The sequence below is a fragment of the Cupriavidus sp. genome, from assembly GCF_057315035.1.
Genome location: NZ_DBHKYV010000041.1, coordinates 1 through 57671 on the forward strand (window position 1 = coordinate 1; position 57671 = coordinate 57671).

51 protein-coding genes (1 of these 51 running past the window's edge) are annotated in these 57671 nt (G+C 62.9%); 14 read left to right on the forward strand and 37 right to left on the reverse strand.

Annotated elements, in window-relative coordinates:
- Positions 1 to 2402, reverse strand: a 2402-nt coding sequence (locus ACO550_RS32360) for an ATP-dependent DNA helicase (protein ID WP_315595145.1), incomplete at its 3' end; no start/stop codon positions are given.
- Between the two features lie 116 nt (positions 2403 to 2518).
- Between ACO550_RS32360 and xth the strand changes: the two genes are divergently transcribed.
- Complete coding sequence (gene xth / locus ACO550_RS32365; protein ID WP_315595144.1) at positions 2519 to 3421, forward strand: exodeoxyribonuclease III; 903 nt, start codon at positions 2519 to 2521, stop codon at positions 3419 to 3421.
- 17 nt (positions 3422 to 3438) lie between these two features.
- Here the strand turns inward: xth and ACO550_RS32370 are convergent, their stop codons facing one another.
- The 4 genes from ACO550_RS32370 to ACO550_RS32385 form a co-directional block, all read right to left on the reverse strand.
- Positions 3439 to 4044 (reverse strand): TetR family transcriptional regulator, encoded by a 606-nt coding sequence (locus ACO550_RS32370; protein ID WP_315595143.1) that lies wholly within the window; start codon positions 4042 to 4044, stop codon positions 3439 to 3441.
- Between the two features lie 225 nt (positions 4045 to 4269).
- On the reverse strand, positions 4270 to 4767 hold the full coding sequence (locus ACO550_RS32375) for a copper resistance protein CopQ (protein WP_315595142.1): 498 nt from the start codon (positions 4765 to 4767) through the stop codon (positions 4270 to 4272).
- Between the two features lie 394 nt (positions 4768 to 5161).
- Positions 5162 to 5857, reverse strand: coding sequence for a fumarylacetoacetate hydrolase family protein (locus tag ACO550_RS32380; protein WP_315595141.1), 696 nt, complete (start codon positions 5855 to 5857; stop codon positions 5162 to 5164).
- A 42-nt stretch (positions 5858 to 5899) separates the two neighbouring features.
- Complete coding sequence (locus ACO550_RS32385; protein ID WP_315595140.1) at positions 5900 to 6322, reverse strand: VOC family protein; 423 nt, start codon at positions 6320 to 6322, stop codon at positions 5900 to 5902.
- Positions 6323 to 6486: 164 nt separating this feature from the next.
- Here ACO550_RS32385 and ACO550_RS32390 point away from each other — a divergent pair, with 164 nt between their 5' ends.
- The gene (locus ACO550_RS32390; RefSeq protein WP_315595139.1) at positions 6487 to 7353 is read left to right on the forward strand and encodes a LysR substrate-binding domain-containing protein; all 867 of its coding nucleotides are present in this window, start codon (positions 6487 to 6489) and stop codon (positions 7351 to 7353) included.
- Positions 7354 to 7360: 7 nt separating this feature from the next.
- On the opposite strand, the gene ACO550_RS32395 is transcribed toward ACO550_RS32390, so the two are convergent.
- Together ACO550_RS32395 and ACO550_RS32400 are read right to left on the reverse strand one after the other, a co-directional pair.
- Positions 7361 to 8668, reverse strand: a complete 1308-nt coding sequence (locus tag ACO550_RS32395; RefSeq protein WP_315595138.1) for an MFS transporter — start codon at positions 8666 to 8668, stop codon at positions 7361 to 7363.
- 74 nt (positions 8669 to 8742) lie between these two features.
- On the reverse strand, positions 8743 to 9348 hold the full coding sequence (locus tag ACO550_RS32400) for a TetR family transcriptional regulator (RefSeq protein ID WP_315595137.1): 606 nt from the start codon (positions 9346 to 9348) through the stop codon (positions 8743 to 8745).
- Between the two features lie 149 nt (positions 9349 to 9497).
- On the opposite strand from ACO550_RS32400, the gene ACO550_RS32405 reads away from it, so the two are divergent.
- Both ACO550_RS32405 and ACO550_RS32410 read left to right on the forward strand, forming a co-directional pair.
- On the forward strand, positions 9498 to 10262 hold the full coding sequence (locus ACO550_RS32405; protein ID WP_315595136.1) for an SDR family oxidoreductase: 765 nt from the start codon (positions 9498 to 9500) through the stop codon (positions 10260 to 10262).
- A gap of 250 nt (positions 10263 to 10512) precedes the next feature.
- Positions 10513 to 12423: a methyl-accepting chemotaxis protein gene (locus tag ACO550_RS32410; protein WP_315595135.1), complete on the forward strand. Its 1911-nt coding sequence runs from the start codon at positions 10513 to 10515 to the stop codon at positions 12421 to 12423.
- Positions 12424 to 12507: 84 nt separating this feature from the next.
- Here ACO550_RS32410 and ACO550_RS32415 read toward each other — a convergent pair whose 3' ends face one another.
- From ACO550_RS32415 to scpC, 23 genes are all read right to left on the reverse strand, one after another.
- Positions 12508 to 13623, reverse strand: coding sequence for a BON domain-containing protein (locus ACO550_RS32415; protein ID WP_315595134.1), 1116 nt, complete (start codon positions 13621 to 13623; stop codon positions 12508 to 12510).
- 213 nt (positions 13624 to 13836) lie between these two features.
- Positions 13837 to 14208, reverse strand: coding sequence for a hypothetical protein (locus ACO550_RS32420; protein WP_315595133.1), 372 nt, complete (start codon positions 14206 to 14208; stop codon positions 13837 to 13839).
- A 223-nt stretch (positions 14209 to 14431) separates the two neighbouring features.
- Entirely contained in the window at positions 14432 to 14824 is a 393-nt protein-coding gene (locus tag ACO550_RS32425) for a cupin domain-containing protein (RefSeq protein WP_315595132.1), read from the reverse strand.
- Between the two features lie 82 nt (positions 14825 to 14906).
- A complete protein-coding gene (locus ACO550_RS32430) occupies positions 14907 to 15746 on the reverse strand; it encodes an AraC family ligand binding domain-containing protein (protein ID WP_315595131.1) in 840 nt (279 codons plus the stop codon).
- On the reverse strand, positions 15730 to 16683 hold the full coding sequence (locus ACO550_RS32435; protein ID WP_315595130.1) for a patatin-like phospholipase family protein: 954 nt from the start codon (positions 16681 to 16683) through the stop codon (positions 15730 to 15732). The genes ACO550_RS32430 and ACO550_RS32435 overlap by 17 nt, the downstream gene beginning before the upstream one ends.
- Positions 16684 to 16792: 109 nt before the next feature.
- Positions 16793 to 17317, reverse strand: a complete 525-nt coding sequence (locus ACO550_RS32440; RefSeq protein ID WP_315595129.1) for a DNA-binding protein — start codon at positions 17315 to 17317, stop codon at positions 16793 to 16795.
- 9 nt (positions 17318 to 17326) lie between these two features.
- Positions 17327 to 17599 (reverse strand): hypothetical protein, encoded by a 273-nt coding sequence (locus ACO550_RS32445; protein ID WP_315595128.1) that lies wholly within the window; start codon positions 17597 to 17599, stop codon positions 17327 to 17329.
- A 212-nt stretch (positions 17600 to 17811) separates the two neighbouring features.
- Entirely contained in the window at positions 17812 to 20196 is a 2385-nt protein-coding gene (locus ACO550_RS32450) for a TonB-dependent siderophore receptor (protein WP_315595127.1), read from the reverse strand.
- 113 nt (positions 20197 to 20309) lie between these two features.
- Positions 20310 to 21167: a FecR family protein gene (locus tag ACO550_RS32455; protein WP_315595126.1), complete on the reverse strand. Its 858-nt coding sequence runs from the start codon at positions 21165 to 21167 to the stop codon at positions 20310 to 20312.
- Positions 21151 to 21741, reverse strand: coding sequence for a sigma-70 family RNA polymerase sigma factor (locus tag ACO550_RS32460; protein WP_315595125.1), 591 nt, complete (start codon positions 21739 to 21741; stop codon positions 21151 to 21153). Before ACO550_RS32460 ends, ACO550_RS32455 begins: the two co-directional genes overlap by 17 nt.
- Positions 21742 to 21952: 211 nt before the next feature.
- Positions 21953 to 24175, reverse strand: coding sequence for a TonB-dependent siderophore receptor (locus tag ACO550_RS32465; protein WP_315595124.1), 2223 nt, complete (start codon positions 24173 to 24175; stop codon positions 21953 to 21955).
- 165 nt (positions 24176 to 24340) lie between these two features.
- Positions 24341 to 25705 (reverse strand): ATP-binding protein, encoded by a 1365-nt coding sequence (locus ACO550_RS32470; RefSeq protein WP_315595123.1) that lies wholly within the window; start codon positions 25703 to 25705, stop codon positions 24341 to 24343.
- Positions 25681 to 26346 carry a response regulator gene (locus tag ACO550_RS32475; protein WP_315595122.1) on the reverse strand — a complete coding sequence of 222 codons (666 nt, stop codon included), beginning with the start codon at positions 26344 to 26346 and terminating at the stop codon, positions 25681 to 25683. The genes ACO550_RS32470 and ACO550_RS32475 overlap by 25 nt, the downstream gene beginning before the upstream one ends.
- Positions 26347 to 26419: 73 nt before the next feature.
- Positions 26420 to 27184, reverse strand: a complete 765-nt coding sequence (locus ACO550_RS32480; protein ID WP_315595121.1) for a hypothetical protein — start codon at positions 27182 to 27184, stop codon at positions 26420 to 26422.
- Positions 27185 to 27218: 34 nt separating this feature from the next.
- Positions 27219 to 27644 carry a hypothetical protein gene (locus tag ACO550_RS32485; protein ID WP_315595120.1) on the reverse strand — a complete coding sequence of 142 codons (426 nt, stop codon included), beginning with the start codon at positions 27642 to 27644 and terminating at the stop codon, positions 27219 to 27221.
- A gap of 29 nt (positions 27645 to 27673) precedes the next feature.
- Positions 27674 to 28459 (reverse strand): hypothetical protein, encoded by a 786-nt coding sequence (locus tag ACO550_RS32490; RefSeq protein WP_315595149.1) that lies wholly within the window; start codon positions 28457 to 28459, stop codon positions 27674 to 27676.
- 143 nt (positions 28460 to 28602) lie between these two features.
- Positions 28603 to 29388 (reverse strand): heme ABC transporter ATP-binding protein, encoded by a 786-nt coding sequence (locus ACO550_RS32495; RefSeq protein ID WP_315595119.1) that lies wholly within the window; start codon positions 29386 to 29388, stop codon positions 28603 to 28605.
- A 1-nt stretch (position 29389) separates the two neighbouring features.
- Positions 29390 to 30382: an iron chelate uptake ABC transporter family permease subunit gene (locus ACO550_RS32500; protein WP_315595118.1), complete on the reverse strand. Its 993-nt coding sequence runs from the start codon at positions 30380 to 30382 to the stop codon at positions 29390 to 29392.
- A complete protein-coding gene (locus tag ACO550_RS32505; protein ID WP_315595117.1) occupies positions 30379 to 31221 on the reverse strand; it encodes an ABC transporter substrate-binding protein in 843 nt (280 codons plus the stop codon). The genes ACO550_RS32500 and ACO550_RS32505 overlap by 4 nt, the downstream gene beginning before the upstream one ends.
- 14 nt (positions 31222 to 31235) lie before the next feature.
- Positions 31236 to 32276: a hemin-degrading factor gene (locus tag ACO550_RS32510; RefSeq protein ID WP_485995076.1), complete on the reverse strand. Its 1041-nt coding sequence runs from the start codon at positions 32274 to 32276 to the stop codon at positions 31236 to 31238.
- Positions 32277 to 32301: 25 nt separating this feature from the next.
- Complete coding sequence (locus tag ACO550_RS32515) at positions 32302 to 33636, reverse strand: HmuY family protein (RefSeq protein ID WP_315595115.1); 1335 nt, start codon at positions 33634 to 33636, stop codon at positions 32302 to 32304.
- A 34-nt stretch (positions 33637 to 33670) separates the two neighbouring features.
- Complete coding sequence (locus ACO550_RS32520; RefSeq protein WP_315595114.1) at positions 33671 to 35656, reverse strand: TonB-dependent receptor; 1986 nt, start codon at positions 35654 to 35656, stop codon at positions 33671 to 33673.
- 216 nt (positions 35657 to 35872) lie between these two features.
- Positions 35873 to 37393 carry a succinyl-CoA:acetate CoA-transferase ScpC gene (scpC, locus tag ACO550_RS32525; RefSeq protein WP_315595113.1) on the reverse strand — a complete coding sequence of 507 codons (1521 nt, stop codon included), beginning with the start codon at positions 37391 to 37393 and terminating at the stop codon, positions 35873 to 35875.
- A 342-nt stretch (positions 37394 to 37735) separates the two neighbouring features.
- Here scpC and ACO550_RS32530 point away from each other — a divergent pair, with 342 nt between their 5' ends.
- Positions 37736 to 39493: an FAD-dependent oxidoreductase gene (locus tag ACO550_RS32530; protein WP_315595112.1), complete on the forward strand. Its 1758-nt coding sequence runs from the start codon at positions 37736 to 37738 to the stop codon at positions 39491 to 39493.
- 129 nt (positions 39494 to 39622) lie between these two features.
- Here the strand turns inward: ACO550_RS32530 and ACO550_RS32535 are convergent, their stop codons facing one another.
- Positions 39623 to 40600, reverse strand: coding sequence for a hypothetical protein (locus tag ACO550_RS32535; RefSeq protein WP_315595111.1), 978 nt, complete (start codon positions 40598 to 40600; stop codon positions 39623 to 39625).
- 409 nt (positions 40601 to 41009) lie between these two features.
- Here ACO550_RS32535 and ACO550_RS32540 point away from each other — a divergent pair, with 409 nt between their 5' ends.
- The 3 genes from ACO550_RS32540 to ACO550_RS32550 all read left to right on the forward strand — a co-directional run bounded on the left by ACO550_RS32540 (position 41010) and on the right by ACO550_RS32550 (position 43265).
- Positions 41010 to 41306 carry a hypothetical protein gene (locus tag ACO550_RS32540; protein ID WP_315595110.1) on the forward strand — a complete coding sequence of 99 codons (297 nt, stop codon included), beginning with the start codon at positions 41010 to 41012 and terminating at the stop codon, positions 41304 to 41306.
- Between the two features lie 285 nt (positions 41307 to 41591).
- Positions 41592 to 42668, forward strand: coding sequence for an alpha/beta fold hydrolase (locus ACO550_RS32545; protein ID WP_315595109.1), 1077 nt, complete (start codon positions 41592 to 41594; stop codon positions 42666 to 42668).
- Positions 42669 to 42785: 117 nt separating this feature from the next.
- Positions 42786 to 43265: a DUF1348 family protein gene (locus ACO550_RS32550; RefSeq protein WP_315595108.1), complete on the forward strand. Its 480-nt coding sequence runs from the start codon at positions 42786 to 42788 to the stop codon at positions 43263 to 43265.
- 165 nt (positions 43266 to 43430) lie between these two features.
- On the opposite strand, the gene ACO550_RS32555 is transcribed toward ACO550_RS32550, so the two are convergent.
- On the reverse strand, positions 43431 to 45167 hold the full coding sequence (locus ACO550_RS32555; RefSeq protein ID WP_315595107.1) for a dipeptidase: 1737 nt from the start codon (positions 45165 to 45167) through the stop codon (positions 43431 to 43433).
- Between the two features lie 246 nt (positions 45168 to 45413).
- Between ACO550_RS32555 and ACO550_RS32560 the strand changes: the two genes are divergently transcribed.
- The 4 genes from ACO550_RS32560 to ACO550_RS32575 all read left to right on the forward strand — a co-directional run bounded on the left by ACO550_RS32560 (position 45414) and on the right by ACO550_RS32575 (position 49683).
- Positions 45414 to 46145 (forward strand): redoxin family protein, encoded by a 732-nt coding sequence (locus ACO550_RS32560; RefSeq protein ID WP_315595106.1) that lies wholly within the window; start codon positions 45414 to 45416, stop codon positions 46143 to 46145.
- A gap of 236 nt (positions 46146 to 46381) precedes the next feature.
- Positions 46382 to 47776: a dihydrolipoyl dehydrogenase gene (locus ACO550_RS32565; RefSeq protein ID WP_315595105.1), complete on the forward strand. Its 1395-nt coding sequence runs from the start codon at positions 46382 to 46384 to the stop codon at positions 47774 to 47776.
- A 58-nt stretch (positions 47777 to 47834) separates the two neighbouring features.
- Positions 47835 to 48407: a TetR family transcriptional regulator gene (locus tag ACO550_RS32570; protein ID WP_315595104.1), complete on the forward strand. Its 573-nt coding sequence runs from the start codon at positions 47835 to 47837 to the stop codon at positions 48405 to 48407.
- Between the two features lie 124 nt (positions 48408 to 48531).
- Positions 48532 to 49683 (forward strand): OpgC domain-containing protein, encoded by a 1152-nt coding sequence (locus tag ACO550_RS32575; protein ID WP_315595103.1) that lies wholly within the window; start codon positions 48532 to 48534, stop codon positions 49681 to 49683.
- A gap of 13 nt (positions 49684 to 49696) precedes the next feature.
- Here ACO550_RS32575 and ACO550_RS32580 read toward each other — a convergent pair whose 3' ends face one another.
- Entirely contained in the window at positions 49697 to 50578 is an 882-nt protein-coding gene (locus tag ACO550_RS32580) for a LysR substrate-binding domain-containing protein (RefSeq protein ID WP_315595148.1), read from the reverse strand.
- 134 nt (positions 50579 to 50712) lie between these two features.
- Here ACO550_RS32580 and ACO550_RS32585 point away from each other — a divergent pair, with 134 nt between their 5' ends.
- Complete coding sequence (locus ACO550_RS32585) at positions 50713 to 51837, forward strand: muconate/chloromuconate family cycloisomerase (RefSeq protein WP_315595102.1); 1125 nt, start codon at positions 50713 to 50715, stop codon at positions 51835 to 51837.
- 45 nt (positions 51838 to 51882) lie between these two features.
- Positions 51883 to 52872: a tripartite tricarboxylate transporter substrate-binding protein gene (locus tag ACO550_RS32590; RefSeq protein WP_315595101.1), complete on the forward strand. Its 990-nt coding sequence runs from the start codon at positions 51883 to 51885 to the stop codon at positions 52870 to 52872.
- Positions 52873 to 52969: 97 nt separating this feature from the next.
- Here ACO550_RS32590 and ACO550_RS32595 read toward each other — a convergent pair whose 3' ends face one another.
- From ACO550_RS32595 to ACO550_RS32610, 4 genes are all read right to left on the reverse strand, one after another.
- Complete coding sequence (locus tag ACO550_RS32595) at positions 52970 to 54052, reverse strand: ionic transporter y4hA (RefSeq protein ID WP_315595100.1); 1083 nt, start codon at positions 54050 to 54052, stop codon at positions 52970 to 52972.
- Between the two features lie 438 nt (positions 54053 to 54490).
- Complete coding sequence (locus tag ACO550_RS32600; protein ID WP_315595099.1) at positions 54491 to 55207, reverse strand: SOS response-associated peptidase; 717 nt, start codon at positions 55205 to 55207, stop codon at positions 54491 to 54493.
- A 62-nt stretch (positions 55208 to 55269) separates the two neighbouring features.
- A complete protein-coding gene (locus ACO550_RS32605; protein ID WP_315595098.1) occupies positions 55270 to 56256 on the reverse strand; it encodes a spore coat protein U domain-containing protein in 987 nt (328 codons plus the stop codon).
- A protein-coding gene (locus ACO550_RS32610; protein ID WP_315595097.1) for a fimbria/pilus outer membrane usher protein crosses the window boundary here: on the reverse strand, positions 56253 to 57671 show its 3' portion. Its footprint extends 918 nt past the window's final position; only the last 1419 of its 2337 coding nucleotides appear in the window; its start codon lies beyond the right edge, outside the window; its stop codon occupies positions 56253 to 56255. The genes ACO550_RS32605 and ACO550_RS32610 overlap by 4 nt, the downstream gene beginning before the upstream one ends.

Here is a 57671-nt window from a genome sequence, read left to right on the forward strand (position 1 = left end):
TCGTCGATCGTGATTTTCCACCTATCGACCTGTCTGAGGAAATTAGACCACCACACCCCTCTCCCGCCCGGCGGGAGAGGGGAACCGAATGAGCCGGGGGAGCTCGCTGAAATTTCCCACCATGCGGGCAAGAGCTCGCGTACTTCCGCACGCGCATAGCGGTCATCGATCAACCAGACCACGCCGCGGTCCTGCTGGGTGCGGATCACGCGGCCGGCTGCCTGCACCACCTTGCGCAAGCCCGGGTACAGGTACGCGTAGTCATAGCCCTGGCCGAACATCGCTTCCATGCGCTCGCGCAACTGCTCGTTGACCGGATTCACCTGCGGTAATCCAAGCGTTGCCACGAAGGCACCGATCAGGCGATCGCCGGGCAGATCCACTCCTTCCGAGAACACACCACCCAGGACCGCAAAGCCGATACCTTGCCCGCCGGGCGCGAACATGTCGAGAAACGCCGCTTGCCCGGCCTCGTTCATCCCGCGTGCCTGCGACCACGCCGGTATGTCGGGATGTCGTTCGGCCAGCAACGCGGCGGCCTGCTGCAGGTAGTCGTGGCTGCTGAAGAAGGCCAGGTAATTGCCGGGCCGACGCACGAACTGCTCGGCCATCAATTGCACGATCGCAGGCAGCGAGCGCTGTCGCTGCGCATAGCGCGTCGATATATGGCGCGCCACGTGTACATCGAGCTGTTCTGCCTGGAATGGCGATGGCACTTCGATACATACGGTGCTGGCCGGCAACCCGAGCAGGTTTTGATAGTAGTCGGCCGGCTGCAATGTCGCTGAAAACAGCGTGGTCGAATGCGCGCCCGCGAAGCGTGTTGCCAGATACGGTGCCGGCAGCAGGTTACGCACACAGAGTGCGGCATCCACTCCGGCCCGCGTGCGTGGTGTACGCGTGATATCGAACAGCGAATGCTTGCCACCATACTCTGTCATCTGCTCGGCCAGGCGCAGGAAATGCATGGCATCGAAATAGAAGCGTTCCAGCGTGGCGTCGTGCCGCTGCGGATGCTCGCTCATGTCGTCGATGATCGCGCTGCATAACTGCACCAGCGCTTCCACAAAGGCGGCCGGTTCCTGGTCTTGGATCTCGTACGGGGCATCGCTCGATTTGGCCAGTGCATTCCATTGGCGATAGACGCGGTCCATGGGCCGTTTCAGCACGCCGGGCGCTGACTGCCGCACGGCGCGGAACGCTGCGTGGTCAAGCGTGGCCGAGTACATCGCGCGGCCGCGCTCCACGAGGTTGTGGGCTTCGTCGACCAGTACGCTGACGCGCCATTCGTTCAGGCTGGTCAGCGCATGCAGCATCGCGCTGCGATCGAAATAGTAGTTGTAGTCGGCCACGACCATATCGCTCCAGCGGATCATTTCCTGCGCCAGGTAATAGGGGCAGATCCGGTGCGTGCGGGCGATATCGCGCGTGGTGTTGCGATCGAGTAGCGGCGCGCGGCTTGCAGCGTCGCGCGCGGCCGGCAGGCGATCGTAGAAGCCTTGCGCCAGCGGGCAGGATTCACCGTGGCAGGCTAGCTCGGGGTGTTCGCAGACTTTGTCGCGTGCCAGCAGTTCGAGCACGCGTAGCGGTGCACCGTCGGCATTGCCGCGTAGTTGCTCGGTCGCATGCAAAGCCACCGCGCGGCCCGTGGAACGCGCCGAGAGAAAGAACAGCTTTTCGATGCGCTGGGTCGGCATGGCCTTGAGCGTGGGGAATACCGTACCTACCGATTTGCCGATGCCGGTTGGCGCTTGCGCCAGCAGCGTGCGCGATGTGGCGTTGGCCTTGTAGACCGACTCCGCCAGCAGGCGCTGCCCTTCGCGGAACGTGCCATGCGGAAACTGCAGCGCCTGCAGGCCGGCGTCTCGGTGCGCGCGATGTGCGACTTCCTGTTCTGCCCATGCCTTGAAGCGGCGGCAACTGTCTTCGAAGAACGCGCGAAGCTCCGACGCGTCGAAGCGTTCTTTCAGCATGCGCTCGCGCTGGCTGACGATATCGAAGTAGACCAATGCGACATCGATCTTCGCCAGGTTGCGCGCTTGGCACAGCAACCAGCCATAGATCTTGGCCTGCGCCCAATGCAGGGCCTGGTGGTTCTGCGGAATCTCCACCTTCTCGCCGCGCACGGTCTTGATTTCCTCGACCCGGTTGGCCACCGGATCGTAGCCATCGGCCCGGCCACGCACGTGCAGACCTTCGAAATCGCCCGACACGGAGACTTCGGTTTCATAACCCGAGCCACGCCGGCTCGTTGCCAGGCTGTGGCCTGCCATTCCTTCCTGACCGGTGGGAGACGGCGTAAAGCGCAGGTCGAGGTCGCCCGCCTTGGCCGTGAACTCGCACAGCGTGCGAACGGCAACGGTATAACGAGGCGGATCAGAAGGGTTCGAGGTGACGGGCAAGACGCAAAGGGCTGGGAATTTCGCAGGACTGTATAAATATACAGTTATCCGGGCCTGGCAGGAAACCTGCGCGCCGCAATCTAAGATGAAGGGCATTCTTTGGAGGAGGACAGCAAATGGCTTCACTCAAGATCGCCACCTTCAATATCAACGGTGTCCGCACACGGCTGGCGGCATTGCTGGGTTGGCTGGAACGGGAAGCTCCAGACGTGGCCTGCCTGCAGGAGCTGAAGACGGTGGACGAGGGCTTTCCGATCGATGAGATCCGTGCGGCGGGTTATGGTGCGATCTGGCATGGCCAGAAGTCCTGGAACGGTGTGGCGATACTGGCCAGGGGCGCCGATCCGGTGGAAGTCCGGCGCGGCCTGCCGGGCGGCGAGGAAGACCTGCAGAGCCGCTATCTGGAAGCGGCGGTCGAGGGCGTGCTGATTGCCTGTCTGTACCTGCCCAATGGCAATCCGCAACCGGGTCCCAAGTTCGACTACAAGCTCGCATGGTTCGAGCGGCTGATTCAGCATGCGCAGGGGCTGCTCGACAGCGGTCATCCGGTGGTGATTGCCGGAGACTTCAATGTCGTGCCCACCGACGAGGACATCTACAACACGCGCTCATGGCTCAAGGATGCGCTGCTGCAACCGGAAAGCCGTGAATGCTATCGGCGTCTGCTGGAACAGGGATGGACCGACGCGCTACGCGCACGTTATCCCGACGAGCGGATCTACACGTTCTGGGACTATTTCCGACAGCACTGGCAGACCAATTCGGGCCTACGTATCGATCATCTGCTGCTGAGTCCCGATTTGCAGATGCACGACGCGGGTGTCGACAAGTGGGTGCGGGGAGAGGAACGGGCCAGCGATCATGCTCCGGCCTGGGTGGAAATTGGGAAGCCCGTGGCGACTGGGAAGCCCAGGGCCAGACAGACCGCGACACCAAAAAAAACCGCCGGGAAAATCCCGGCGTCGGAGAAAACAAGGACGTCCGTCGGGAGAGCAGGACGGCGGACGTCGGGCGCCTGAGCCAGGCGCCGCAAAAGCTAGGCCGCAACGGCCTCGGGTTCCGGGGTCACACATAGCGTGCCCCCCACGGCGCCGAGCAGCATGTCGGCCGCAGCATCGAGCCGATCGCTCGAACCCGACATGCGCGCCGTGATGATGCCGTTCTGGATCGCGCCATACAGCACCTTGGCCAGTGCCGGCGGCGGCACCGGATAAGGTTGGCCACGCTCGACCTCGGCACGGCGCAGCAGGTTGCCGATCCACGATTCGTGCATCTGGAAATGCGCCTGCAGCATGGTGCGGATCGCATCGGGCAGGGCCAGTACTTCGGCTGACAACATGCCGGCCAGACAGATCTGGTTCAGTTCGATGTCATTGCGCAACGGCCCAATGTATCGCTGCGCCTGTTCCGATAGCGGCGAGCTGCTATCGATGGCAGCGAGGCGTGCCTGCGAGCGTTCGCGGTACAACCTCACAACCTCCAGCACCAGATCGTCCTTGGCCGGGAAATAGTAGTGAATGCTTGAGGTCTTCACTCCCACCAGTTCGGCGAGGTCCCGGTAGCTGAAACCGTTGTAGCCCCGTTGCCGGATCAGCACGGAGGCGTGCTCAAGCAGTTGATCTCGTACGGTATGCGTTTTCATGGCAACTGTCCGCGGCGTCATGGCCGAGGACCCTCCGGGTTGGTCGCTGGTCCGCTTATACGGAGAGCGACTGCGCAACAAGCTGGAGGACTGCTCCGCTGGTTACGCAGAGCACCACCCAGCCGCCCAGGATCAGGGCTGTGTCACGCAAGGTCATGATGAAACTCCAGGTGTCTGTTCAGGTTGCAGTCCGCCACGGTGGCGGGCTGCAACCGTCTTGTGGCCTCAGGCGTTGGCGCCGTCGGTGTACACGTCAAAGCTGCGCGACGGTTCGGCGGACACGCCGGTGCGGTCAAGGCCGGCAACCGTGTGGGCGCCGCCGCTGTACGGGTCGAACGGAGCAGCCTTGGCGCCGTCGGTGTACGGGTCGAACTTGCCAACCTTGGCGCCATCGAGGTACGGATCGACCTTGCGGGCCGGGCTGGCCGACACACCGGTGCGGTCGAGGCCCGCAACGATACGTGCACCGTCGGTGTACGGATCAGCCTTGCCAAGCTTGGCACCGTCCGTGTACGGGTCGGCCTTGCCGACACGTGCACCTTCGCTGAAGGCGTCGAACTTGCCCTGGCGTGCACCGTCGGTAAAGGCGTTGCGCTGGTCGGTCACTCGGTAGCTGTAACCGTAGACTTCACCGGCCTTCTGGGCGGCAGGGGCTGCTTGTGCGGCGCCCGTGACAAAAGCGGCTGCGAGGGCTGCGGCGGTGAGGATGGTCTTGGCGTTCATGATGCTCTCCTTGCTCGAGGCCGGGCGATCTCTTTGATGTATCGCTGGGCCAATGTCTGTGCTGCGTTTCAGGGGTCTTTTTCCTGTTGCTATCTACTGGTAGGTAGATGATTGGTGCTAAAAAAAAGACCGCCTCCCGGTACTGACAAACAACCTTGTGATGCTTGGACTTGGCGCTGCTTCGTTTGCTTGCTGCTGCAGTGCGTCGTCCATGGCTCGAATATTATCTACTACTAGATAGATAGGCAAGGGGAATTTGGAGAAATTTCGATGTACATGGTGGAGGTTTTGATCTAAACGCCCGAGAGTCGATCCTAAATTATTGAATTAAAAAGAGAAACGGCATTGCGACCGCGTTGGCCGCAATGCCGCATTGCCATTCACATGTGACGATTTAGCGCTTGCCGATGGTAAAAGCGATCTCGCCGATACCGTCGACGCCGCCCGTCACCACGTCACCAGCGTTCAAAGCTCCCACGCCGGCTGGCGTGCCCGTGAAGATCAGGTCGCCCGGTTGCAGCGTTACGGCCTCGGAGATATACGCGATGACATCGGCCACCGGCCAGATCAGTTCGGTCAGGTCGCCTTGCTGGCGGGTTTCGCCGTTGACCTTGAGCCAGATCGAACCGGCGGACGGATGGCCGATTGCCGATACCGGTTGAAGCGGACCGCAAGGGCCCGAGGCATCGAACGATTTCGACCAGTCCCAGGGGCGGCTCATCTTCTTGGCCACGTCTTGCAGGTCGCGACGTGTCAGGTCGACGCCAACGCCATAGCCCCAGACCAGGTCCAGCGCCTTCTCCGGACTGACGTTCGTGCCGGGCTTGCCGATGGCCACCACGAGCTCGATTTCGTGGTGCAGGTTTTCGGTCAGGGGAGGATAGGGCACGGCGCCGTTTGCAGGTACTACCGCGTCAGCCGGCTTGGTGAAGAAAAACGGCGGCTCGCGGTCGGGGTCCTTGCCCATCTCGCGCGCATGTGCGGCGTAGTTGCGGCCCACGCAGAACACGCGGCGGATCGGAAAGCGGGCTTCGCTGCCGACAACTGCCACGCTGGCCTGCGGCGCGGGTTGGATCACGAAATCGGTCATGGTGTGCCTTGTTGTCCAGAAAGTGGGAATGACTTCGCCGATCTACTTCGCGAAAACCTGGCTCAGGTCGCCGAATGCCTTGAATTCAAGCGCATTGCCCGATGGGTCCAGGAAAAACATGGTGGCCTGTTCGCCGACCTGGCCCTTGAAACGCACGTGCGGTTCGATCACGAACTGCGTACCGGCGCCGCGCAGTTTGTCGGCCAGACGTTCCCATTCATCCATCGGCAGGATCGCGCCGAAATGCCTGACGGGCACATCGTCGCCATCGACGGCGCTGGTGGCACGGTGCCCGCATTCGTCCGGCGACAGGTGCGCCACCACTTGGTGACCATAGAAATTGAAGTCGATCCAGGCATCGGAACTGCGGCCCTCGGGGCAACCGAGCAATTCGCCGTAGAACTGGCGCGCGGTGGCAAGGTCGTGGACCGGGAAAGCAAGGTGAAACAAGGGAATGGCGCTCATGGCGTGGGGCTCTGTAAAGGTCTTTATGGAAGTGCGTGTTTGATTGTAATCAGCAAAACTCGTAATATGAAACGAATGATTTTTTGTCTGAGTATCGAAATTTTAGATGCTCGAATGGTTCGTTTTCTGACCTTGATTGACGTTGATTCGATCTTTATCCGACCTTGATCCGCTACTTCAAGACCTTCCTTACCGCCGCCGAGACCAGTTCGTTCTCGGCGGCCGGCGCACGGCTCGGCCTGACGCAATCGGCCGTCAGCACCCAGATCCGCAGGCTGGAAGAGGACCTCGGCTGCTCGTTGTTCGACCGTTCGGGGAAATCGGTGGCATTGAGCGAAGAGGGTCGGCAGATGCTGGTCGATGCCACGCGGATCGTTGCGCTCTATGACGCGATGAAGGGTGCGCGCTCGCAGCGCGACATGGCGCCGCTCGATCTTGGTGCCGTCTCCACCGTGCAGGCAAGCCTGCTACCGCGGGCAATGCAACGTTTTCGCGTGGCACACCCCGATACCCACGTGAACATCATCCCGGGCATGTCCACGCAATTGCTGACGCAGGTCGACGCGCGCGAACTCGACATTGCGGTGCTGGTCAAGCCGCGGCTGGGAATTCCTCCCGAACTCAAGTGGGTGCCGCTGATCAAGGAGCGCTTTGTCGCGGTGGCGCCCGTTGGGTCGCCAGGAGACTTGAAGACATTGCTGGAGACGGTGCCCTTCATTCGCTACAACCGTCATTCGACCGGTGGCCAGTTGCTGGACCGGTATCTGAAGCGTCACCGTCTGTGGGTGCGCGAGGGCATGGAACTCGACGAGCCTGCGGTGATCCTGCAGATGGTGAGCGAAGGGCTTGGCTGCGCCATCATCCCATCGGCACTGGTGCCATGGCGGCAGACCCCGAACATCACGGAGGTGCCGATGCCGGGCATGCCGTTATACCGCGAGATCGGGGTGCTGGTGCGGCAGTCGGCGCTCAAGCGCGCATCGGCTGCCGCACTGATCGACGCGTTCGTCGACGAGTGCCGCGAACGCTGAGCGTTGGTCAAGCCTGGGCTGGCTGCTGGGGGGACGGCGTGGCTTGAGGTGATTTCTGCCGGGCCATCAATGCCAGCAGCGCGGCCACGAGGCAAGCGCTGCCCGCGACATAGAGCGCAGGCGAATAAGTCAGCCAGAGCGTACGCGACAATCCCGCGCCAAAGGCAGCCGCGGCAGCGCCGATCTGGTGTGCGGCGAAGATCCAGCCGAATACCATTGGCGCGCGCTCGCGGCCGAACGTGCTGCCGGCAAGCTTGATGGTGGGCGGCACCGTTGCGATCCAGTCCAGGCCATAGAACATGGCAAATACCGACAGGCCGTAGAGCGTGAATTCCGAGTGCGGCAGCCAGAACAGCGAGAGCCCGCGCAGCGCGTAGTACCAGAACAGCAGTTTGCGGCTGTCATAGCGATCCGACAGCCAGCCGGACATGATGGTGCCGACAAAGTCGAACGCGCCCATCATCGCCAGCGCCGATGCGGCAGGCACGGCCGACATGCCGAAGTCCGCGCACAATGCAATGAAGTGGGTCTGGATCAGGCCATTGGTGGACAAGCCGCAGATAAAGAATGTACCGGCCAGGATCCAGAACGTCTGGGAACGCGCGGCGTCGCGCAGCACCACGAACGGTCCTCGCCACGATAGTGGCGCGGCGGGTGCGGGCGCGGCAGTCACGGCGCCCGGTACTTCACCGAACGCCGCCAGTCCCACATCGGCGGGCCGGTTGCGCATGAAGCCGAACACCACCATGGCCAGCACACCGCACGCGGCCAGCACCGGAAACACCGCCACGCGCCAGCCCATATGCTCGATCAGCCAGGCGGCCACCGGCAGGAACGCCAGTTGGCCGGTGGCGGAGCTGGCGGTCAGCACGCCGATGACCAGGCCGCGCCGTGCGGTGAACCAGCGGTTGGCCACCAGCGCGGCCAGCACCATGGCGGTCAGGCCCGAACCGACGCCGAGCATCAGGCCCCAGGCCAGGAACAACTGCCATAGTTGGGTCGAGACCGTCGCCAGCGCCATGCCTCCTGAGATCAGGGCCAGCGCCGCACATACCACGTTACGAACGCCGAACCGCTCCATCAGGATCGCCGAGAACGGCGCCATCAACCCGAACAGTGCAAAGCGAAAGGCCAGGATTGACGATACCTGGTCGGTGCTCCAGCCCATTTCGGCGGTCAGTGGCTTCAGGAATGCGCCGGGCAGGCCGAGCGCCGCGGAAGTGGTCAACATTACGCAGAACGTAATGGCTGCGACGATCCACGCGTAGTGGACGCCGCGCCGGTCCAGCCGGCTGGATAGGGCTTGCGCGAACATGGGTTTCCCTGGGGCTAGTTAGTGTCGTGTGTTGTGGGTGGTGCGGGTGGGGTTAAGCGTCCAATGCCGGCGCATCACATGGATGCCGGGGCAATATCGAGCAGGAGCGAGCGCGCCGCTTCGAGAATCTCGTCGGAGATGGGGTCGCCCGCCGTAGCGCGCGCCAGCGTGACGGCTCCGACCAGCGTGGCCAGTTCCAGCAGGGCGGAGCGGTCCACGTCCTGCGGGGCGGCGCTATCCGGCGCGGTGGTCTTCCAGGTCGCCAGCAATTGCTTGACGCCATCCAGATAGGCCTGGTGCACGGGTTTGTCGCTTGGCTCGCGCGCCACGTCAACGGCCAGTGCCGATGCAGGGCAGCCGTGTCCGGCCGCATCGCGATGTGCGGTACTGAGGTAGGGCTCCACGAGTCGACGGCGCGCAGTGGCGCGATCGCCACCCGCACTGGCCGCGATCTTTCTCCAGCGCGCGTTGGAATCGGCGAATGCCTTTGCACAGGCCACGGCAACCAGTTCGTCTTTCGATGCAAAGTGGCCATAGAAGCCACCGTGCGTGAGCCCGGCATCAGCCATGACCTGCGCCACGGAAACGCCGTGCAGCCCATGTTGGCGAAACAGCCGTGCCGACGCTTCCTCAATCGCTGTCCTATGCTGATCGGCGACTGCCCGTGATGCGCGTGCCATCTGGAACCTCCTGCTGCAATGTTTCGAAAATCCAGCTTGACCGGAGTTTAGATGACGACCATACTTTATTCAATAGATGTCGTTCGTCATCCAAATAAATCTGGCGAAGGCACCCGTTGAAATCCCTTCATCTCCAAGGAGAACCTGTCATGTTCAAACTGTTCGATCTGTCCGGCCGCGTCGCGGTGGTTACCGGTTCCACCAAAGGCATGGGCCTGGAAATGGCGCGCGCACTAGGGCAGTCCGGCGCCACGGTAGTGGTATCGGGCCGCGATGCGGCGGTATCGGAGAAGGTGGCTGCCGGCTTGCGCGAACAGGGCATCGATGCCGCGGGCATTGCCTGCGACATTGTCAGTATCGATAGCGTGCGGGCCTTTGCCGAACAGGTGCTGGCGAAGTACGGCCGCGTGGATGCACTGGTGCTGAACGCCGCAGGCAGTGGCGTGGCCGGATCGATGCTGGAACAGGGGCCCGAGGAGTTCGACGACGTAATGGCCGGCAATGTGCGCGGCAACCTCGTGCTCGTCAATGCGCTGGCGCCGCAGATGATCGCGCGGCAGGACGGTTCCATCATCTTCATGTCCAGCATTGCGGCCCGGCGCGGTTCTGCCAGGCTGGCGCTGTACAGCATCTCCAAGGGTGCCACCGACCTGGCCATGCGCAATCTTGCGCAAACGCTCGGACCGTACAACATCAATGTCAACAGCATCAATCCGGGCCCGGTGCGTACCGATTTCTCGCGCGATGCGCTGTGGGGCGATCCCGAACGCGAGAAGGCACTCTCCGCAGCCATCCCGATGCGACGCATTGCCGAAGCCGTCGATGTGGCCGGTGTTGCGGTGTTGCTGGCATCGCCGGCGGGACGCTATATCTCGGGGCAGACCATCGGCGTGGATGGTGGCGCCACCGCATAGTTGCACGCCTTCGGTGATCGGACAGGCGGCGCGCGCGGCTGCAAGAAAGTGCAGCTCGTACGCGCCGTTTTTGTGCGAATGGCACCTGCAGTGTGCGCGCGTCGCACTGCATTTGTGCCACATCAAAAATAGCGGGAAATAGCGGCAAGAATGGCTTTATTTCGTTGGATTGACGCCGTTACAGCGGGCAATGAGATCCATCGAAACAAGGAACATCGTGGCCGCTTTTTTGACTCCCGCAGTACGGTTGATGGCCCGTTTGACCATCACGCGCAAGCTGGTCCTGTTGTCCATGTTGTTCCTGATCCCGCTGTGCGGTGCGCTGTTCGCAGTGCTGAACCAGTCGGTGCAATCGATCCGCGACACGCAAGACGAAACGCGCGGACTCAGGCTGGTATCGCTGGCGCTGGACTTCATGCGCGAGACGCAGGTACGGCGCGGCGCGGCCAATGGACTGCTGCTTGGCAATGCCAGCTTCAAACCGACTTTCGAGAGCGCAGATGGCAAGGCGGCGCAGCATCTGTCGACGCTGCTGTCCGAGTCTGCCGCCGTGACATCGTTCGATGTGGTGCCAGACGCGAAGAAGCTCGACGAAGCGTGGCAGCAGATCCGCAAGCTTGGGCTTGATACACCCGCTGCGCCGCTGTTCGACCGGCACACGGCGCTGGTCAAGCAAACGCGGCTGTTTATTGGCGACGTGGCCGATCATTCGTCGCTGGCGCTCGACCCGGAAGCCGGCTCCTACTACCTGATCAACCTGATGGTGGGCCCGATGCCAAAGCTTGCCGAACTGGGCGCGCTGGCGCGTGGCCGCGGGGCTGGCATCATTGCGCAGGGCGGGTTCTCGGATGCCGCGCAGCAGGCCGACCTTGCCGCGCTGGCCGAGCAGATCCAGGACGGGCTGGAAGCCGTTCGCCGTGACATGGCGCGTGTCGTGCACGGTGCGCCGGCCTACAAGGACCGGGTAGACGCCGCCACAAAGCAACTTGGTGCGATGGACAATTTCTACCGCACGCTCAAGGTCAGCATGCTCGGATCGAGCGGCATTATCATCGATGCCAAGGCATATTTTGCGGACGGTACCGCGGCGATCGAAGCGGTATCGTCGGTCAACCGCGAGTTCACAGCCATGGCCGCGGCCATGCTCGACCAACGCGTTGCCAATGCCGAGCGTCAGTTGCTGCTGCTGGTTGTGGTCGCGCTCGTCACCGTGGGCGGCGCGCTGTACCTGTTTGCCGGGTTTAGTCGCGGCATGCGCGAAGATGTGTGGGACGTGGCGGATCTTGTCGAACGCATCAATGGCGGCGACCTTGGCGTGCATATCGACGCGCACGGCCGCGACGAACTCAGCGACGTCAAGCGTCACCTGATGGCATTGGTACAGGCATGGCGCGGCATTATCGGCGATACCAAAGACAGCGCGCAGAACGTGCTGGTGGCGGCGGGTCAGATCGCTCAGGGCAATGCCGATTTGTCGCAGCGAACCGAGGAGCAGGCGTCTTCGCTGGAGCAGACCGCGGCAAGCATGGAGGAACTCACGTCGATCGTGCAGCAGAATGCCGGCAACGCAGCCGAGGCCAGCACGCTCGCGACAGATGCGGCAAACATTGCAGTGGTGGGTGGCAAGACGGTGGTGCGCATGCGCGACACCATGAGCGAGATCGAGTCCGACTCGCGCCGCATCGTCGACATCATTGCCGTGATCGACAGCATTGCATTCCAGACCAATATCCTTGCCCTGAACGCCGCGGTAGAGGCTGCGCGCGCCGGTGAACTGGGACGTGGCTTTGCCGTGGTGGCTGGTGAAGTGCGCACGCTGGCGCAGCGAGCGGCGAATTCCGCCAAGGAGATCCGCGTGCTGATTTCACAGTCGGCGGATCGGGTTGCCAGCGGCACGGCATTGGCAACGGAAGCGGCGTCGACGATCGACGACGTGGTGAATGCCGTGCATCGCGTCACTACGGTAATGGATGAGATCAGCCGTGCTTCGCATGAACAAAGCAGCGGCATTGCCCAGGTGAACCAGGCGGTCACGCAAATGGATCAGGTCACGCAGCAGAATGCCGCGCTCGTGGAAGAAGCTGCTGCCGCAGCGCAGGCACTGCAGGAGCAGGCCGAACGGATGGAACAGACGGTCAGCGTTTTCAGGCTGGCAGCCTGATGACCCGGCGCCCGCTCGAAGGCGGGCGCCAAAGTCGTGCACTAACGCAATTGCAGGTTGGCCCGGTGCTACGAGCCGTGGTTGCTACGAGCCATTAAAGCCGCCCGCGCCACTGACGGCGTCATTCACCTCCTGGCGCTGTACGCGAATGTTGTTCTCCACGTCGGTCACGCCAAAGGTGTTGTCGGCGATATCCTCGATATCGTACTTCTGGCTGCGCATCCGTACCGTGCCACCCAGCGTGACCTTGCCCGCGTCCACGTCGACCGTGACTTCGTGCACATCGACGCCCGCGGCAAACGTCAGCCGCTCGCAGATCTCGTCGCGGATACGTTCGTCGGTGCGCGTATAACCGCGTGGACCCGCGCGCCGTTCCACGGCATCGGGACCAAACCAGTCGCTAACGGCCTGACCAATACGATGCCCCAGGTTGTAGAGCATGCCATGCTCTTCGCCATGCTCGCCACGGTAATCGTCGCGGTGGTCATCGTCGCGCCACGCGGTGTCCGACGATGACCAGCGGCGCGATGGTGCATAGCCAAGTTCCTCGTCGTAGCCGCGCGAACCCAGATAGTCGCGCCCGTAGCTTTGCGCATAGTGAGGCGAGCGGCTTTCATCGCGCCTGTCACCCCACTCATCGCGCGGTTCGGTCCAGTAGCGGGTATCGCTACGCAGGTCGTTGAAATAGGTATTGGGCCTGTACTGCGCCTCACGCCGTTCTGCTTCGCGCAACCAGGCCTGATCGGCGTTGCCGAAGCCGCGATTGCCTCGGCCTGAAGTGTGGGAACTCCTGCCCTGACGCCAGCGATGGTCGTCATTGGAGCCGAGGTCACCATAGTCGTCATACTCGCTCGCATATTGGCGACTCTGGTATTGCTGTCGTGCGCGCCAGTCTTCGTCGGCTTCGGCCGAAGCGCCATATCCGCCATTGAGACCGTAGCGCAGATCGCTGCCGTGATGGCGTTCCTGGTGCCGTTCGTCACGGTAGCCGGACGGAACAGGCCCGCCGTCGCTCAGTTGGCCCGGCGCCAGCCTCTGCCGGCGCCGAGCTTCGTCCCAGCTATCGCCGGAAGATTCGGGCTGCCAGTCTTCCTGATCCATCCAGCGTGAGCCGCGATCGTCGTCATCGTCGTCGCGGCGACTGTCATTGGCTCGCCAGGGGTTGTCCCGGCGGTAGCGCTCGGTGTGGAAATTGCCCATGTTGCGCTCCTGATGTCCTGAAGGTTGCAGGTTTGCCATGCGCGGTGCTGAAAGACATGCGCGCGATGTTGCTGGCAATTCAGGAATCAGGGCAATTTTCGTACCGCGCCGGCCAGGCGTTGTACCGCCTTGGGTTGCGGCGCACAAGTCGGTTATTGGCGCATGCAAGCGTTGCGCAGGTGCATGTAAAGTCTGCACCGCGCACCCGTCAGGTCACTGCGCATTCACTCGCCGTAGATTGCCCTGTGCCGGGGTCATGACGTTGATGGGCCCGGGCGCTTGTGGCGGTGCCGGGGGCGAGTCGTCGCGCACTGCACGTGGTTCGCGCACCGGCGCAAGACCTTCAACGGTATTGAACAGCTGGCTGTGCGCGTAGTCGGTTGCGACGGCTTCCAGGAAGTTCGATGCCGGTTTTTGCGCGGGGGCGACTGGCAAGGCCTTGTCCGCGTGCGCCGCGGTGTTGAAGCAGAGCAGCAGCACACGCAGCAATAGCACGAAGCCACGAATGCGGTGGCGAATGATGCGTGAATGGCCGGGGTGGGGCGGGGCTGTGACGCCGGGCCGCAATCGTGGTGGGATCAGCATGGCGGTTCTCCAATCGAGCGATTGGCTCTGGGTCGGGAATGACCATGCGCGCCGCTCTCGATACGTCTATTTGCAGAGAACATGCCACCATGAAAATGGCGGATAGCGGGCTGTTACCGCCACTTATTGCCGGAGAAGCCGTGTTTACAAGCGTCAAAAGGCCAACACACAACCAGAAGGTGTTGGCCAATTGCCAACATCGCGCAGCCTTCCACAGGCGGTGTTAGATCCAGACATCGTTCCGTGCCGTGCGGTCGCCGTCCTGGTCGCCAGTATTCACCACGCCGCGTGGCTCGATCAGCAGCATATGGACTTCCTCAAGTGCATAAGGCTTGTGCTCGACACCCTTAGGTACGACATACATTTCGCCGGCGTTGACCAGCACGTGGCCGTCGCGGAAATCGATGCGCAACTGGCCGTGCAACACGACAAACGTCTCGTCCGTGTCGGCATGCTGGTGCCACAGGAAGTCACCTTCGATGCGAACGATCTTGAACTGGTAGTCGTTCATTTCAGCAATCACGCGCGGTTGCCACTGGTCGGTGAACAGATTCAGCTTCTCGGCAAAGTTAACCGAACGATAGGTGGGGGCGGCGGTGATCTGAGATGCGCTCATGACGGGCTCCTTGCATATGGGGATGGCACGGAACTGGAGTCTGCGCGTACTGGCCCGAATCGTCTTGTACGATCGTGCAACCTTAGGTAGCGGTGCCGCGCAGCGTACGCAGCCAACGTCCAGGCGAATGGCCGAACGCGCGCGTGAAATGGCGCGTCATGTGGCTCTGGTCGGTGAAGCCGGCCCAGGCTGCCGCATCTGCCAGCGATTGCCCGGCCGCTGCCAGGCGCCGCACCATGTCCAGTCGGCGCATGATCCGGTAGCGATGCGGACTGGTGCCATACAGCACCCGGAAGTCGCGCGAAAGACTCCACCGGTCGCGGCCGCTGGCCAGTTCCAGGTCTTCCAGTGTGATAGCGTGTTCGAGGTTATCGAGCAGGCAGGCCCTGGCAATCTCCGCGGCACGATAGTCGATCGATTGGCGCCCGCGTGGAACGCCCGCCGCGTCGGCCAGGGCATGCGCGAGATCGAAGATGGCGTCTTGTGCCTCGAGAGGATCGATCACGAGATCCATCGCCTGCAGCAGGGTTTCGGACGCGACAAACAGGCGCGGGTCGTCGGAGCGGCCTCCGGTGATAAACGGCAGTGGCTTGCCACCGAGCACTTGCTGGATCAGCGACGGCTCGATATAGACCATCCGGTAATGAAATCCGGCATCGGTGCCGGCATGTCCGTCGTGGGGCTCGTCCGGGTGCAGCACGATGGTGCCGCCGGGAGTGCTGTGGGTTGTACTGCGTCGATACGCGAAACTCTGTACCCCAGACAGCGTCCGGCCGATCGCGTAGGTGTCATGCCGGTGCATGTCGTAGCCATGACCACCGAAGTAGGCCTCGATACGCTCCATGCGGCGCGCGGACGCGTCGCGCCGGACCCAGTCACGTTTGCCTGGCAACGCGATGCAGGTATCAGTGGACGCCGCCATGCGAGGAATGGTCGTGTCCGTGATGGGCGTGGGAGGCGCCCCCCGGTGGTAGTCCGATGTCGGCACTACAACTTGGATTCTCGGCATCATGCTCGTGCGGTGTCAGCGCACCGGGCACGCGTCGGCTGGACAGCCCGTCGGCACGCAGCCACGCAACCGTGGCCGCTGCTGCACGATCGATCAGTACGCCACACTGGCTGTAGTCGTACGGAGAGATGTCGAGCGGACAAAGCGGCGGCACTACCGCGATATGGGCGCGGTCCCCCCAGCGCTCGAGATCATGCACCAGTTGCCGCGCCACCAGCAGCGACAATGCATTGAAGGCGTGTTCCATCGCCCCGCGCGGTGGCCGCCGTTCGGCACAGGCAAAGCCGGCGGGCAACACGATGATGCGCGTGGCACCAAGCCTTACCGCGGTGGAGACCGGCGTGTTGTTGGCCACGCCGCCATCGATCAGCTTGCGGCCGTCCATTTCCACGGGTGGAAAGACGCCCGGAATCGCCGCGCTGGCCAGCACGGCGCTGACCAGACTGCCCGAGGACAGTACGACCTCGGCGCCAGTGTGCATGTCGGTGGCCACCACATGCAGCGGCAACGCGGCATCTTCGACGCGTGCTTCGCCGAAATGACGGCTCAGCAACTGCTTGAGCCCGCGCGACTCCACCAGATGCCCGCGGTTACCCATAATCATGCCGAGCATGCTGCGCCACGACCACGGCAGGACTTCGGCGCGTGTAATGCTGCGCCACAGCGATTCCAGCTTGGCCATGCCATCCGCGTGCGGATTGCATGCAAAGTAGGCGCCATTGATGGCACCAGCGGAAGCGCCAATCACCATGTCCGGCGCCACGCCCCAACTCACAAGCTCCCTGAGCATGCCGACCTCGATGGCGCCCAAACTGCCACCGCCGGCGAATACGAATGCAGTCTTTTCCATGGTTGTGGTCACGGGCACCCGCACCCGTCGAGTCAATGTGTAGGTTGTGCGACAGAGGATAGGCCACTTCCGCGTCGGCCAAAAGGGGGTGCGCCCGGGTTGGCCGGCATCACCCCACCAGTTGCGCCAGTTGCGGCCCGATCTCCGGTGCGATCCGCTTGGCTCCCCGGGCAAGGTTGACCTGCATCGTGGTCTCGGCGACATCAATAAGCGAAGGTTCCACGGCATAGCTGCCGCGCTCGGCCAGCCAGCGCAACACGTCGGCCAGATGCCACACCGATGCGGCGCCTTCGTGCACGGGCGCCGGAAACGACGCGGGATGCGTGGTCATCAGCTTGCGCATGTTTTGCCGCGATACGCCGACAACCTCGGCGACATCGGTCAATCCGACAAAATCCGGCGTTGCCTCGATAAGCGTCGCATCCGGGACGGCGCGGCGCACATCGACCAGGGCGCTGACGATGGCCTCGTGCGCGGAACCGGATTCGCGACCGAACATCAGCGCCACGCGGCCCGGCAGCCCGATGCCAACCAGCGCGTCGTCACAACCGCTGGCGCCAAGCCGCTCGACGACATCATCGATGTCGCTGTCCGACGCCGGCAACTGATACTTGAGAGTGAACGTATATTCCATGTTGTCCTGTCAATGCGAGACACCAGGGGGCGCTTTACGGCTTAGATGGATCATGCAGTGGTCAACGACACGACGCAGGAAGCGCGCGTGCGAAACCGGGTTGCGAGGCGTGCTCCAGACCGATACCACACAGAATTCCCCGCATCGGCAGATGGCGCAGTGGTAGGGGCAATAGAGCTTGCCCCAGGCATGAGAGCCACCGGTCTGGCAACGCCAGAACTCCTGTTCCGCGTGTTGCACTGCGGCCTCGACCTCTTTCTTCGGATGTCTTGCGCGACCCATCAGGCCTCCCACGATATGGATGTTCAATCGGGTTGTCAAGTGACAAACAAGGAAAGCTCGCTCGTCATGGATGAGAAGCGAGGCTAACAAGAAGAACGAGGGGAGTGGCGCATTTGGCACACATTGATGCACTCACGCGCGGAAATGTGTCCGGCTATTCCTTGCGGCTATTCCTTGCGGCTATTCCTTGCCGGCCGAAATGAAGCGGCCGACTACATGTCGAACTGCGCCGACAGCCAGACTGTGCGCGGCCGGCCGGGCCACGCGCCGTTGATGCTCGGATCGCCCGCTGCCCAGTAGCGCTTGTCTGTCAGGTTCTGGATGGTCAGCGCGCACGTGGTGCGATAGCTGGCAAGCCTTGTCGTGTAGCGTGCGCCGGCATCGAACCGTGTGTATCCAGCCATCCAGCTTGTGTTCTGCGCGTTCAGCGCACGACGGCCTACGTAGTACACGCCGCCATTCACGCTCAGGCCGGGCAATGCGGCGATCCGGTAGTCAAGGTAAGTGCTGGCCTGGAAGTTGGGTACGTCCGCGATGCGCTTGCCGGCGACAGACGGATCTCCCGGGTTGTCGGCGTCGGTATGCAGGAAAGCGAGGCCGGTGACGATCGACAGTGCGCTGCCAATTCTGCCATTTGCCGTCAGCTCCAGGCCTTGGTGACGCTGGACGCCACCCTGGACCGTGAAGTGATCGCTGTTGACGTACTGGAGCGTTTTCTCAAGACGGAAAATTGCGCCGGTCAGCAGCAGGTTGTCATGGATGCGCGATTTGACACCAAACTCGTACTGTTTGGTCTTGAGCGGTGGCAGGTTTTCGCCTGCGTTGTTGGTGTCGTATCCGGCCGGCCCCGGTTGTTCGAATCCTTCCGCATAGCTGACATAGGTCGACAGGCTCGGCAGCGGCTTGAACGTTAGCGCAAAGGATGGAGCATTGACGCTTGCGCGCTGCTCGGTGTTGTTACCGGATGCCGGCATGCTGTCGTTCTTGTAGCGGATATGGCGCAGGCCGAGCAGAACATCCCATTTCGGCGTGAGCGAGACCACGTCGCTCACGAAGATGCTTGGCTGGTAGTTCCTGGAGACATTGTGCTTCGGAAACGTCAGATTGCCTGGCGCTGGTGAATAGACCGGTTGGTAGATGTTCCCAACGGTTGTGTCCAGGACCGTGAAGCCGGATTCCACGGCCTGGAAGTTGCGTGTGGAGAAGCCCGCAACCAACTGGTGCCCGATCGGCCCGGTGCTGAACTTGCCGGTAACGTAGGTATCGGTGGACAGCACCCGGAAATTCTGGTCAGGGTTCAGGTAGATGTCGCCTGACAGGATGTTGCCGTTCGGTGCGACGTTATAGATATCGGGAAACGCGGCGACACGCGCGTTGTACGATTGGGCCACGCGACTGGTGACTTTCCAGTTCTCATTGAAGCGGTAGTTGAAGTCGGCGCCGATGTTGTACGTCTTGGTCTCGTACTGCAGCCACCGCTGTCCAAGCAGGATGCGGGGGTTGACCGGCGACGGCAGCGTGCCATCGGGGTAGGGGCCGATGGCGGGCTGCGCCGCGATTTTCCGGTTCTGGTAGTCGAAGTTCAGTTGCAGCAGGGCTTGCGGCGTGATGGCCCAATCAAACGCGCCCGCGATGAATGCGCGCGAGGTGTCTCCGTTGTGGCCGAAGTCGCCGAGTTTTTCGCCGGCGACATTCAGACGGTAGCCGAAACGGCCATCGGCAAGCGGGCCGCCAAGATCCACGCTGGCGTAGTAGCCGTCATGGTCCCGGATAGCGGTCTTTATGCTGGCAAAGCGGTCACGCGTTGGACGCTTGATCACGTAGTTGATCGTGCCGCCGGGAGAGTTGATGCCGTAGAGGAAGCCGGAAGGCCCCTTGAGCACGTCGACCTGCTCGATGTTCTCAAGCGGAATTTCGTAGTAGGGCGCAACGGACATGCCGTCACGGCGAATAGTATTGGTCCAGTCCACGAAGAAGCCACGGATCCGCACCGTTTCATATGCGCCTGCCTGCGTCGCGTCCTGGATCGACGGATCATTCTTCAGGACATCCATCAACGTCCGTGCGTCCTGGTTGTTCATCAGTTCGGCGTTGTAGGACTGAACGGAAAACGGTACCTCTTCGGGCTGGCGCTCACCGAGCGCACCCATGTTGATGCCGGCGCTGGTGAAGAGCGATGGGCGGCTGCCCTGGACTTCCACGGTTGGTAGTGTCGTTTCCGGGCCTTTGGTGGCAGGAGCCGGGCTCGACGCGGGCTCCGGTGCGCCAATCGCAAACGATTGCCCGCCCATATTGCGAGCGGCCATGCCAGTGCCTGCCAGCAGCTTGTCCAGAGCGTCCGCAACAGAAAGCTTGCCGCTCACGGCCGGCGCCTGGCGCTGCCTTGTCACGTCGGTTGCGAAGACGATCTGGGCGCCCGATTGGCGCGCCAGCGCGCGCAGCGCCTGATCCAATGGTTGCGCCGGAATATTGAGGTCGTAAGACTGGTTTTGCGCGATGGCATGGATCGAAACAACCGCCATGGAAGCTGCCGCCACGATTTTGAGTGTGCGGCTGCCACGCCCGATATTCCGGGCGCCGAAGATACTTGAAATCACGATTTCCCCTGTATTGCTTATTGTTTGACGCTCCCAACGTGGGTAGCTCAGGGGTTGGCGAAGGTGGTAGCGGTTGTGTTGATGTCTGTTACAAATTAATCGCGCGCTACGGATTACCGCCTGGAAATCGTGACCGTTCCGTCGGGGAGTCGTGTCACGGCTACGGGAAGCATGGCAGGCAGGGTGTCAATGAGAGACTCGATGCGATTGATATCGAAATCACCCGACAGGCGCAGTGCACCGGTATCGTCGTCGCGGATCCGAATCGGCGCCGTCCTGTAGCGCTGCAGTTCGGCAACCAACTGGCGCAGCGGCGTTCCGTCCAGTACGAGCCGGCCGTCGGCCCATGCGGCAATGTCCGGCGTTGCGGTGCGCTCGGCCATGGCGCCGCCCGGGCCGACCTCGATCGCGCGACCTGCCAGCAATGGGAGCGGATCGGGAGCGCTGGTGGTTGACACGGCGACCTCTCCATCAAGCACCACAACGTCTACGAGGCGCGCCGGGTCGTCAGGCCGGTGGCGCACATTGAACACCGTACCAATGTCCAGTACCGTCGTGTCGCCAGCTTTCACAATGAACTTGCGCCACCCGTGCGATACCGTGAAACGGGCTTCTCCGTGTTCCAGCACCACGCGCTGGCTACGCAAATGGTTCTCCACCACTGCGACGGAATTGGTATTGAGGTCGATTGTCGAGCCGTCGCGCAGCGTCCATGTGGTCCGTTCGCCGATACGCGTCGCAACGCGGGACGATTGCCAGACCGGATCCACGGTCCAGAGCGTTGCAGTCAGAACGCATGTCGCCGCGACCGCGGTTGCCAGCGCGCGCCGTCGACGGCGGTCATTTTCCGCGCGCGCCTGCTTGAGCAACTCATCCTTGCTCGGAAAATGGCCGCTGAGTGCGTCCTTGAACGGCGCCAATGGGTCTGCTGGCGCTGCGTGCGGCCCGCGCGGATCAGTACGTCTTTTCATCTGCGGCATACACAGGCTCCGGAGTCGACGGGGTACAGGTCGCGTTATCAGGGCCCTGAACGGGTCCCGACTCCAGCAAAGGGCGTAGGGTGAACATTGCGCGCATGACGTGTCGGGCAACCATGTTTCTCGAGATGCCCAATGCTGCGGCGATGTCCGACTGAGGCATGTCGTGGACCCGATGCAGCAGGAAAACCTGCTGACACCTGGGCGGCAAATCCTCGATGGCGCGTCGGATGAGATCGAACTGCTGCCGCCAGTGAAGTTGTTCTTGTGGTTCTATCGTGCAGGCGGCTTCGGTATAAAGCGCTTCGACTTTCGCGGCGATGCCGGCGTGGCCCGCCTCCGTACGTTGCCGGTCGATGGCTCGATACAGCGATGCGCGCCGCAACAGCGCAAGCGGCTGTCGAGCCGTGGTGCGACCCGGGCGCTCCAGCAACTGCAGGCAAAGATCATGCACCACGTCGCGAGCGAACGAACGCCCGGAAAAACGGCGGCGTACGTGATCGACCAGGTCCTCATAGTGTCGGACCAGCGTCAGCAGCAGGGTCTGGTTGTCTGGCAATGGGGGCACGACGAAGATTGGAGAAACTAGGCCGATGGCGTGATTCCGCTAAATGATAAGCATTATCGTTAAAGATTGCAGCCTGTTTGTGCGGTTTGTGTGTGCGCGTCTCATTTTTGACACCTGATTTTTGACCCCGGTGCGCTGTGCGGCGGTGCCGAAGGTGAAGCCAAAAAAAACGGCGCAATGAATGCGCCGTTTGATATTGCATGCCTGTGGACTACATGTGGATGTTCAACGTCATCACTGCCGAACGTCCCGGTGCCCAGGTTGCATAGATGGGGTAGGCGGACGAGTAGTACTTCTTGTCGAAGATGTTCTGCACGTTCAGTTGCAGGTCCATCGTCTTGTTCAGGCGATAGGTGGCCACGGCATCGAAGCGTGCATAGCCTGGCGTCCATTTGCGCGTGGTCGCCGAGACCGATGCATAGGTCAGGCTGGAGAACGTCGCGCCGCCACCAATCGACAGTTGCGGCAGCACGTCGTAGTACGTCCACAGCGTCAGGTTGTGCTTGGGCACCATCACCATTGGCAGACCCGACGCGGAGGCATTGGCCGGTCCGCCGTCGGTGGTGATCGCATCGAGATACGAATAACCGCCGAATACGCGCCACTTGTTGGTGATATTGCCTGCCACGCCCAGCTCGGTGCCGCGTACGCGCTGGCTGCCGGCGTTCACCGTGCCGCCCAGGCCATCGCTCACCCGGGCATTTGTCTTGTCGGTCTGGAACAGTGCCGATGTGAGCGACAGGCGACGATCGAGCACGTCCCACTTTGCGCCAACCTCGATATTGCGGCTACGTTCCGGCGACAGGTTCTGGTTGGTCGCAGTGATCTGGTCCGTGCCACCGCCCAGCCCGCTGTTGGCGCCGGGCGGATTGGCCGACGTGCCGTACGACGCGTAGAGGCTGACCGTCTGCACCGGCTTGAATACCAGGCCCAACTGGTAGCTGAACAGGTTCGACGTATTGTTTAGGTCGGATGCGCCTGCTTGCGTGGCCGATACGTCGAAGCGGTCAAAGCGCGTGCCGGCATTGAACAGCCAGCGATCACTGAGCTTGATACTGTCGAAGAGGTACGCCGATGCGGTGTTGGTATGAGTGTGCGTTGGCGCCCCCGGGAATCCCTTGTCACCATTGAGCAGGATGTTGCCGGTCCACGGTGCATCCGAATTCCAGGCACCGACTGCCGTGCAGTTGTAGGCCACGGTGCACGGGCCGCCCGTGCGGATGTTGTTGCCGGCGCTGTCGCTGACCAGATAGCCCTCGTAAAGGCTGCGCTCCCAGCTGAACTCAAGGCCGGCCGTCAGCGTGTGCTGCATGCCCAGCAACGTGGTCTTGCCGGAAATCTCGGTCTGGTTCGAAACACTGTTCGTCGCGTACTTGCCGCTCTTGGCCTGCAATTGCAGGATGTTCGAGGTGGCATTCAGGAACTGGGGATTGGTGGCCACGTAGTCGAGCGTGGAGCGCCCGAACATCGTGGTGTTGCGCAACTTCCAGTCTTCGGTCAGCTTGTGTTCGACGCGGATCTCGCCGGTGTCGGTTTGCCCGCGGCGGTAGTCGCGATTGTTCAGGCCGTAGAACTGCGAGCGCTCAATGCCGCTGTTGGCGCCAGGCGTACCCCCCGTTGACCGGAATGGCACGCTGAAGTCGGGCATGTCATAGGAGTTCAGGTGGTAATAGCTGACGTACACCGTCGTCGGTGTATTCAGGCCAAACGCAACCGACGGCGACACGCCCCAGCGCTTGCTGTAGACATTGTTGCGGCCCGCCTGGTTGGCGTCGTAACCCATGACGTTCAGTCGTACCGCGGTCTCGTCGTTGATGCGGCGATTCATGTCGACCGTGGCACGCTTGTAGGATTCGGTACCGAGTCCGAGGCTGGCGTTCGTGAAGTCGTCGAGGCGCGGCATCTTGGTCACGATGTCGATGCTGCCGCCCACGGCGCCGCGACCGGCATACACCGAGTCTGGTCCCTTGATGACGCTGATCTGCTCGACCGCAAACGTTTCCCGGTTCTGCACGCCGGAGTCGCGCATGCCGTCAACGAAAATCGAGTTCCGCGATTCAAAGCCACGAATGACGGGGCGATCCGCGGACGGATTGGCGGCAGCATCGCCGCCCAGGAACGTCACACCAGGTACTGTCTTCAACGCATCCGCGAGCGTGGTGGCGTTGGTTTGCTTGATGACCTCTTCCGGGATGACCGTCACCGACCGCGGGGTATCGAGCAGCGGCGCGACGAACTTGTACGACGGCAGCGACTTCGTTTGCATCGGCGAGTCCGCCGACACTACGGCAGTCGGCAGGGTTGTGTCCGCGGACTTGGCAACCGATTCCGCGTTGGACTGTGCGTACGAGATGGAGGGAAGAGCGACGCCGGCGCAATACGCGGCGCATGCATAGGCGATCACTCGCATGCGCGATTGTTGAGGGGAAAGCATGTGGAACTGAGACGGAGAGAGAAGTGGCTCTGAAAGCTTTTTATTCACTAAAAGTCGGCAGGAGGACGCAAGCACCAAGCAATTAGTGAGAATGCTTATTATTAACAGGGTCGGATGCTAGCCCATTAGCCATGCCATGTAAACAGATACTTAAACTTTGAGGCTTTAGCTTTCCGCCAGCGTGCGCGGGAACCGTATCGAGATCCGGGTCCCTGTAGATCCGCCTGGATCGGCATGATCGATCCGGATCTCGGCGTCATGTCGGCCCGCGATTGTATTGACAATGGAAAGTCCGAGGCCCGACCCGCGCGAACCCGTGCCCGGTGTCCGATAGAAAGGGGTGAGAACCTTTGCGCGTTCGTCGGGGGAGATGCCGGGCCCCGAGTCAACGCAGGTCAAGACAATCTGGTCGTCTTCCACATAAACCGACAGATCGATAGCGCCACCTTCGGGTGAGTATCGGATGGCGTTGTCCACCAGGTTGCGGACCAGCGTGAACAGTTCAACCTCATCCACTTCGATTTGCACATCCACATGCGACAGGACGCCAACATCTGTATGGCGCGCATCCGCCAAGGGCATCAAGTCTTCGATCACACGACGGAATACCTGTAGAACGGATATTGCAGCCGTCGACTGCGAGGGTGATGACTGGACGCGGGCAAGGCTTAGCAATTGCTCCAGCAGGTGGCGGCCGCGCTCGATGCCTTGGCGCAATGGTGCCAGCCTTGTGCGCGCTTCCTGCGACATATCCGCCTGGGCAAGCCGCTCGGCCTGCAGCGAAAGCGCGGTCATTGGCGAGCGAAGTTCATGCGCCGCGTTGGCAATGAATTGTCGTTGTACCTCCATCGATTGCGACACGCGCGCAAGCAGGCGGTTGATGGCAAGCACGAACGGTCGCACTTCAGCCGGGAGATGCTCGTTACGCAGCGGTTCAAGGTCCTGCTCCTGGCGCTGGTTGATCTCCGCGGCCAGTTCCCCCATTGGCCTGAACAGCTTCCGAATGAGATCGGCAACAATCAGCAAGAGCAAGGGCACCAGGATCAGGAACGGCAGCACGGTGCGCAACGCGCTGTCATGCGCAATCTCGTCGCGCATGCCTGTCTCTTGCGCAACCAGCACGCGCCCGCCATTGGGAAGCGTTCTGACGAGAACACGGAACGGTTCGGCATTGAGGGTCAGCGAGTGAATGCCGTCGGTCACGCCGGCTGGCACGCCAAGAGATTTGCCCGGGCGTGCCGCCATCTGGCCGCCGGCTTCCGGCCCCGCGTACTCGACGATGACGCGCGCTTCTTCATCGATGCCCGGCAACTTGCCAAGTTCAGCCATCCGGGGAGCAGGCAAGTGCTCGACATCGAACAAGATGGCAACCTGCCGCAGCAGGTCATCCTGAAGTTCGATGGCTTCGTCAAAAGCGGTCGCGAAGGAGACCACGCCTCCCACCACGGCAACTGCCAGAATGGCGAGCGACAGCCACAGTGACAGGCGGGCCTGGATCGACCCGGTCAATCTTCCTTTGGCACCAGCCATCCGACCCCCCTGACATTCCTGATTGTGGCCGTTCCGAGTTTCTTGCGAAGCGCGTGAATGAGAAATTCCACCGCATTGCTTTCGACTTCCTCGCCCCAGCCGTAGATTCTTTCTTCAAGCTCCGAGCGCGACAGGATGGCACCCGGACGCGTCATCAATGCCTGCAGCAACGAGAATTCGCGGCTGGTGAGAAGCACCGGCGCATCGTCCGCAAGTTGTGCCTGCCGGTTGCTCAGGTCAAGTGAGAGCGCTCCATTGCGCAAAACGGATGACGCCATGCCGCCCTTGCGGCGCCACACGGCACGCATTCTCGCAAACATCTCGGCCATCTCGAATGGCTTGACCAGATAGTCATCGGCACCGGCGTCGAGGCCCGCTACCCGGTCGTCGAGCGCATCGCGCGCGGTCAGGACCAGCACCGGTATCGCATTGCCACGCGAGCGCACCTCCCGGAGCAGTTCCACGCCACTCATGCGTGGCAGGCCGAGATCGAGCAACACGATGTCATATTGCTGGCAATCCATTGCGTTAAGCGCTTGCTCGCCATCAACGACCCAGTCGGCTGCATAGGAGGCATCGCGCAGCGCATCCTGCACGACTTGCCCGATCATTACGTCATCCTCTATCAACAAGACGCGCATTGCGATACTCCTGACCTGACTCGGCGTTCAATCGAAAGCATATCAGTTGCAAGTTGCGTCTTGAGGTGGCAGTTCAGTGATTGGCACTGGCCGCGGCGCGCTGAGGCAATAGCAGGATACAGGCGGCCATGAAGGTCATCAGTACCGCCGACGCGGTGAAGCGATCCATTGCCATGCCACCGGCATTGAGCGGCTTGTCCAGGAAGTCACCAACGACAGCACCAAGCGGACGGGTCAGGATAAACGCTGCCCAGAACAACAACGTCCGGGAGATCGAAGTCCAGTAGTACGCCGCGGCAAGTACCGTGAGCAGCGTGCCGAAGACTATGATCCCTCCCACATACCCGAGCCCGATGGTATCGGCTGTCCAGTCGCCGAGAGCAGTGCCCAGTGTTTGCGAGAACATGATGGTCACCCAGTAAAAGATCTCTGCCTTCGGCGTATGGATCGAAGCAATGGAGACGGTTCCCATCGAGCGATGCCATATGAACAATGACAGCAGCAGTAGCACCAATAGCAGCGCGCTACCCCCTGGATATCCGATACCCAGCGAGCGGTCGGCGAAGTCCGCCAGCGTGGTGCCGACCGTGGTCGTGGCAACGATGGTCACCCAGTAAGTGGCCGGATGATAGTTCCTGGCACGGACTTGTGCCACGACGGCGACCAGGAAGACTGCTGCAAAAATGAACGTGCTAAGCAGGTATCCAAGGTGCATGGACATCGAAAGGGCATCGCCGCCGGTCTCGCCCAGCGTCGTCGCCGCAATCTTGATGAGCCAGAATCCGAACGTGACCTCGGGAACCTTGCCAAGCGCTGTGCGAACGTCGGTCGAATGCATCGGTTTTATCCTCGCAATGGTTGATTGGCGCCGCTCATGCCTTGCCACTGAGGCTATCGAACGTCCTCAAAAGGTCTGTCATCGCAGCCTTGCACTCTCCTTGCGTCGGCTTGGAAGCACGGAGCGCGCCCAGGGCGCGGTCGATTGCCTTGTCGAGCGTGTGCCAGTCGCCCACGGCGCGGGGCTTCAGGCCAGCTTCGGCGCGGTCCCATGACACTTCAAGGTCCTTGATACGGGTTTTCGCCGCGGCAAGATTGCCGGCGTCCACGAGCGACTGCACGTCCACGGCGATGCTGTGGAATGCCCCCAGATCGCCAAGGGCAGTCGGAGCTCTGCTTGGCGCCTGGACTACCTGCTGCGAGGTTGCGCCAGCGGGCGCGGAGTATCCAGCGACTGGTGCCAGCAACACGGCGAGCGCGAGTGCGGCGGTTTGGCCTTTGAGCGGTGCGAAGAGGAGCATGGTGTGATCCCTTGTAAAGTCAGTGTTGGTCAGTTGGAAGAGGAATAACTGTCGCTTCGGCCATTGGCAGCCAACTGCTCAATGGTTACGAGGATGACAATCACGATCATGAACATGGCGCTGGTCCAGAGCGGACCCAGGCCAAAGCCTCCATAGTTCCTGTCCTGGGTCAGCAGGTCGCCGAGCGATGCGCCGAATGGCCGGGTAAGGATGTAAGCGATCCAGAACGTGAGTACGGTGCTGACGCCGAGCCGCCATGCAACGTACGACAAACCGATGCACACGCCGAACGCTACGACACCCCACGCGAAACCCAGTCCGAGTGCTTCCGTTGCAAGATCGCCCGCCGCGGTACCGAGTGCGAATGTGCAGAGGATCGCAACCCAATAGAACAGTTCGCGCTTCGGGGTGAAAATCGACTTGATGGAAAGGGTGCCTTCGAGCCGGTACCAGATCGCAAGGACCAGCAGTAGTACCGCGCTGAAGATTGCCGTGCTGACATACAGGCTGACGCCCAGGCCATCTGTCAGGATGTCGGTGACTTGCGTACCGACAATGCTCACCAGCACGACGGTGAGCCAGTAGGTCCACGGCGTATATCGGTGCGTGCGCATTTGATAGCCCCAGGCGCACAGCAACAGGAAAGCCATTGCAGCCGTGGTGACGGCCTGGCCCCAGCCAATGTTGACAGCGAGAAAGTCGGCCGCGGTTTCGCCGACCGTCGTTGACAGGATCTTGATGATCCAGAACGAAAGGGTGATTTCGGGGACCTTGCTGGCCCACGCTGCACCGGTATTGAGCTGGCGTTGGCTCATGCCGGCAATTGCGGCATGACGATAGGGGTCTGTGCTTGCTGGCGGTTGGTCCATTCCTCGTCCTCCAGTTGGGATGTTCAACTGGAGGCAAGGTTACGCATCAAGACTTAGCCGACACTTAGCGTGTCCGAAAGGCGGGGCAATCAGCCAAAAATCACCAACGGCGTGCCTTGATGGACCGGCGACTCCAACACCGTGGCTGGCATGCCATAGACATCGGCGAGGTGGGATTCTGTGAGTACTTCGCCGGGGGTGCCGAGGGCGCGGGCGCGGCCGTCGGAAAGCAGCAGCAGGCGGTCGCACCAGCGTGCCGCGAGATTGACGTCGTGCAGCACGACCAGCACGGCAAGGTTCTCGGTACGGCTCAGCGTGCGTGCTGCCGACAGCAGCATGACCTGATGGCGTGGATCGAGGCTCGAGATCGGTTCATCGAGCAGCAGCGCCCGATAGTCGTCCGACTGGCGGCAGGCGAGCGCCTGTACCAGTGTGCGGGCGAACTGCACGCGTTGTTGCTCGCCGCCAGAAAGGCTCTGGTAGTCGCGCATGGCCAGGTGCGTGGCATCGGCCAGTTCCAGTGCCCGTCCGATCAGTGTGTCGAGCGCGGTGGCATCAAGCTCAGGAAACGGATAGCCGCCCATCGCCACCACTTCCGTCACGCCCAGGTCGAAGCCGAGGCTTGGCGATTGCGGCAGTACGGTCCGTCGGCGCGCTATTTCACGTACGCTCCAGTCGCGTAGCGGGCGGCCATCCAATGTGATATCGGAACTGTCGCTGGCGAGCTCGCCGGCCAGGGTGCCGAGCAGCGTGCTCTTGCCCGCGCCATTGGCGCCAAGCACGCCGAGCACCTCCCCCGGATGCAGCTCCAGGTCGATGCCCGACAGCACCTGGCGACGGCCGCGACTGCAGCTCAGATTGCGTGCGACCAACATTTCAGGCTCCCTTTCTAGTCAGCATCCAGAGCAGGAACGGGCCGCCCACCAGGCTTGTAACAATGCCGATCGGCAACTCCGCAGGAATCACCACCGTGCGTGCCAGCCAATCACCGAGCGTCAACGCAATGGCGCCGCCGGCCAGTGTGTTGGGCAGCAGCCAGCGATGATCGGCACCGAACGGCATGCGGATCAGGTGAGGTACCACCAGTCCCACGAACGAGATGGTGCCGGTGACGGCCACCACCGGCCCGACCAGCAAGGCAGTCAGCACGATCAGGCGCAGGCGCAATCGTTTCAGGTCGAAGCCGAGGTGATGCGCTTCGCGTTCGCCGAGCAGCAGCGCATTCATTGCGCGCCAGTCGCGCAGCAGCAGTGCGCACAGCACCGCGACCAGCGGTACCAGCCATGCGAGCATGGACCATGTGGCGCCAGCCAGGCTGCCCATGTTCCAGAACGTCAGGTTGCGCAACTGGACATCGCTCGCCTGGTAGGTGAAAAAGCCGACGATAGCGGCGCAGATGGCGTTGATGGCGATACCGGCCAGCAAAAGATTGCCTACGCCGGAACGGCGCGAGCCGAGCCGATAGGCGAGTGCCGTGGCCGCAAGGCTGCCGCCGAACGCCGCCGGGGCGATCTGCCCAAGCCCTTCGGCACCCAGCACGATCGCGGCCACGGCGCCCGCCGCACCGCCGAGCGAGATGCCAATCAGCCCCGGTTCCGCCAACGGGTTGCGGAACAGTGCCTGCATGACCGCGCCTGACAGCGCCAGCGCCGCGCCCACGGTGATGGCCAGCACGATGCGTGGCAGCCGTACTTCGATCAGTACATTGCGCCACATCGCATCGTCGCCTTCCACCGAGGATGACCATAGCAATGGCAGCAGCTTGCCATGAGGAATCGACAGCGCGCCGCTGGCGGCGGCCCATAGTGCCGTGAACACCAGCATGGCGCACAGTGCCGCAAGTACGCCGAGCCGTTGGGTGCGTATCATCGCGCGGCCGACTTGCGCGGAGTCAGGCCGTCCTGGAGCAGGCGCAGGGCCTCTGGGAGGCGCGGGCCGAAGCCGAGCAGCAGCAGGTCGTCCATCACGATAATGCGCCGGGCGCGCGCCGCAGGCGTGGCATTGAGGCCCGGCTGGGCCAGGAATGCCTCGGCATTGCCGCTGGCATTGACCGACATCGTGGTCGTGACGATGACATCCGGGCGCAGCGCCGCCGCGGCTTCCGCCGAGAATGGCTTGAACCCCTTCTGTCCAGCCAGCACATTGGTCGCGCCCGCCAGCTTCAGCATGGCATCGCCCGCGGTGTCCTCGCCCACGGCCTGCATCTTGCCCGTGTGGCTGCTTACCATCAGCACCCGCACCGGTTCAGTCACGGGTTTGATGTCGCGGAGTTCGGCGTGCAGCTTGTCCACCAGTGCCTGGCCCTTGGCAGGCATGTCCAGCGCGGTGGCCACGCCAAGAATGCGCTGGTCGAGTGCCTGCAGGGTAGGCTCGGACGGCAGTACTACCACCTTGCTGCCGAGCTTGCGCACCTGCTCCAGCGCTTGCGGCGGGCCGCTCTGGTCCGACGCCAGCACCACGTCCGGCTTCAGGCTCGCCACGCCTTCCACCGAGAACGTACGGTAGTAGCCCACCTTGGGCAGCTTCAGCGCGGCCGGCGGAAAGATGCTCGATATGTCGGCGCCTACCAGCAGCCTGCCGGCATCGAGTGCATACACGATCTCGGTCACGCCACCGCCCAGCCCGACCACGCGGGCCGGCGCAGCGTGGGCGCCCCCGATGCCCGCAGCGCAAAGCAGGGGTAGCAACACATTGCGAAGCAGTTTCATCTCGGAACTCCCGGTCATGCGGCCAGTGCGACGGGACACAGCGACTGCAGCAACTCGCGCCACGCCGACAGTTCCGGCTTGCCAGGCTTGCGTTCACCAAAGAACTGGACGATCAACTCGCCATCGGCGCGGTACAGTTCCAGTGATGTGACCCAGCCGTCCACGGTTGGCTTGTTGACGACCCAGCTCGAGGCGACGGCTTCGGTGTTCAGGTGCAGGTTGAAGGTTTCGTCGAGCACGTTGAACCATGGGCCGGTGCGCAGCAGCTTCTTCACCGGGCCGGTGTGAATCTGCACGATGCCGCGATTGGCGACGAAGCACATGATCGACAACCCCGTGTCCGCCGCATGCTGCAGCACGGCTTCCACGGCGCCGGGGTCTACCTGTTGCGCGAGGTCCGTGCCGGCGGTGCGCAGTGCACCGAGCCGCGATACCTTGAACTGGCGCAGCATCGCAAAGAAATCGTGGGTGTCCTTGAGGTTGCGCCAGTGCGTGCGCAATGCGTCTCCGTCGGTGGGGTGGTCCGCTTCCTCCACCGCCGTGAAGCGTTCAATTGCCACCGGCGCGATATCGGGCGCGGCATGCCGGTCCAGATAGGTCTGCCAGGCAGCGGCATCGGTCTGCTCGGTGCGGTAGACCTTGTGCACGGCCTCGCCAGCCTTGTCGAAGAACTGCAGGCTGTCACGGCCGTTCTCGGTCACGGCGTAGAAATGCTTCCATGCGCCGAAAAACATGCGCAGGTCGATATCGGGTCCCAGCACGATGCCAACCGGGCCATTCGCTTCGATGCCCTGGTATTGACCGTGCCGCTCGTGAACGGCGTTGTCGTTGCGCGAGAGCGCCATCACCGGCCCGAGCGTGCCCAGGTCACGGAACAGCGCCTGCGCCGTACCCCCCAGCTGGCGTGCGGTGACACCGCAGCCGGCTGCCACCAGTTCCGCCTCGCTCACGCCCAGCCGCTGCGCGCGGTCGCGGATGCGCAGCTTCGGGTGTTCTTCGATAAGCGCCTGGTGGCGCTGGCGCAGGGTGTCGATGCGTTGCTGTTCCATTTCCATCTCTTCAATGATTTGTCAGGGCAGGTCAGGGCTGGACGTCAAAGTTGATCGTCCAGGTCTGGGCGCTGGCGTTGTTGTTCGGGTCGGCGTAGACGATCTTCGTCAGGTGGAAGCGTGCGTACGTGGTGCCTTCGCCGCCACGGATCAGGCCGCCAGCGTCGGGGTTGGCGCTGATCAGGTGGGCAACCGAGGGCAAGCCGTTGGCTGCGGCCGCGGCGGCGGTCGGGAAGTACGTGTACCAGCCGAAGTTCATCGGGCTTGGATAGGTACCCGTATAGGCCGGGCTCAGTGTCGAGGCGGTGGTGTCCTTCTTCCACGCGGAGGCCGTGGCCGGCACGGCAAGGTCCGATGCCGTCAGGTCCGCTGCCAGCGCGGTCAGGTTGCTCGCGTCGGTGAACTTCGACGCCACCGGCTTGCCAGTAGTGGAGTCGTAGAAACCGGTCGGTGTCTTGGCCAGGAAACCTGCCACCGTGCCGCTGCCCGACTCGCCGCCATTGAGCTTGATGTTGTAGCGGTTGAAGGCAATGTGCCAGGTGCCGGTGGCCGAGCTCACGGCCTTGGCTACGAGGTCGTAGTAGACCCAGTCAGATCCCGACGCGTTGACGCTGTCGGACAGGATCGTGCCCGGCGCGCTGCGATCGACCCAACGGAACGACGGATAGCCCGACGTGGTGCCGCCCGCACCACCGTAGTAACCGGTGATCTGCAGTGCAAACACCGGCGCCAGCGCCGTGCCGATATTGTCGGCGAGGGCACTGTTCGTGGTGATCAGGTACGTGCGATAGGTCGGGTAGAGCAGGTGGTCGGTCGTGGCGCCAGTCACACCGTATTCAAAAGCGGCGGAAGCGATATCGTTGGTGCCCGAGAACACGCCGCTGGCCGAATCCTTCAGGAACACCGTGGCGGGCAGCGTGCCGTTGACGGGGTCGATCGTCGCATTCTTCCATGCCGACAGCGCGGTCCAGGTGTGGTCGAACGGCGTACCGAAGGCGCCGCCATTGCCGGTGCCGCTGGTACCGCTGTTGGTCCAGAGCGAGGCACTCATGCCGCTGCTCTTGACCTTCAGGTCCCAGTTGGTGCCGGTGCAGCCAGCCACCACGGCCTTGCTGTTGAAGTCATAGCAGATCGACGAGCCGTTGGCGGGCAACGTGAAGGTCCATTCGGCCGATTGCGTGAATGCGGACGTCGAAGCGGGCGGGGTGGTGGTGCCGCCAGAGCTGCCAGTGGTAGTCGTGCTGCTGTCGTCGCCACCGCCGCCGCACGCGGCCAGGGTCAGCGCGAGCGCGGCCGCGCCAAGCGGGCGCATGAAAGGAAGCGTGAAAGGACGCAGGGCGCGTCGGGATTCGAGACTATCGTTCATGGTGTGGCTTTTCCCCGTGGTTTCTGGTTTCTGATTAGCGGACGACGTCGACGTTGAAGCGTGCGCCCAGGTAGATAAAGCGCCCCGCCACGGGCCCGAAGTCACTGGCATTTGCAAAATCGCGCTGACGGTTGAACAGGTTGTTCACGCCGGCGAACGCCGTCACGTTGCGGCCGATCTTCTGGTTCAGCACGAGGTCGAGCGTGCCCCAGCCTGGCGAGCGTGCGCCGGTGGTGGAGTCGGTCAGTTCGCTGCTCTGGAAGCGCGCGCGTGCCGACAATTCGGTGGATGGCAGCACGCGCACGTCGGCGCCGACCCGGCCCATATGGCGCGGACGGCGGGTCAGTTCCGCGCCGGTATTGAGATCCTCGGTCGCCGTGTACGTGTAGGCTGCCGACAGGTTCAGCTGGCTGGTTGCGCGCCAGCGCAGCGAAGTCTCCGCGCCTTGGGTGCGGGCACGCGCCACATTGCGATACGTGTAGACCGCGATGCCGTTGACCATCGTGAAATTGGTCATGTCGGTCTGGATCAGGTCCGTGACGCGGTTGTAGAACAGGTTGGCGTCGAGCGTGACGCGGTCGCGCCAGCTCAATTGCCCGCCCAGCTGGAAGCTGTTCGACGACTCGGGCTTGAGGTTCGGGTTGCCCAGCACGATGTAGCCAAGCGAACTGTGGTCGAACAGGTAGTGCCGTTCCTTGAGGTTCGGCACGCGGTAGCCCTGGCCGTAGTTGGCGCGCAGCACGCCTTTCCAGGTGTCGTTCGAGAGCAGGTTGGCGCGTACGCCCACCTTTGGCGCGAAGTGGCTGCCGAAGTCGGAATCGTGCTGGCCGCGCAGGCCGACGATCATTTCCCAGGTCTCGTTGAACAGGATGTCGTTCTGCAGGTAAAGCTCGCCGGCATGGCGCTCTGCGCTGCCGGTGCCAGTCAGCTCCGAAGTACCGTTGACGTTCTGTTTGAGTGTTTCGCGATGGAAGTCCCCGCCGAACTGCCAGAGTTGGCGGTACCACGCCGGCAAGTCGAACTGCGTTGATACGTGGTCGGTCTGCTGCGCCGAGTTGCGTGTCGAAGTCTGGAAGCCGTTCGAGTATTCGCGTGACGTGCTGTCGTAGGTTTCATGCACCCCGGCCAGGCGCGCACGAACACCATTGTCGAAGCGCCACTGGCCACCATAGGTGTAGCGGTTGCGGTCGATGTCCTCGGTCTTGCGCTGGGGCACGTAGCTGGGTGGCGCGTAGTACTGGTAGCGCTGTTCGTCGGTCTCGCGGTAGGCGCTGGCGTCAAACCAGAAGTTTCCGGCCTTGCTGGGAAGCCACTCGAGGCGGCCGGCGTATTGTTCGCGCCGGATCTTGTCGCCGCGGCGCGTCCAGCCGTCCGGGTCGACCGCGAACCCCTTGTTGTCGAGCCCATCGGCGGTGATGCGGGCACGAAACTGCTCCGTGCCACCTTCGAGCCTGACGTTGCCGTGCAGGGCGCCCGGGGAGCCGTCGGCATTCTGTGCACCATAGCTGCCCGCATCGGCCGTGGCGGCAGCGGAAAACCCCTTGGAAATCGGGCGCGTGATCACGTTGATGACGCCGCCCATTGCCGAACTGCCGTATTGCGCGGAACTGGCTCCCTTGACCACTTCAACGTGGTCGACCTCGGTCAGCAAATATTGCGACACGTCCACGGTGGACCCCGTGCTGGCGGTGATCGGCAGCCCGTCGATCAGGATCAGCACCTGGTCGCTGGTCATGCCCTGCAGCGTGACTTCGTAGCCGGACTTGCCGTGGATCTCGCGTAATTGCAGGCCGGGCACGTTTTCCAGCGCATCCTTGAGCGTGCGCGCATGCGTGCGTTCGATTTCCTGCCGATCGACCACTTCGGTACGGATCGGCGTTTCGTCCAAAGTCTTCTCCGAGCGGGTCCCGGTGACCACGACAGTCGGCAAGGGGTCGCCCGAGGCTGTTGCCTGGGCGCGGACGGACGGAATGGTCGAGAGCAGAGTGCCGGCCACGACGGCGATGGATGTCAGACGCATTGGGGGGCGACAGGCGCGCTTGTATCGAAACGAAAAGACGAATGATAATGATTCGTGTTTAAAAGTACAACTCCTTACAATGGGATACATTTAGTTACGTAATGGCTACGTGGGGATGTGCGGAGCGTGAAGCAGGAGGGGACCCGCAGCGTATGCCGCGGGTTGGGTCAGGCGGGTAGTTGGGCGTGCGGTCGGGCGTGCGGTCCGGCGCGTGGATCAGGCGGCCAGCGGTTCGATTGCGGGCGACGGGGCCAGCATGGTGCCGTGATCGCGGTAGTTCACATGCCAGGCGAACGCTTCTTCGAGCAGGTGGGGAGTCTGGCCGCCGCGCAGGCACGCGCGGCGGAAGTAGTCGCGCAGGCCATCGCGATAGGCCGGGTCGGCGCAGTTGTTGATCACCTGCAGCGCGCGCTCGCGCGGTGCCAGGCCACGCAGGTCGGCCAGGCCATGTTCGGTGACCAGGATATCCACGTCATGCTCGCTATTGTCGACGTGCGAGACCATCGGCACGATGCTCGAGATCTTGCCATCCTTGGCCACCGACTTGGTCACGAATACCGACAGGAATGCGTTGCGCGCGAAGTCGCCCGAACCGCCGATGCCGTTCATCATGTGCGTGCCACCCACATGCGTGGAGTTCACGTTACCGTAGATGTCGCACTCCAGCGCGGTGTTGATGGTGATCAGGCCCAGGCGGCGCAGCACTTCGGGATGGTTGCTGATTTCCTGCGGCCGCAGGATCAGCTTCTGCTTGTAACGCTCGATATCATCGAGCACGCGGCGATATACAGGCGCGGACAGTGTCATCGACGACGCCGACGCGAAGCGCAACTTGCCGGCATCGATCAATGCGATGGTGCTGTCCTGCAGCACTTCGGAATACATCGTCAGGTCGTGGAACGGCGAATCGGCCAGCCCATGCAGCACGGCATTCGCGATGGTGCCGATGCCTGCCTGCAAGGGTTGCAGCGACGGCGACAAACGGCCCGCGCGCACCTCGCGTTCAAGCAAGGCATTCAGATGTCCGGCGATCTGGCGCGTTTCCGCATCGGGCGGCAGCGCGTTCGACGGGCTGTCATCGCGTTCGGTAATCACGATGGCCGCGATCCGTGACGGATCCACGGGGATGTACGGCAGGCCGATGCGTTGTTCCACGGCGATCAGCGGAATCGGCTGCCGATACGGGCGCTGCACCGGGAATGCGATGTCATGCAGGCCTTCCAGGCCAGCCGACATGTTCAGGTTCAGTTCGACGATCACCTTTTTCGCCATCATCGCGAAGCTGGCGGAATTGCCGACCGACGTGGTAGGTACGATCCCGCCCGTCTCGGTAATGGCGGCGGCCTCGATGACCGCGATATCGACCGGCGCAAGCTGGCCGCTGCGTAGTTGCTCGACCGTTTCACCAAGATGCTGGTCGATGAACATCACCTCGCCGTTGTTGATCTTGCGGCGAAGCGTGGCATCGGACTGAAATGGCAGGCGACGCGCCAGCACATTGCTTTCGGCCAGGATCTTGTCGGTATCGTTGCCCAGCGAGGCGCCCGTGATCAGCGTGATCTGCAGCGGATCGGCGCTGGCGCGGCGGGCCAGTGCAATGGGCACCGCCTTGCAATCTCCGGCACGCGTGAACCCGCTCATGCCAACGGTCATGCCGTCCTGGATCAGCGTTGCGGCTTCATCGGCCGACATGATCTTGTCCTGGAGGGCGGCCAGGCGAATGCGATCGCGGTACATCTAGTCTCCTTGCTGGGGGCTGTCTGGTATGCCGCCAGGGGCCTTGTGGGTCCATGACGGACTGCGCGTCCTGAAGGCGCGCAGCACAGTGTAGCCAGCGCTTAATATTCTCACCATGATTTAAATCACTTGATAGCAGTCGCTTTTCTCATGGGTGCAAAGAGGATGCGCTTAGTCGTGGTGCAAGAACATTTGCAGACATTGCGACAGCCGCCGCGCACCTGAAAAACTTCAGGTGCGATTCCGCATCGGCAGCGCTACTATCAAGCCCAGCAAAGCAGTCCCGATCGATGCATGACGTGCCGGCAGTGTCCGGCAGCTTCACAACAGCGGGAGAAAAGCATGGAGATGACGCAGGCGACGTCGGAACTCGACGCCAATCCTGACAATGCGGACTCGGAGGCCACGCAGGAGCCGGTGGCTGGCCTGGATGCGCCATATTCAATGCTTGAGACGCGCCGTCATCAGATGTTTCCCACGTTGACGCATGCGGAAATCGACCGGGTCCGCCGCTTCGGCCAAAAGCAGGCCTGGCAGGCCGGCGAAATGCTGTTCCAGATTGGCGATGCCGGGCGCGGCATGTTCCTGATCCTTTCAGGCCGGGTTCGTATCGACCAGCGTGACGGCTTTGGCCACACCACACCGATTACTGAAGAGGGCCCGGGGCAATTCCTTGCCGAGGTCGGGCAACTGACCGGCAAGCCGGCGCTGGTCGATGCGGTTGCGCTGGAGAATGTGACCGCGCTGGTCATACCGCCCGATCGCCTGCGCGCGCTGCTGGTAGCCGAGGCGGACCTGGGCGAACGCATCATGCGCGCGTTGATCCTGCGCCGCGTGGGCCTGATCGAGCGCGGTGGCGGGCCGGTGCTGGTCGGCAAGGGCACCGAGCCATTGCTGTTGGCGCTGCAGGCATTCCTGCGGCGCAACGGCTATCCGCACAAGGTGATCGATGTCGAGGCCGATCACGATTCAACGTGCCTGCTCGAGATCAGCAAGGCGCCGCAAAGCGATTTTCCGATGGTGATCTGTCCGGACGGCAGCGTGCTGCGCGCACCAGATGAAGGGCAACTCGCGAGTTGCCTGGGGCTGGTGCCCGAGTTCGATCCCGGGCATGTGTATGACGTCGTCGTGGTTGGCGCCGGACCGGCCGGCCTGGCCACCGCCGTCTATGCGGCATCCGAGGGATTGTCAGTGGCCGTGCTCGATTGCCGCTCGCCGGGCGGCCAGGCCGGTGCCAGCGCGCGTATCGAGAACTACCTGGGTTTTCCGACCGGCATCTCGGGGCAGGCGCTGGCCGGGCGCGCATTCGTGCAGGCGCTCAAGTTTGGTGCGCACCTGGCGATTCCGCTGGAAGCGAAGGCTTTGCATTGCGGGGAAAGCCCGATCCAGCTCGAATTGGCAGATGGACGCAGGATTCCCACGCGCACGGTGGTGATTGCCAGCGGCGCGCAGTATCGCCGCGCTGAAATCGAATCACTCGACAAGTACGAAGGGCGCGGCGTCTACTACTGGGCGTCGCCGGTCGAGGCCAAGCTGTGCAAGGACGAGCACGCGATGCTGGTGGGCGGCGGCAACTCGGCCGGCCAGGCGGCGGTGTACCTGGCATCGCATGCGGCCGAGGTGCATATCCTGGTGCGTGGCGAGGGGCTGGAAGCCACGATGTCGCGCTACCTGATCGATCGGCTCAAGAGCCTGTCCAACGTGCACCTGCATACCCACGCGCAGATCACGGCAATGGAAGGAGAGGGCTGGCTCTCTACCGTCCGGTACAAGGAACAGGAGCAGGGTCCCGAATGCATGGCGGTGCCGATGCGGCACGTATTCCTGTTTATCGGCGCCGCGCCGAATACGGAATGGCTGCGCTCATGCAATGTCGAGACCGATCCGAAGGGCTTCATCCTGACCGGATATGACGCGCATCATTCGTGTACCGAGCGGGCCGACTACACGCTTGAAACCAGCGTGCCCGGCGTGTTCGCCATCGGCGACGTCCGTTCGGGCTCCACCAAGCGCGTAGCGGCCGCAGTGGGTGAGGGAGCCGCCGTGGTAGCGCAGATCCATAGCTATCTGGCGAGTCTGGAGGCGGTCGCGCGGGTCTAGGTTTTCTCCCCTCTCCCGCGCGCGGGAGAGGGGCGGGGGAGAGGGCCGGGCTTTCAAGACGCGATATCGCAATTTGAACCGCTTGCCCTCTCCCCCAACCCCTCTCCCGCCGTGCGGGAGAGGGGAGCATCAAGCCGCCATCGCCGGTTGCGGCGTGCCGCTGGCGGGTACCGCATACATCAGCGGTGCCATGGCGGATTCGATCCGGGCCTTCTGTGCGTCGGTGGTCATCTCTTCGAGCAGCTTGCTGAAGCGCGGCTCGAACATGCCGGACACGATGTAGGTCCAACGATAGGCCTTCAGTACCACCGCTTCCACCTCGGCTGAATGCGGTGCATCCTGCGAGCCGCGGATGGTGCGCATGAAGTATTCCGTATCGGCGTGTGCCTGTGCCTTTACCACCTCGTCGAAGCCGCCCACGATTGCAATCATGTCTTCGATCGCGGCATCGCGCTCGGCATCGCTGACGCGCTCGTTCTCGCGAATCCATTCCAGTTCATCGAGGATGGCGTGCTGCGACTCCTCGCGCCAGTGATACAGGAACACATCCTTGAACAATGCCGACAGGTCTGGCGCGGTGCCGATACTGGCTCGGTAGTGCGCCTGCGAGAACAGTTCGATCTGGCAGATCACGGCCAGTACGGCCCAGTTGCGCTTGCCCAGCACGAAGGCGGCCACGTCATTGGGTTGCGCGTCGAAGTGGTAACCCTCCGGCATGTCCTGCGCGGCCAGGCGCTCGATGCGGCGGAACAGTTCCTGGTGCTTCATTTCCTCGTCGGAGAATCGGATCATCGCTTCCAGCGCGACCTGGTCGCCCAGTGCGTGCTGGCCTGTCAGCTCCACCACCTTCGCGCTGACGAAGCGTTCCACGAGCCCGAACATGTTTGCGTAGGTGCGTCCTTGCACCTGACTCAGGAAACGTTGCTCGGACGCGCTCAGGAATGGCAGTTCGTCAACGAGCGACAGGCCATCGGGAAGGAACTTGTGTGAAAGGTCGAAGGTGCGGCCGCGAATCACGTCCTGGTCGATGTCCCAGCGGATACGGCGCGAGGCGGCGATACAGCGGGCATAGCGTTGTGTGTCGGCGCGAAGGGATACAGCTTGCATTGCAGAACTCCTCGATACGATTAAGACGTCCCATGGAGGACGTATGCGAATGTTGGTGGGTTCGAGTCGTTCCGGCGTGAGGCGAGCGTCCCGGATGCAATCGTTTTCAGCCGCTTGAGAGTCCCGGGAGCGGGACAAGCGTCCTTGGCGAGGGTTTACGCGCGGGATTACGCTATCTGTATCGATCCGGTGCCACATGCTGGCTGCCGGCGTGCCCTTCTGGCCCGGCGAATCGGCCTGCACAGGACCGAGGTCCCACATCTGCGCGCGGTTTTTTCGAGCAAGGTGTCCCGAACCGGGACGCTCGCCTCATGCCGCGAACCACATCGTTGCCGACAATGACTCCACGGATCGGCCATGCCATCCGTTTTCTGTTTTTCTGATGGAGTTTCAAGTTGGAGTAGTCCAGATGTGTACGAATCTTGCCAAGACCCTGTTCGCCGCTTCCGCATTGACCATCGGGCTGAGCAATATTGCTCACGCCGGCGCGTGGAGCGAAGTTTTCATTCCGTCGAATGCGTCGACGCAGCATGCGGGTAAGACCGTGTGCAAGCGGGGTGGCTTCGATCCGTACACCGACGGCGCGCGCATGGGCCCGCGCGATCCCTATAGCGATGGTGGTAATCGTATCGGTGCGCGCGATGCGTTCACGGATGGTGCGCGCAGCGTTGGCGCACAAGGCGAGTGCGCATCGCGCGCCGCCTGACCTCATGTAAAGCGCCAGCCCGGCCGCGCGGTTCGCCCGCATGCGGCCGGGCAACCTTCCCCGCGTTGTGACGCACCACCCATGGTGTACCGCATCCGGCGCGTTTCGCATGCCCCGCGTCTGGCCTTCCGCACATTGCGAAGCCGGCTGGCAACACTGATGTCCGCGCGATGGGGATCGTTGTCTAAGATAGGTGAGTCGCCCGGCACGACCGGATGCGGTGAGTTTCCGCAAGTACACCGGCACACCGCCTCGCTCGTATCCTGCCCCGTGCGCGACCCACCCATGCCGATGCTCAAGCAGCAGATCCGCCTATGCACCAGCCCCGACCGCGTACGCCTGGCGTATGCAATCACGGGCAGCGGGCCACCACTGGTGAAGGCCGCCAACTGGATGAGCCACCTCGAGTTCGACGTGGGCAGTCCGGTGTGGAGCCACATGCTGTGTGCGTTATCGGAGCAGCATACGTTGATCCGCTACGATGAACGCGGCTGCGGGCTGTCGGATCGGCATATCGATGACCTGTCGTTCGAGGCATGGCTGCGCGATCTGGAAACCATTGTCGATGCAATGGGCATCGAGAGCTTTCCGCTGCTCGGCATTTCGCAGGGGGCATCGATTGCCGTGGCATATGCGGTGGCGCATCCGCAGCGTGTCAGCCATCTGATCCTGCACGGCGGATATGCGCGCGGCCGCCTCAAGCGCAACCTGAGTCCAGAGATGTGCGAGGAGACCGAGCTGATGATCCGGCTTGCCGAAATCGGCTGGGGCCAGGAGAACCCGGCTTTCAGGCAGTTTTTCACCACGCAGTTCATCCCCGGTGGCACCGCCGAGCAGCATCGCTGGTTCAATGAACTGGAGCGGGTGTCCACGTCGCCGCTCAACGCTGCCCGCTTCATGCGCATCTTCAACGATATCGACGTGGTGGAGCTGCTGCCCCAGGTCACGTGCCCCACGCTGGTCCTGCACGCGGTGCGCGATGCGCGCGTGCCGTTCGACGAAGGCCGGCTGATCGCCAGCATGATTCCCAATGCGCGCTTTGTTCCGCTCGATAGCAACAACCACCTGTTGCTCGAATGCGAGCCCGCGTGGGACCGCTGGATCGAAGAGGTGCGCGCGTTCCTGCCCGCACCGGCGCCGGCCACGGACCCCGCCTTTGGCGCACTGACCCGGCGCGAGCGCGACATCGTGGTGCTGATCGCGCAGGGGCGCGACAACGCGCAAATCGCGGCCCATCTCGGCCTATGCGAGAAAACCGTGCGTAACCACATTACGAGCATCTTCTCGAAACTCGAAGTCGAGAATCGCTCGCAGGCTATCGTGCTGGCGCGAGAGTCGGGCTTCGACCGTCAGCGTATCTGAAGGCGACGGAGCCTTCCGCCGGCAATTTCTGCTTGACATACAGACTTGTCTACCTAACACTACGAAGCTCGATGAGACAGATCTGTCTATTTGTTGATTGCATAAGGAAGACCATCCATGTCAAGCCAACCCGAAGTTCGTCCGCCCCTGCCTCCATTCACGCTTGAAACCGCTGCCGCCAAGGTACGTGCCGCCGAAGACGGCTGGAATTCGCGCGACCCCAATCGTGTGGCGCTGGCCTACACGGTCGACAGTGCGTGGCGCAACCGCGCCGAGTTCGTCAATGGCCGCGACCAGATCGTTGCCTTCCTCACGCGCAAATGGCAAAAGGAACTCGACTATCGGCTGATCAAGGAGTTGTGGGCGCACGACGGCAACCGCATCGCGGTGCGTTTCGCGTATGAATGGCACGACGACTCGGGGAACTGGTTCCGCTCGTACGGCAACGAGAACTGGGAATTCGATCAGAACGGGCTGATGCAGCGGCGCTTCGCATGCATCAACGATGCACCGATTCGCGAGTCCGATCGCAAATACCACTGGCCGCTGGGCCGCCGACCCGATGACCACCCAGGTTTGAGTGACCTGGGGTTTTAAATAGTCGTCCTGTTTTCTCCCCTCTCCCGCACGCGGGAGAGGGGCGGGGGAGAGGGCCAGCGGTTCAAACTGCGCCACGGGCAAGCAGAACCTCATGCCCTCTCCCCCAACCCCTCTCCCACTTCATGGGAGAGGGGAGCAAACAAAACAAAACAAAACAACCCCTCACTGCATCTTCTGCAGATTCCCTACGCGCACCAGCATCTCGGTGAACATCTGCATGTCGAGATTCAGGTCGGAGACTTCCTTGTACTCCTTTGCGTTGTGCGCGGTGTATTTCTTGCCGGGCATGGCAGGACCGAAGTTGATTGCGTTGGGCATCAGCTTGGCCGTGGTGCTGCCGGCCGTTGGCACCGGTTTGGCTTCGAGTCCCGTGGTATCGCCATAGATGTTCAGCAGCGTGGCCAGCCATGCCCCCTTGGGATCGCGTGCCATCCAGTCGCCCTGGTCATGCTGGACTTCCAGTGTGGTGTGCGTGGCGGTGGCCCACGCCTGGATGCGTTCAGCGATTTTCGTACGCAGTGCATCGGGTGTGGAGCCGCGTGGCATCCGCACATTGGCCGTGACTTCGAGCTTGCCATTGCGCTCGCGGATCAGCGTTGGCGATATCGTCAGCGGACCCATGAAGTCGTCGCGATAGCCCACTTCCATTTTCTCGCCGAGATAGCCGGTGCCGTAGAGATCTGTCAGGTAGCGCACGGCGCGAGCGTACTGGTTGTCGGCAAAGGACACCCCCGCCGCCTGCAGGAACATGGCCAGGCGCGGTACGGGATTGACGCCTTCCTCGGGACGCGAGCCATGGGCCGACGAGCCGGTAACCTTTACGTCGATCGCATCGCCATTGCGTACCACGTCGATCGCGAACTTGCCCTGTGCCTCGTGTTGCGCGATAAAGCCGGCGCGTGCCTTGTCGAGCGATGCGGCCACAGCGCCGAGGTCGCCGCCGGTGATGCGCGCGGTGGCGGTTTGCGGAATGGCGTTTGCGGAGGCAGCGCCGGCCATGGCGACGATGGCCGGGTTCTTGCCGTCGGTTGGCTGATCGGGAAAGCGTACCGTCAGTGCCCCGGAACCTTTTTCGGCCACCACTGCAGGGTACTTGCTGTCGAGCACGATGTTGTAATCGGGCAGGGCGGTCTTTTCGCGGTAGTACTTCATGCCGTCGCCGCCGGTCTCCTCGGTGGTCTCGATCATCAGGCGAATCGTGCGTGCCAGCGGCACGCCGCTCTCGCGCACCGTTTTCATGGCGAAGAGTGCAGCGGCAATCGACCCCTTGTCGTCGATCGTGCCGCGACCGTACAGGTAATCGCCCACGCGCGTGACCTTGAACGGGTCCAGCTTCGTGCCGTCGTCGAGCACCCATTCGTCAGCCACCACGGGCACCACGTCGGCATGCGTGAGGATGCCGAACGTTTCCTTGCCCTGGCCCGGCAGCGTCACTTCGAATACGCGGTTGTCGACATTGCGGAACTGCAGGCCGAAGTCCTTTGCCATGCGTTCGACGACCTTGCCGAACTCGATGATGGCGGGGTTCTCATGCTGCGGCACCTTGTCGTCGCGCACGGTCCGCAGCGCCACCATCTCGCTGATGCTGTCGAGTACCGCCTGCTGGTTGTGCACGCGGTTGTAGATGCCAAGCAGGCGTCCGATATTGACCAGGTTGTCGCCCTTGAGCGGTTGCTTCGCGCGATACGCGCGCACGGTGGCGGCGAGTTTCGGATCGGCCTTGAGTGCGGCGTCCAGGAATGCGTTGAAGCTGGCCGGCGGCGCCGCGGTAGTGCTGGCAACGAGCTTGTCGAGTTCGGGTTTGGCAAGCGTGGCGGCCAGGGCGCCGGTGGCGCTGGTGGTGAACAGCGCGGCAGCCAGCAGGGTCACCACTGGCAGTCGTACAGGCAGGCGGGTCATCAGGTTTGTCCCTTCGTGGTTCTTGTGTGCCCGGAATGATAGCGATGGCCGCGCTTCACCGAAAGCATATGTGACGGTTTCCTGTTAACTTCTGATAGCCAAAATCAATCGGAAATCGCCGATTGATAATAGTAAATACCAATCGATCCGGTTGAAATGATGAATTGTACAAATCACATTCGGACCGGGAGAATGCACTCCATCGCCACAACACGTGGTGCCAAACCAACCCAAGGAGTGATACCGATGCTGCAATCCCGTGAAGGCCAACGCGTTCCCAATGTCACGTTCCGAGTGCGTGAAAACAATGAGTGGAAAAACGTGACCACGGCCGAACTGTTCGATGGCAAGACCGTTGCGGTGTTCTCGCTGCCGGGCGCCTTCACCCCGACCTGTTCGTCGACCCACCTGCCGCGCTACAACGAACTGGCACCGGCATTCCGCGCCGCCGGCGTGGACGCCATCCTGTGTGTGTCGGTCAACGACACCTTCGTGATGAACGAATGGGCCAAGGACCAGGAGTCCGAAAACATCGTCATGATTCCCGATGGCAACGGCGAATTCACCGACGGCATGGGCATGCTCGTCGACAAGGCCGACCTGGGCTTCGGCAAGCGTAGCTGGCGCTATTCGATGGTCGTCAGGAATGGCGTGGTCGACAAGATGTTCATCGAGCCCGAAGAGCCGGGCGACCCGTTCAAGGTGTCCGACGCCGACACGATGCTGAACTACATCGCCCCCGATGCCACGCGCCCGGATCAGGTAGTGGTGTTCTCCAAGGTCGGTTGCTCGCACTGTGCCAAGGCCAAGCAACTGTTGAGCGACAAGGGCTTCGAGTACATCGACGTGCCGCTCGACAACAAGATTCGCGGCAAGGTGCTGGGAGCGATGTCGGGCAGCATGACCGCGCCGCAAGTGTTCATCAACGGCAAGCTGATCGGTGGCGCCGAAGCGCTGGAACAGTACCTGGCCGCCTGATCGTCTCCCCGCCCGGGCCCGGTTCCCCCGACCGGTGTCCTGGGCAACTTCTTCCCCCCGCAACGCCGCTGGCTAGCCGCCAGCGATCACGTGGACCGGCAGTCGCCGGATCCGATGGCACCGCTTTGCCTTTTTTCCGGCAAGTCCGGTGCCATCCCGTCCGCCGATTGAAGCAGGCAACGCAATCGAAGCTATCGAAGCTATCGAAGCACCAGACCTTTGAACAGGAACGCAACATGAAGACGATTCAGACTGATGTGGCAGTGATTGGCGCGGGTACGGCTGGCCTTGCCGCGTACCGCGCGGCCATTGCCGCCGGCAAGCGTGCGGTGATCATCGAAGGTGGCGCCTATGGCACCACGTGTGCGCGGGTGGGCTGCATGCCGTCGAAACTGCTGATCGCCGCGGCCGAGGCTGCGCACGAGGCGCGCCATACGGCAGCGTTTGGCGTGCATGTGGATGGTCCGGTGCGCATCGATGGACGCGAAGTCATGCAGCGTGTGCGCAGCGAGCGCGACCGCTTTGTCGGGTTCGTGGTGCGTGGCGTGGACGGTATTCCCGAAGCCGACCGCGTGCGCGGCGTTGCGCAATTCATCGACAACACGATCCTGCAGGTCGGTGGCAATACCGTGGTGCGTGCGAGCCGCGTGGTGATTGCTACCGGATCGCGTCCGGCCGTGCCGCCATCGTTCGAGGTGTTTGGCGATCGCCTGATTGTCAACGACGACGTGTTCTCGTGGGAAGACCTGCCGCGTAGCGTGGCGGTGTTCGGTCCCGGCGTGATCGGGCTGGAACTGGGCCAGGCGCTGTCGCGTCTCGGGGTGCGTGTGCGCGTGTTTGGGGTCGGTGGCGGCGTGGGTCCGCTGTCGGATCCGGAGATCCGCGCCTATGCGGCCAAGACTTTCAACGCGGAGTTTTCGTTGATGCCGGATGCGCGCGTGAGCGAGATGCGCCGCGACGGAGACGAAGCCGTGATCACGTTCGAGGACGAGAACGGCGCGCAGGTTACCGAGCGGTTCGACTATGTGCTGGCCGCCACGGGCCGTCGTCCCAATGTCGACAACCTGGCCATCGACAACACCGCGCTGGCGCTCGACCCGCGTGGCGTGCCGGTGTTCGACCCGGTCACGTTGCAGTGTGGCACTGCGCCGGTGTTCATCGCCGGTGATGCCAACAACGTGTTGCCATTGCTGCACGAGGCTGCTGACGAGGGCCGGATTGCTGGCGAGAACGCCGCACGCTGGCCGGATGTACGCCCGCTGGAGCGCCGCGCACCGCTGGCCGTGGTGTTCTCGGACCCGCAGATCGCCATGGTGGGCAAGCGCTATGCCGACCTGGAGCAAGGCAGTTTCGTGACCGGCGAGGTCAGCTTCGAAGATCAGGGCCGCAGTCGCGTGATGCTGAAGAACCGGGGGCTGATGCATGTCTATGCAGACCGCGCAACGGGACGCTTCCTGGGCGCCGAATGGATCGGCCCGCGTGCCGAGAATATCGCCCATCTGCTGGCGTGGTCGTACCAGCAGGGCATGACGATTGCGCAGATGCTGGCGATGCCGTTCTACCACCCGGTGGTGGAAGAGGGCTTGCGCACTGCACTGCGCGATGCTGAGTCACGACTGACAGTCGGCTAAGACAGGTCTGTCTACTATAATCGGGGTTGTCAATGTACAAGAATTGCACAGCCCCGCCATGCCCACGCCTTCCGCTCGCGACCGTATTCTGGACACCGCCGCCCGACTGTTCTACCGCGACGGCTATCGCGCGACCGGTATCGACAGGATCATTGCCGAATCGGGCGTTGCCAAGATGTCGTTGTACCGGCATTTCCCGTCCAAGAACGACCTGATCTTCGAATATCTGCAGCGCCGCCATGAGTTCTGGATGGCGTGGTTCGAAGCCGGGGTGCGGCGGCGGCTGGCGGCACGTGCCAATCTTGATGTGCTGGCCGATACGCTGGGCGAGTGGTTTGGCACCGAAGACTATCGCGGCTGCGCGTTTATCAATATGGTGGCCGAATCCGGCGGTGGCGCCGGAGATGATCCACGCTTGCTCGGGCAGGCCGTATCCCATAAGGCTTCGTTGCAGGATTTCACGGTGGCGATTGCAAGGGAACTGGGCCTGGCGCAACCGCACGAGGTGGGCGAGGAGGCGATTATCTGCATCGAAGGCATGATCGTGCGTGCCCAGACCACGCACGACGCCGCCGTGGTCGACGCCGGACGGCGCACACTTGGCCGCCTGCACGCCGCATACGTCACCTGAGCACCGCCGTAACTTGCTGAAACACTGCCAATACAAGGTAAACCCTGATGTCGCGGTAATATTCGTCCCGTGAGTTGCGCTGCGGTACCCCCTTGAGCCGCCGGCAACCCTGGGGACACGCCTGATGAATGCAGTGAACAACAATCAGCGGCGCACCGAGATCGACCTGATTCGCGGCATCGCGCTGCTCTTTATCGTGGTCGATCATGTCAACGGCAGTGTGCTGGCCGACTATACGATCCGCAATTTCCAGCTCTTCGACGCGGCCGAGGTATTCGTTTTCCTGGCCGGCTACTCGGCTGGTGCCGCCTATCTGGCAATGGAAGCCCGCGACGGTGCCAGCGCCGCACGCAAGCGCCTGCGTCGCCGTAGCTGGGAAATCTACCAGGCGTTCGTGCTGACTGGCGTGCTGATGCTGCTGTTCGGCTTTGTGCTGGCCATGTGCAAGGTGCCGGCTCCCGCGGTTCGCGCGACCGAAGCGCCGGACTTCATGGCCCAACCGATTGCCACGCTGCTGCAGGTCGTGGGTCTCGCGCGCCAGCCATTCGTTTCCGATGTATTGCCGATGTACGCGGTATTTATCGGCGTGGCGCCGCTGGCGATTCGCTGGGCCCGCGCACAACCGCTGGCGTTTATCTGCGGCAGCGTGGCACTGTGGATCATGTCGCCAACCTTGTTGCCGCTGCTGCCCAGCAGCGAACCGCGTGGCTGGAGCTTCAACCCGTTTGCCTGGCAACTGATGTTCGGCATGGGTTTGCTGGCTCGCCTGCGTCCCGATTTTGTACTACCCCAGCAGACCATAGTACGTCGCGCATTTACGGTCGGCGCGGTGGTGGTGGCCGCGGTGTGTATGGCTGCCGCCTACCTGTGGATGCGCCCGCATCTCTATGAAGCGTGGCTGCCCGCGTGGATTCCCACGATGGTGTTTCCGTTGCCCAAACAAAGCCTGGCAGCGCTGCGTGTGGTCAGTTTCCTTGGCCTCGCGTGGCTGGTCTACCTGGCCGTGCGCGCCGGATGGGTCGAAGTGCTGGCGCGCTTCATGGGCCCGGTGGTGCAGATCGGCCGCCACAGCCTGTTCTGCTTTGTGCTCGGCGCGGTGATCTCGGTGGGTATCGAAGGGCTGACCTATAGCGTGGCGGGCGGCCGGCCCACACGACCCGTGGCGTTGTTCGGCGACATCATTGCCGTGGCGGTGCTGCTGCTGGTCGGTGGGTGGTATGGGCGTCGCAAGGATGCCCGCAAGGTGGCCGCGAAAGCCAAGCTGGTGTCGGCATAGCGAAAGCGCCTTGCTATGCGCGCCCTTGAGCCCGGACCCATGCGATGGCGCGTGCCAGGTGCGGTGAGGTGTCGCCCGCGCGATAGCTCATGATTACCGGCGAGACAAAGCCGGGCGCTTCCACTGGCACGTAGCGCACGTCATCACGATGCAATCGTTGCACCGATGACGGCACCAGCGTGATGCCGAGACCCGCCGCAACCAGCCCCAGCGCCGTTTGCAGTTCATTTGCTTCCTGTACCACGCGCGGCTGAAGTCCTTGCGCCCGGAACAGGGACAGCACATGGTCGGCGTAGCTCGGGCGAGGCCGGGCCGGATAGAGGATCAGCGGCTGGCGTGCCAGCGCCTCGGCATCGAAGGGTGCTTCCGGCGCTGGCGCGGTCACCGGCATGGCCGCGACCAGTGTTTCCGACATGACCACCTGCTGGACGATGGCCGGATCGTTGAAGGTCAGGCGCCCGAATGCAAGGTCAATGCGGCCGGAGCGCAATGCTTCCAACTGCTGCACCGTGATCATTTCGGTCAGGCCGACCTCGACCTCGCTATCATCGCCACGCAATTCACGGATCAGCTCGGGCAGCACGCCATAGAGCACCGACGGCACAAAGCCGATACCAAACCAGCGCTTCTCATTGCGGCCAATGCGCCGCGTGCCTTCGAGCGTCTCTTCGAGTCGTTGCGTGAGTTGCAGCGATTGCTCCAGCAGGAAGCGTCCGGCCTCGGTCAGCTTCAGGCCACGACCCACGCGGTCGAACAGCCCCACGCCGACTTCATCTTCGAACTGCCGGATCTGGCGCGATAGCGGTGGCTGCGCCATATGAAGCTTTTCTGCCGCCCGCGTCACATTGAGTTCCTGGGCAACGGTCTGGAAATAGCGGAGATGGCGGAGTTCCATGGCGGTCAGGATGCATACCTGAAAGGTATCGATTGAGACATCATCGGTCTTGGACACGCTCAAAGTCAAGATACATACTTGATCCAACAACGAAATTGGATGGAAAAGGTATGACTTCCGGAGTGACTACGAGTATGACTGCAACGATTTCTTCGGTCGAGGCCATTCTGGTCGACCTGCCGACCATCCGGGCCCACCAACTGGCGATGGCCACGATGCAGCAGCAGACGCTGGTGATCGTGCGCCTGCGCTGCAGCGACGGCGTGGAAGGCATTGGCGAAGCCACCACGATTGGCGGCCTGTCGTACGGCGACGAAAGTCCCGAGGGCATCAAACTCGCGATCGACACCTATCTGGCACCGGCGCTGGTAGGGCAGGACGCCACCAATGTGCACGGTGCGATGGCCCGCCTGAACAAGGTGGCGCGCGGCAATCGCTTTGCCAAGTCGGGACTGGAGTCGGCCATGCTCGACGCACAGGGCAAGCGCCTGAACGTACCGCTGGTGACGCTGCTCGGCGGCGCCGTGCGAAACACGCTGCCGGTACTGTGGACGCTGGCAAGTGGCGATACCGCGCGCGATATCGAGGAAGCGGAGCGCTTTCTGGAAGAGCGCCGCCACAATACCTTCAAGCTCAAGATTGGCCGCCGCAGTGTGCGTGACGACGTGGCCCACGTCTCGGCGATCAAGCGCGCGCTGGGCGACCGCGCGCGCGTGACAGTGGACGTCAACCAGGCGTGGAACGAAGCCGAGGCGGCCACCGGTATCGCCATGCTCGAAGCCGCGGGCATCGACCTGATCGAACAGCCGACGCCGCGCGAGCATCGCGGCGCACTGGCCCGCCTGGCGGCGCGCTTCGTGGTGCCGATCATGGCCGACGAGGCCGTGACCGGACCCGAGGACGCCATGGAGCTGGCTCGCCTGGGCGCGGCCGATGTATTTGCACTGAAGATCGCCAAGTCTGGCGGCATCTTCGGCATGCTGCGCACCGCCGCAGTGGGCGACGCGGCTGGCATCGCGTTGTATGGCGGCACGATGCTCGAAGGCGCGGTGGGCACGATTGCCGCTGCGCACGGCTTCTGTACGCTGCCGCAGCTCGCGTGGGGCACGGAACTGTTTGGCCCGCTGCTTGTGAAGGACGACATCGTGGTCGACCGCCCGGTCTTCAAGGACTTCGCGCTGCATCTGCCGCAAGGCCCCGGCCTGGGCCTGGTCATCGACGAAGACAAGCTCAGGCACTATCGCCGCAAGGCCAGCTGAGCCTGCACCACACTTCACACTTATCAGAAAAGAAGGAACGGAGACATGAAGTCATTGCTGCAATGGTCGGCGTCGATGCCGGCCGCATTTGCCATTTCACTACTGGCCGCCGCCGCCGCCGCGCCCGCGCATGCCGCGTATCCCGACCACCCGATCCGCTGGGTGGTGCCGTTTCCCGCCGGCGGTGCGATGGACAATATCGCGCGTACGCTTGGCGAAGACATGTCAAAGACGCTCGGCCAGGCCATCGTGGTGGAGAACCGTCCCGGCGCGGGTGGCAATATCGGTGCCGAAATGGTGGCGCGCTCGCCCGCCGATGGCTACACGCTGATCATCGTGGCCAACGGCATGGCCGTGAACCCTGCGCTGTACGGCAAGCTCGGTTATGACCCGGTCAAGGATTTCGCGCCCGTGTCGCTTCTGGCCGTGGTGCCGAACGTGCTGGTAGCCAACAAGTCGAAGACGCCGGCCAAGACCGTGGCCGAGGTTATCGCCAGCGCCAAGGCCAAGCCCGGCAAGTACACCTATGCATCGGCAGGCAATGGCACGTCGATCCATCTGGCTGGCGAGCTGTTCACGTCGATGGCGCATGTGGACCTGCTGCATATCCCCTACAAGGGATCGGGCCCCGCCATGACCGACTTGCTGGGCGGACAGGTCGACTACATGTTCGACAGCATCACGTCGGCCAAGCCCCATATCGACAGCGGCAAGCTGACCCCGATCGCGGTCACGACCAGCAAGCGTTCAACCGCGCTGCCCAATGTGCCGACCGTGGCGGAAGCCGGCGTGCCCGGTTATGAACTGTCGCCGTGGTTCGCCGCATTCGTGCCGGCCAAGACCCCGCAACCGGTCATCGACACGCTGAACCGCGCGATGCTCGAAGCGCTGAAGAAGCTGGCCGTGCAGCAACGCCTGGCCGGCATTGGCGCCGAACCGATCGGCAGCACGCCAGCCCAGTTGAAGGACCATCTGGCGAAGGAAACCGCCAAGTGGGGCACCCTGATCCGCGAACGCGGCATCCACGCCGACTAAGCCTTTCGCTTGCTCCCCTCTCCCGCCCCGCGGGAGAGGGGCCGGGGGAGAGGGCAGGCCTATCAATCCGCGTTAGTGCCCGCGCTATTGCGAAAAATCACGGCACCACCGTCAGGAACAGATACGCGGCAAAAATCACCAGGTGCACCACGCCCTGGAGGATCGTTGTGCGTCCCATGCCCAGCGTCAGTGACGCCACGATCATCGTCAGGAACAGCAGCACCATTTCCTTGGCACCGAGCCCCAGTTCCAGCGGGCGTCCGATCATGATGAACACGGCGGCCACGGTCGGAATGGTCAGGCCGATACTGGCCAGCGCGGAGCCCAGTGCCAGGTTCAGGCTGGTCTGGATACGGTCCGCGCGTGCCGCGCGCAAGGCAGCCAGGCCTTCCGGCAACAGCACCAGCGCGGCAATCACCACACCCACCACCGCGGGCGGCAGCCCGGCATCGAGCACGGCCTTTTCCACCGAGGGCGACAGCAGCTTGGCCAGCGCAACCACGGCTACCAGGCAGACCACCAGCAGCACCGCGCTGCCAGCGGCCACGCGTACCGGCGGGGGTGGTGCGTGCACGTTCTCGTCGCGGCTGCCATCCACCAAGAAGTAGTCGCGATGGCGCACCGTTTGCACGAACACGAAGCAGCCATACAGCAGCAGCGACATGACGCCCGAGAAGGCCAGTTGCGATGGCGACAGCACCGGACCCGGCGTAGTGCTGGTGAAGTTGGGCAGGACCATGGTCAGGCCCAGCAACGTGACCAGGATGGCCATTGCGGCATTGGCGCCAGGTGCCTGGAAGGCTTGTTCGCGATGATGAAGCGCGCCCACGAACAGGCAGACGCCGACGATGCCATTACAGATGATCATCACCGCGGCAAACACGGTATCGCGTGCCAGACCGGCTTTCTCGGGGCCTGACGACAACATGACCGATACGATCAGCGCCACCTCGATCACGGTCACGGCTATCGCCAGCACCAGCGTGCCAAACGGTTCGCCCACCTTGTGAGCCACTACTTCGGCATGGTGCACCGCGGCAAACACCGCGGCCGCCAGGGCCAGCGCCATTACCGTGACCATCCATGCCTGCCCCGTCATTGAAAGGCCCAGGCCAAACGCAGCCCAGGCAGCCAGCGGGGACCAGATGGTCCATGCCGGCAGCTTGTTGGAAGTTGCCATGCTCTTGTTTCCCTTTGTTTTTGTAGTCGCTCGCAGGCGCGAGCCTGTGCGCCGCGTGGCGCGGGCGCAAGAGAGTCAGGCAACGGACAGTAGCCGCAGTTCCCCTGCGGCGCAATTTCAATCGCGTGGCGGGCCGTTATCCGGCAATCTGACGCCTTCCCGGGCAGGTTTTGGCGGCACCGGATCGGCGTCCCGCAGGGCAGGATGATGCCGATAGATCCAGCGGGCTGCGACGATGATGACAACTAGAAACGCGACACCATATCCGACAAAAGAGACTGCAATCATTGCTCTGACCCGGTTGGTCCGGCTCTTATGGCCAGTGGCCGGTCAGTATGGGTGGCGATAGTTGCGTCGGACACCCTCTATCGGTGGGGCGTGCGGATCACCCAAACGGGGGGTGTGTGGAGGTCGGTTTTTTGATGGCCAGCCTTGTGTTCAAAAAAGCGATGGCTCCTTGTCGTCGCCGTTTGCCTGCCCCGGGCCGGCCACCCGTTGCGGCTGCGACGCGCGTACGACCGGCGCCGGCTCGGCGCGCATGGCATCCGCATCGAGCAATGTCAGGAAGCTGCGCGCGCGTTCCGGATCGCGGCATTGGAGCCAGTCGTCCCAGTCGGGCTGGGGCACGATTACCACCGAACGCTTCTCGGCGCCGGGACGATGCATGCGGCGCAACAGCTCGTGCGCGGCGGCATTGACGGTCAGCATGGTGAAAGACAGCGACTGGTCGGGCCAGGCGCGCCAGAGGCCTGCTATGCCGAACGCCGGCATCTCGGGCAGCCAGATCTTCCAGCGCTCGGCCTTGCCCGGATGCTCGGGCGTGCCGTCTGCGGGGTAGGCGTATTCGTAGAATGCGCTCGCCGGAATCAGGCACAGCTGGCCCTGGCGCCATGCCGGTGCGAAGGTGGGCTTCTCGCCGACCGTTTCACTGCGCGCGTTGGTGGTGTCGTAACGGCGTGCCCCGGGCGGCGTGCGTTTGCGCGGCACCATGCCGAAGTTGGCCAGTGCACTGGTGCGCTGGCCAGTGTCCGCGGCGCGGATGATCGGTGCCGCATAGTCGGGCCAGGTTTCCTCGGGGTAGATGCCGGGCGGTGGTTCGACCCCGAAGATCTCGCGCAATATGCGCTGCTGCACCGGGGCATAGTTCGTGCACATGGCGGGGGGGCTCCCATGGCAAGGTTGGACGGGATCCATCGTCGGCGTGACGCGGCAAGCGGTCAATAGGTGATCGTCGCCGTGACCGTGTCACTGTACGCGCCGGCCTGCGGCGTAGTCTGCTGGGGTACGCGCCCGTAGATCGTGATCGATTGCGCGGTGCCGGCGCCGGTGCCGCCGAGCGTGGTCGTGCCATTCGTTCCGTCGCCCCACGGTACCGTGCGGTTCTGGTCCGAGAACAACTGGTAGCCCACGGTCTGGGTGCCGCCGCTGCGTGTCATGCGTCGCGCCGCCACGGTGGCGCCGCTGCCGGTGCCGGCATTGAGTGCGATCGAATAGGCCGCGTCGCGCGTACATTGCACGGTCAGCGTGCTGACGGCGTCGTGACTGCCGCTCAGCAAGCCGACGGTGCCAAAGTCGAGCGCGGTGGCCGAGATATTGCAATCGCTGACCACGGTTGCGCTGGCCGTGAACGTGATGGGCAGGCTGTTGGTGGAAATCTGGGTGCAATCGGGCGGCAGCAACAGATACTCGATGTAGGTCACTTCGGCATTGAGACCGGTGAACAGCGAGGTGTAGTTACCCGTGCCGGCGGCGGTCTGGTTGGCCAGCACGCGCGCGTAGTAGTTGACGCTTGCACTGCCATTGCCGAGTAGCGCGCCGAAGTCGAGCATCACGGGCGGCGCGGATGTGCCGGTGCTGCGTGATCCCCAGACCTGGGTGTGGCCGCTGTCGGAGTAGATGTTGAAGCCGAGCGTCTGCGCGCCATTGGCCAGTGTGCGTGGCGTCACGGAACTACCGGCCGCACCGGTGCCAATGTTGATGCAGGCGCGCACGCGGGCGGATACGGCGATGCCGGTGCAAGAGACGGTGATGGTGCCCTGTACATCGCTGACATTGCCGCTCACCGGGCTGTAGTTGCCGAATGCGACCGACGGCGCGGTGGCCGTGCAGGCTGCCCACGCAGCCGGGGTTGAAATCAGCACCATGATTGCCATGCACGCACGCAACCAGCCATGTGGCCACGAATGCCGCCGGGAGAGTTTCATGGGGGATCCCGTTCGCACAGGACCGGGCCCAGGCGCGGCAACGGATCGCTGGTGGCCGCGTAGCTGAGCCGTGCCGTACAGATGCCGTCCGCGGTTTCGGCATGAAACGTGTTCTGGTCGCCAAGCGTTTCAAAGAAGGCCAGCCCGTCGTAGCCCACCACGGTGCGCGCGCTGCTTTCCAGGTGGATGACCACCGTACCAGCGGGTAGGGGCGTGCCTTGCGCGTCGGTGAGCACGACCTGCCCGCCGCGAAACGATTCGATCGAGAAGCTCGCAAGCGCACCGGACTGCAGCGCGGGAGCGATCGACAGCCGTGTGGAACTGAGCCGGGTATTGACGGGCAGCGCCAACGCGTCGATTTCGATACGGTTGGCATCGTACGGCAGCAGGTTCGGTACCAGGATATGGCCGCTGCTGTTGGTATTGCCGATGCGGCGATTCTCCACCAGTACCGGCAGGTCGGCCACGCCGCCCGTCGACACCAGCGCGAAGCTCTGGTCGATGCGCCGGCCGGCCATGATGGTGCCATCCATGGCCACCAGCGAACCGCTGGCGCCAAACTGTGTGCTCACCCGGCCTTGCAGGTCCTGCACGGCGCCATAGACATCGCCATAGCGGCCGCGGAAGTTGGCCTGCGCGTAGCCGCGCCAGGTGCCCGCGCCTTGCTGGCCCACCACCTGCCACCCCCAGCCACCCTCGTAGGGCGTGGCATGACTGACTGCGCCGAACAGTGTCGGCTTGCCACCATCGCGGCCAACGGTGGCCGATGCCGTGGTGTCGTTGTCGAGCAGGTAGGTCAGCGTGAGCGATGCCCCATACGAAGATCCGGCGGAAAAATCGCGGTATGCGCTGGCCGTGAACGATGTGCGGCGATTCCATTGCGCGGTCCACGCCAGCGAGCCGATGCGCGCCGCGCCGTAGACCGGATCGGACAGGTCGACGTAGCTCGCGGCAATATTGCCGTTGCGTGGCACCGGTACCGACACCGTGGCGCGATACAGCGCGGTCGGCATCGGCGCACCGGATCGCGCGGCCAGGTCTTCATAATTGCCGAAGGTGCGCGTGCCCTGCAGGTCGATGCTGAAGCGCGAGGTCCGCCATTGGTAGCCAAGCCCGAACTGGTTGCCGCCCGCCACGCTGACGCTGGTGGAAAGATTGAGCACGCCCGTTACCGGCAGTTTGAACAGCGCGCCACCACCGGCGATGCCCACGCCGCGCGACGCTTCCGCATGGCCTTCCAGCGTGAGCGAGTCGTTGACACCGTAGCGGACCGATCCGTTGGCAGCGGGCGCGCTTTCATAGTGGAACGATTCGATACCGTACTGAGTACGCAGGAAGCCGAGCTCCAGCGAATAATCGAACAGGCCGGGCGCCAGCAGGCGTGAATCGACATAGAGCGGCACCGTGGTGCTGAC

Coding starts and splice junctions, on each gene's coding strand:
- xth (WP_315595144.1), top strand. CDS start 2,519: ATGGCTTCACTCAAGATCGCCACCTTCAATATCAACGGTGTCCGCACA.
- ACO550_RS32370 (WP_315595143.1), bottom strand. CDS start 4,044: ATGAAAACGCATACCGTACGAGATCAACTGCTTGAGCACGCCTCCGTG.
- ACO550_RS32375 (WP_315595142.1), bottom strand. CDS start 4,767: ATGAACGCCAAGACCATCCTCACCGCCGCAGCCCTCGCAGCCGCTTTT.
- ACO550_RS32380 (WP_315595141.1), bottom strand. CDS start 5,857: ATGACCGATTTCGTGATCCAACCCGCGCCGCAGGCCAGCGTGGCAGTT.
- ACO550_RS32385 (WP_315595140.1), bottom strand. CDS start 6,322: ATGAGCGCCATTCCCTTGTTTCACCTTGCTTTCCCGGTCCACGACCTT.
- ACO550_RS32395 (WP_315595138.1), bottom strand. CDS start 8,668: ATGTTCGCGCAAGCCCTATCCAGCCGGCTGGACCGGCGCGGCGTCCAC.
- ACO550_RS32400 (WP_315595137.1), bottom strand. CDS start 9,348: ATGGCACGCGCATCACGGGCAGTCGCCGATCAGCATAGGACAGCGATT.
- ACO550_RS32405 (WP_315595136.1), top strand. CDS start 9,498: ATGTTCAAACTGTTCGATCTGTCCGGCCGCGTCGCGGTGGTTACCGGT.
- ACO550_RS32410 (WP_315595135.1), top strand. CDS start 10,513: ATGGCCCGTTTGACCATCACGCGCAAGCTGGTCCTGTTGTCCATGTTG.
- ACO550_RS32415 (WP_315595134.1), bottom strand. CDS start 13,623: ATGGGCAATTTCCACACCGAGCGCTACCGCCGGGACAACCCCTGGCGA.
- ACO550_RS32420 (WP_315595133.1), bottom strand. CDS start 14,208: ATGCTGATCCCACCACGATTGCGGCCCGGCGTCACAGCCCCGCCCCAC.
- ACO550_RS32425 (WP_315595132.1), bottom strand. CDS start 14,824: ATGAGCGCATCTCAGATCACCGCCGCCCCCACCTATCGTTCGGTTAAC.
- ACO550_RS32430 (WP_315595131.1), bottom strand. CDS start 15,746: ATGGCGGCGTCCACTGATACCTGCATCGCGTTGCCAGGCAAACGTGAC.
- ACO550_RS32435 (WP_315595130.1), bottom strand. CDS start 16,683: ATGGAAAAGACTGCATTCGTATTCGCCGGCGGTGGCAGTTTGGGCGCC.
- ACO550_RS32440 (WP_315595129.1), bottom strand. CDS start 17,317: ATGGAATATACGTTCACTCTCAAGTATCAGTTGCCGGCGTCGGACAGC.
- ACO550_RS32445 (WP_315595128.1), bottom strand. CDS start 17,599: ATGGGTCGCGCAAGACATCCGAAGAAAGAGGTCGAGGCCGCAGTGCAA.
- ACO550_RS32455 (WP_315595126.1), bottom strand. CDS start 21,167: ATGAAAAGACGTACTGATCCGCGCGGGCCGCACGCAGCGCCAGCAGAC.
- ACO550_RS32465 (WP_315595124.1), bottom strand. CDS start 24,175: ATGCTTTCCCCTCAACAATCGCGCATGCGAGTGATCGCCTATGCATGC.
- ACO550_RS32470 (WP_315595123.1), bottom strand. CDS start 25,705: ATGGCTGGTGCCAAAGGAAGATTGACCGGGTCGATCCAGGCCCGCCTG.
- ACO550_RS32475 (WP_315595122.1), bottom strand. CDS start 26,346: ATGCGCGTCTTGTTGATAGAGGATGACGTAATGATCGGGCAAGTCGTG.
- ACO550_RS32480 (WP_315595121.1), bottom strand. CDS start 27,184: ATGCATTCGACCGACGTTCGCACAGCGCTTGGCAAGGTTCCCGAGGTC.
- ACO550_RS32485 (WP_315595120.1), bottom strand. CDS start 27,644: ATGCTCCTCTTCGCACCGCTCAAAGGCCAAACCGCCGCACTCGCGCTC.
- ACO550_RS32490 (WP_315595149.1), bottom strand. CDS start 28,459: ATGAGCCAACGCCAGCTCAATACCGGTGCAGCGTGGGCCAGCAAGGTC.
- ACO550_RS32495 (WP_315595119.1), bottom strand. CDS start 29,388: ATGTTGGTCGCACGCAATCTGAGCTGCAGTCGCGGCCGTCGCCAGGTG.
- ACO550_RS32500 (WP_315595118.1), bottom strand. CDS start 30,382: ATGATACGCACCCAACGGCTCGGCGTACTTGCGGCACTGTGCGCCATG.
- ACO550_RS32505 (WP_315595117.1), bottom strand. CDS start 31,221: ATGAAACTGCTTCGCAATGTGTTGCTACCCCTGCTTTGCGCTGCGGGC.
- ACO550_RS32510 (WP_485995076.1), bottom strand. CDS start 32,276: ATGGAAATGGAACAGCAACGCATCGACACCCTGCGCCAGCGCCACCAG.
- ACO550_RS32515 (WP_315595115.1), bottom strand. CDS start 33,636: ATGAACGATAGTCTCGAATCCCGACGCGCCCTGCGTCCTTTCACGCTT.
- ACO550_RS32520 (WP_315595114.1), bottom strand. CDS start 35,656: ATGCGTCTGACATCCATCGCCGTCGTGGCCGGCACTCTGCTCTCGACC.
- scpC (WP_315595113.1), bottom strand. CDS start 37,393: ATGTACCGCGATCGCATTCGCCTGGCCGCCCTCCAGGACAAGATCATG.
- ACO550_RS32530 (WP_315595112.1), top strand. CDS start 37,736: ATGGAGATGACGCAGGCGACGTCGGAACTCGACGCCAATCCTGACAAT.
- ACO550_RS32535 (WP_315595111.1), bottom strand. CDS start 40,600: ATGCAAGCTGTATCCCTTCGCGCCGACACACAACGCTATGCCCGCTGT.
- ACO550_RS32540 (WP_315595110.1), top strand. CDS start 41,010: ATGTGTACGAATCTTGCCAAGACCCTGTTCGCCGCTTCCGCATTGACC.
- ACO550_RS32545 (WP_315595109.1), top strand. CDS start 41,592: ATGCCGATGCTCAAGCAGCAGATCCGCCTATGCACCAGCCCCGACCGC.
- ACO550_RS32550 (WP_315595108.1), top strand. CDS start 42,786: ATGTCAAGCCAACCCGAAGTTCGTCCGCCCCTGCCTCCATTCACGCTT.
- ACO550_RS32555 (WP_315595107.1), bottom strand. CDS start 45,167: ATGACCCGCCTGCCTGTACGACTGCCAGTGGTGACCCTGCTGGCTGCC.
- ACO550_RS32560 (WP_315595106.1), top strand. CDS start 45,414: ATGCTGCAATCCCGTGAAGGCCAACGCGTTCCCAATGTCACGTTCCGA.
- ACO550_RS32565 (WP_315595105.1), top strand. CDS start 46,382: ATGAAGACGATTCAGACTGATGTGGCAGTGATTGGCGCGGGTACGGCT.
- ACO550_RS32570 (WP_315595104.1), top strand. CDS start 47,835: ATGCCCACGCCTTCCGCTCGCGACCGTATTCTGGACACCGCCGCCCGA.
- ACO550_RS32575 (WP_315595103.1), top strand. CDS start 48,532: ATGAATGCAGTGAACAACAATCAGCGGCGCACCGAGATCGACCTGATT.
- ACO550_RS32580 (WP_315595148.1), bottom strand. CDS start 50,578: ATGGAACTCCGCCATCTCCGCTATTTCCAGACCGTTGCCCAGGAACTC.
- ACO550_RS32585 (WP_315595102.1), top strand. CDS start 50,713: ATGACTGCAACGATTTCTTCGGTCGAGGCCATTCTGGTCGACCTGCCG.
- ACO550_RS32590 (WP_315595101.1), top strand. CDS start 51,883: ATGAAGTCATTGCTGCAATGGTCGGCGTCGATGCCGGCCGCATTTGCC.
- ACO550_RS32595 (WP_315595100.1), bottom strand. CDS start 54,052: ATGGCAACTTCCAACAAGCTGCCGGCATGGACCATCTGGTCCCCGCTG.
- ACO550_RS32600 (WP_315595099.1), bottom strand. CDS start 55,207: ATGTGCACGAACTATGCCCCGGTGCAGCAGCGCATATTGCGCGAGATC.
- ACO550_RS32605 (WP_315595098.1), bottom strand. CDS start 56,256: ATGAAACTCTCCCGGCGGCATTCGTGGCCACATGGCTGGTTGCGTGCG.